Origin of the sequence: Paraburkholderia sp. BL25I1N1 (assembly GCF_003002025.1) — a bacterium.
Classification (GTDB): Bacteria; Pseudomonadota; Gammaproteobacteria; order Burkholderiales; family Burkholderiaceae; genus Paraburkholderia.
This window is the reverse complement of sequence record NZ_PVZB01000044.1, coordinates 1-41,003: the sequence shown is the minus strand read 5'-3', so window position 1 is coordinate 41,003 and position 41,003 is coordinate 1. Positions and strand designations below refer to the sequence as shown.

The window sequence follows — 41,003 nt, the reverse complement described above, 5'->3', positions numbered from 1 at the left end:
CCGCAGGACACGCCGCGCTTCGAAGCGATGCTGGGTGACGGCAGCCAGTGGGGCATGAATATCCAGTACGCGGTTCAGCCTTCGCCGGATGGGCTCGCGCAGGCGTTCATTATCGGCCGGGATTTTGTGGGCAATGATCCGTCGGCGCTGATTCTCGGCGACAACATTTTCTACGGCCACGATCTCGCGAAGCAGCTTGAGCGTGCCAACGAGAAAGCCGATGGCGCCACGGTTTTCGCGTATCACGTGCACGATCCTGAGCGTTATGGCGTGGTCGAATTCGACAGGCAGTTCCGCGCGCTGTCGATCGAAGAAAAGCCGGTCAAGCCGCGCTCGAACTACGCGGTCACGGGTCTGTACTTCTACGACAGGCAGGTCTGCGATATTGCCGCGGACATCAAGCCGTCGCCGCGTGGCGAACTCGAGATCACCGACGTCAACTCGCGTTATCTCGCCAACGCCGCGCTCAATGTCGAGATCATGGGCCGTGGTTTCGCGTGGCTCGATACCGGCACGCATGATTCGCTGATCGAAGCCGCGACCTTCATCGCCACGCTGCAGAAGCGTCAGGGTCTGGTGGTCGCGTGTCCGGAGGAAATCGCTTACCGGCAGCAGTGGATCGACGGCGAGCAATTGCTTGCGCTGGCCAAGCCGCTCGCGAAGAACGCTTACGGCAAGTATCTACAAAACCTTCTTACGGACCAAGTGGCATGGCCATCCAAGTAACCGCAACCGCGCTGCCTGAAGTCAAGATCATCGAGCCCAAAGTGTTCGGCGATGCGAGAGGCTTTTTCTTCGAGAGCTTCAATGCGAAGGAATTCGCCGAGCAGGTCGAGCCGGGCGTCGAGTTCGTGCAGGACAACCATTCGCGCTCCGCGAAGGGCGTGCTGCGCGGGTTGCACTACCAGGTCCAGAATGCGCAGGGCAAGCTCGTGCGCGTCGTCGAAGGTGAAGTGTTCGACGTCGCTGTCGACATCCGCAAGAGTTCGCCGAATTACGGCAAGTGGGCGGGCGTGGTTCTGTCGGTCGACAACCATCGCCAGTTGTGGGTCCCACCTGGTTTTGCGCACGGTTTCGTGGTGCTGTCCGAGTCCGCGCAGTTCCTCTACAAGACCACAGACTACTGGTATCCCGAGCACGAGCGCAGCATCGTCTGGAACGATCCGGCCATCGGCATCGAGTGGCCCATCGACGAAGAGCCGCTGCTGGCGGCGAAAGACGCGGCAGCCAAGCGTCTGGCCGATGCTGACGTCTTCGCGTAAGGGGTTGGCATGAGCGCACATGATGCCAAGCGGACGATCCTCCTCACCGGCGTAAACGGCCAGGTCGGTTTCGAGCTCGCGCGTACGTTGCAGGGGCTCGGCACCGTGGTCGCGGTGGACCGCGCCGCGATGGACCTGTCCGATCCGGATCAGGTTCGCGCCGTGGTGCGCAACATCCGGCCGACGCTGATCGTCAATCCCGCGGCCTATACCGCGGTTGACAAAGCGGAAGAGGAACTCGATCTCGCCATGCGCATCAACGGCGAAGTGCCGGGCGTGCTGGCTGAAGAAGCGAAAAAGCTGGGTGCGGCGCTGGTCCACTATTCGACCGACTACGTCTTCAACGGCGAGAAAAACGGCGCCTACGTCGAAGACGATCCCACCGATCCGCAAAACGCATATGGGCGCAGCAAGCTGGTTGGGGAGCGGGCCATTGCCGCAAGCGGCTGCGCGCACCTCATCTTGCGCACGAGCTGGGTGTACGGCACGCGTGGCAAGAACTTTCTGCTGACAATGCTGCGCCTCGGCGCGGAGCGCGACGAATTGAGCGTGGTCGCCGACCAGATCGGCGCGCCGACCTGGTCAAAAACGATTGCCACGCTCACGGCAAACGTACTCGCACAAGCGGCGGCGCCTGGCCAGAGCGACTGGTGGCAGCAGCATTCGGGCGTTTATCACCTGACCGCGACGGGTTCGGCGTCGTGGCACGGTTTTGCCGAGGCCATTTTCGAACTGTCGGGCCTAGCGAAAACGCCGACCGTCAAGCCGATCCCGGCTGCCTCCTATCCGACGCCGGCGAAGCGGCCCGGCAACTCGCGCATGTCGAATGACAAGCTTGCACGGACGTTCGGCGTGCAGGCGCCGGATTGGCGCGACGCCTTGCAACTCTGCCTGGCCGAGCGTTGAGCAGCACGCCGCTGACATCGCGTACGGGCGCCGTCGTTGTTTTCTACAACCCCGATGCGGCCTGTATCGAGCGGGCCAACCGGCTCGCCGCAAGAATGCACTGCGTGGTGGTCGACAACACGCCAGGCGTGCGGCCGGCGAGCGAGCTGGGACTGGCCGCCACGATCGAATACCTGCCCAACGGCGAGAACGCGGGCATCGCGACGGCGATCAATCAGGGCGTCGAAGCGCTGATTCGCGGCGGCTTCGATATGGCGATCATCTTCGATCAGGACAGCGAGCCGCCTGCGGCGCTGTTCACGGAGTTGCCGAAGGTCATCGAGGCGGCCAACGCATCGGGCGAGCGGGTCGCGCTGGCGGGTCCGGCTTACGAAGATGCGCGTCTGCGCGGCCTCGCGCCGTTCGTGCGCTTCAAGTGGGGCACGCTGGAGCGGATCGTGCCGCAGGGCGATCAGCCTATCGAGGTCGACTTCCTGATTTCGTCGGGGTCGTGCATCAATTTGCGCTGGTGGTCGAGCATCGGCCCGATGGACGACGCGCTTTTCATTGATTTCGTCGACCTGGAATGGTGTGTGCGTGCCAAGCAGAAAGGCTACCGGGTATTGGGCGTGCCGTGGGTGCACATGAGCCATGAACTTGGCGGCGAGCCGGTCCGCGTACTGGGGCGCGCGTATCCCATGCACAGCCCGTTGCGTCACTACTACCTGTTCCGCAACGCCGTCGTGCTGATTCGCCGCTCTTATGTGCCCTGGACCTGGAAGTCGTCCGAACTGGTCAAGTTTCCGGTGCGGCTGGTCATTTATTCATTGATGCCCTCGGAGCGGATGGCCCATCTGAAAATGGCCTTGCTCGGTATGTGGGACGGCATCCGCGGGCGGCTAGGTAGACTTTAGAAAGCGGTGCGACAGCAGTCGATGCCATTGACCACGAACTCCACGGGCAGCAGGCATCTCGTCGGACGCGCAGGAAGGAATTGCATGAATACGAAATTTAGCGGGCATCAGCAGGATGCAGTCAGTCAGGACGTCTCCCACGATAAGCCGTTATCGTCCGGCGCTGAAGATGCGCGCGGTCTTCAGGCGCGTGTGGCGCAGCTCGAGAAACAGCTCGGTGACGCGCTGAACGACGGCGAGTCGATCGCCAAGCTTAACAATCGGATTCTGAAGCTGGAGGTTGAGCAGGCCACGTTGCTTAATTCGACTTCGTGGCGCGTGACGGCACCGCTGCGCTCGGTGAGCCGTATCGCGGCGGCGGTGCGGCTCGCATTCAGCACCATTGGCCGGCAAGCCGAGGTCAGGGGCGGGCTGGGCAGCGCGCTGGGCTATTACGCGTCGGTGATCGGGCGCGAAGGCCTGCCGGGCGTCGTGGCGCGCGTGCGCCGGCTCAAAAGCGGACGCGGATTCGCCGACGGTCCGCCGCGTGACGAGGTCTACCATGAGTGGATCAGCCAGTACGATACGGTCACGCAGGACAAGCAACGCGAAATCGAAGCGGAAATTGCTCTGCTGGCGCGCAAGCCGCTGATCTCCGTCGTCGTGCCCACGTACAACAGCGACGAACGTCTGCTGCGCGAGATGGTTGCGTCGGTGCAGACGCAGATATATCCGCATTGGGAGCTGTGCATTGCGGACGACGCTTCCACCCAGCCGCACGTCAAGGCTGTCCTGCAGGAACTGGCCGCGGCCGACAGCCGCATCAAGGTCGTCTTCCGCGAGACGAACGGCCACATTTCCGAGGCCAGCAATAGCGCACTCGCGCTTGCAACGGGCGAATACGTCGCCTTGCTGGATCACGACGATCTGCTTCCGCCGCACGCGTTGTACATGGTGGCGCGCTACATCAATCTGCATCCGCAGGGCCGGATGTTCTACAGCGACGAAGACAAGCTCACCACCGAGGGCAAGCGCACCACGCCGTACTTCAAGTCCGACTGGAACCCGCAGATGTTCCTCACGCAGAACATGTTTTCCCATCTGGGCGTGTTGGAAACCAGGCTGGTTCGCGAAGCGGGCGGTTTCAGGAAGGGCTTCGAAGGCAGCCAGGATTACGACCTGGCATTGCGCTGCGTGGAGCTTGCCGGCGACGACAGCGTGATCCACATTCCGCATGTGCTGTATCACTGGCGCATCGTGCCCGGCAGCACGGCGGGCAGCGGCAGCGAGAAGCCGTATGCGCTGATCGCCGCGATTCGCGCGTTGGAAGATCACCTGAAGCGCGCGAATATCAGCGCGACGGTCGAGCATCCGGTTGAATCACTCGGGGTGCTGCGCGTGCGTTATACGCTGCCCAGTCCGCAACCCAAAGTGTCGATCATCATTCCGACGCGGGATGGGCTTGCGCTGCTCAAGCAATGTCTGGACAGCGTTTTTACCTACACGCTTTATCAGAATTTCGAAATCATCATCGTCGACAACGGCAGCGTGCAGCCGGAGACAATGAAATATTTCGACGAAATATCGCAGCGTTCCAATGTGCGCGTTTTACGCGATGAATCGCCGTTCAATTTCTCGGCATTGAATAATCACGCGGCGCGCGTTGCGACCGGTGAATTCCTGTGTCTGTTGAATAACGATATCGAGGTGATCTCTCCGGACTGGTTGAATGAAATGGTCAGTCTGGCCAATCTGCCGCGCGTCGGCGCGGTGGGCGCCTGCCTGTGGTATCCCACTGATGCGTTGCAGCACGGCGGCGTGGTGCTCGGTCTCGGCGGAATTGCCGGCCATATGCATCACATGATGAAGCGCGGTCACTTCGGGTACTTCGGACGCGCGGTGGCGACGCAGAATCTGTCGGCGGTGACCGCTGCTTGCCTCGTGGTCAAGAAGTCGGTCTACGACGAAGTGGGCGGACTGGAAGAAGACCTGGCCGTCGCCTTCAACGACGTGGACTTCTGCATGAAGCTGCTGAAGGCGGGCTACCGCAATATCTGGACGCCGTATGCCGAGATGTACCATCACGAATCGGCAACGCGCGGCTCGGACCTGGATCCGGCGAAGTACGAGCGGTTCGTGAGCGAAATCCGCCGCATGGAGGCACGTTGGGAAGGCTGGTTCGAACGCGATCCGGCGTACAACCCGAATCTGTCGCTCAGCTGCGAGGTGCTGCCGTTTACGCTGGCGTCGCCGCCGCGCATCGGCCAGTTCGAATAGCGGCGCCGACGGCCTGGCGTCTGCACGAAGCCGGCTGCGGCACGCTGGCGCTTGATTTGACGGGGTTCAGTCCGCTACGGCAGAATGCCGGGTTAAGATGGCGGCGGCTGCATCCACACATATTCATGACGTTCCGGCGCGCCTGTCAATACGCCGTCGGAATTTTTAGCACCGTCTGCATCGGTCTGACAATCGAAGCGCAGATGGTTTGTCGGAACCTATCAATGCAAATTTCTGTTTTGCGGCATCGGTCGCTCTTGTGGGACTTTGTCCGCCGTGACCTTGCGACTAAATTCCGCGGTTCGGCGCTCGGCTCCGTCTGGATGATCGTTACGCCAATCCTGACTTTACTGGTCTATTTCTTTGTTTTTAGCGTGGTGTTTAAGGCGCGCTGGGCCGGCGAAGGGTTAAACAGTAAGGCGTCCGCGCTGATTCTTTTCAGCGGACTCATCACCTACACGTTCTTTTCCGAATGCTTTCTGCGCGCGCCGATGCTGATGCGCGAGAATCCGAACTTTATCAAAAAGGTCGTGTTCCCGCTCGAGGTGTTGCCGCTCGCCATTACTGTGTCCGCGGTCGTGAACGCGGCGATCGGCTATGGCCTTCTGCTCCTGTTCAACCTGGTGTTCGTCGGCCTGCCGCCGCTGTCCGCCATTGCGCTGCCGGTCGTTCTGCTGCCGATGTTCTTCGCAGTGCTGGGCGTGACGTATCTGTTGGCGTCGCTCGGCGTATATCTGCCCGATATCAAGCTGCTGGTGCCGCCCATTTCCATGGCTATCATGTATCTGAGCCCGGTGTTTTATCCGCTCGACATGGTGCCGCAAATCCTGCGATTCGCGGTCGCGATGAATCCTTTTACACCGGTGCTGGAAAACGTGCGGCATGTATTTTTCTTTGGCCAATGGCCGGACGCGGTCGGCATGATTATTCAGTTGGCCGTGTCGATTGCCTTTCTGTGCGCATGCTATTGGTTTTTTATGAAATCCAAAAAAGGGTTTCCTGATGTGCTTTAGGAAATTCGCTTAAAGGTATAAGTCGAATTAACGTCGGCAGGTATTGGATCAATATAATGAATAGCAAGAAGGCGCGTGTTGGCATTGTTATCGTAACCTTCAATTCAGCGGAGGTGTTCGCGCTTGCGATCGAGAGTCTGATCAAGACCCGCAGCGATACGGAATTCGTAGTGGCCGCGATCGATAACGCATCCCGGCCGGCCGAGCGTGCCGCCGTGCAGGCCACGTTCGAACACGCCGTCGCCGAGCACGGCTTGCAAGGCAAATTCTTTCAGCAAGATAAGAACCTCGGCTTTTCCGGTGGCAATAACATCGGCATCCAGTACTGCCTCGCGGATTCGACGATCACGCATATCTGCCTGCTCAATAGCGACGTCATCGTCACCGACCATTGGCTGGACTATCTCGTCGCGGCGGGTAAGGATGCGATCGGCCCGCTGACCAACGCGTCGAACAATGAGCAGGGCATTCCCATTCCCTATCATCTCGGCGACCGCAACAGACTGGGTGAAGGCAGCGCCGCGCTCGATATGCCGGTGCTCACGGAGTTCGCGATTCGCCGGCGCGAAGGCTGGCTCGGCCTGACCGTCGACAGCGACTTCCTGAGTTACTACTGCGTGCTGTTTTCGCGGGAGTTGATCGAAAGCGTCGGAACGCTCGACGAACGCTTCTTTCCAGGCGCTTACGAAGACGACGACCACTGCGTCCGCATCTTGCAAGGCGGATTCAAAATGTACGTGGCGCGCGATGTGTATATCCATCACTGGGGCTCGGCTTCGTTCGGCAAGCTGGACGTGGTGGAGGCGCAAGGATTCGCCGCGCAGAACCGCGCGCGCTTCGAAGAGAAGCATGGCCGCGCATGGCTGGACCGCACGCGCCTGTCCGTGACCGCCTGGATGCAGGATTCGTTGTTTGCGATTGCCTCGCCGAAACGGTTTCCGATTCACCTCGAAACGCATCACCTGTACGCACGCCAGATGCGCACGCTCGTGGAAGGCCTCGAAGCCTATTCGAAGCACTTGGGTGGCGAAATCGCGCGCAGGCAGACTGAGCAGTTGAACGATCTGCGTTCGCTGGTGATGGGGCGGCATGTCGACCAACCCGCGTCGGTGGCGTCGCTGTTGCCCGCGATCAACAGCCTGGATACGGACATCGAGCTATACCTGTCGGCGGACGGCCAGAGTGCGTCGCCGGAAGCCGTGCAGCGCATGAAGGTTCGATTCGAGTCGTTCGCCGATGAACTGGATGCGCTGGTCGCCCGGACGTCGGGCATGGCTCGCGAGCTGACCGCGATGCAAGCCGCCAAGTCGCAGGACAAGCCGCTCAGCCTCAAGCAACGCGTGACGAACCGGCTGGCTCGCGCGGCGCAGTTCCCCACCTCGAAGGTGAGCCGCCTCGTGCGCGGATACGAATTGTTGCAGCTACTCCGGCACGGCGACGGAATTCTTTTCTTCGCGCCGTATCCGACCAAAGAGCGCGAGCGCGACGGCTATTTCCAGCGCGTCAAAGCGATCGATTCGCTGTTCCCTTCGAAACACCGGGTGTATTGCGATGTGCGGGATCACGTGGAGGCCAAGCCCTTTATCGAAAGGGCGGCGCACAACGCCTGGGTGCTGAATATCCACCTGAGGTCGCGCAATCAGCGCCGGGTCGTCGCGCTGCTGGCGCGCCGCTTCAAACGCGTTTATTTCCACAGCGTCTTGCGCATGCCGAATGCGGCGGCGGAAGCGGCGCTTCGCGCGCCGGGTTTGAAGTGGGTCCTCGACGTGCACGGTGTCGTGCCCGAAGAGTTTCGGATGCACAATGATTTCTTCTCCGCGCGCATCCATGACGATTGTGAGCGCATGGCGGTGGAAAAAGCGAGCCGTGTGATCGTCGTGTCGCAGGCCATGGGCAACTATCTCGCGCACAAGTACCGCGAGTTGCTGCGCGCGAAAGTGATCGTGTTGCCGATCTTCGCACTGGAAGAAGGAAGCGAAGGGGCGCGGCCCTACAAGGATGGCCGGCCCACGGTCATTTATGCCGGTGGTACGCAGAAATGGCAAAACGTACCCGCCATGATGAACGTGGTCGCACGCGCACTGGACCATGCCGACTGGTGGATGTACACGCCGGATGTCGAGGTGATGAGAAACGCGGCGGCGCCCGAGGTTCAAAACCACCCGAACTTCCATGTGGCCAGCGCGACGCGTGCCGAGCTCAACGAGGTGTACCAGCAGTGCCATTTCGGCTTCATTCTGCGCGACGACATGGTGGTGAACCACGTGTCCTGTCCGACGAAGTTGATCGAGTACCTGGCGTTCGGCATCGTGCCCATCGTGGACACGCCCAACATCGGCGACTTCAATACGTACGGCATGCGTTACGTGAGCGTCGAGGATTTTGCCAAGGGGCTGATTCCGGACGCGGCCACGCGCATGGAGATGGCCGCGCACAATCGGACCATCTGCGAGCGGCTGGTCGAGCAGAAGGCCACGGGCGAGAAGGAACTCATCGAGGCGCTGACCTAGTCGGCTAACCGGGGCCGCCGCGCACGAGAGGCGGGCGGCTCCCGATCACAGCTTTGTGTAAAGCTGTTCATCAACAAAGAGAGTGGTCTTGGACGATATAGCTATCCACGTTCGCGATTTGAGCAAGCGTTACGAACTTTATGCGAAGCCTCACCATCGGCTGGCGCAGATGCTGCTTCGTGGGCGTCGGCAGTTTTTCGGCGAATTCTGGCCGCTGCGCAACATCTCATTCAACGTGAAGAAGGGCGAAGCGGTGGGTATCGTGGGCCGTAACGGCGCCGGTAAATCGACGCTGCTGCAGATCATCGCCGGCGTCCTCTCGCCCACCCAGGGCGACGTGGAAGTGCATGGCCGGGTCGCGGCCCTGCTGGAGCTGGGCAGCGGTTTCAATCCGGAGTTTACCGGCCGCGAGAACGCCTATCTGAACGGCTCGATTCTTGGCCTGACGCGCAAGGAAATGGACGCGGCGATGCCGGAGATCATCCGCTTCGCGGCGATCGGCGATTTCTTCGACCAACCCGTCAAGCACTACTCGAGCGGGATGATGGTGCGCGTTGCCTTTGCAGTGCAGGTGCAACTGAACCCGGATGTGCTGATCGTCGACGAGGCACTGGCCGTGGGCGACGCGCTGTTCCAGAAGCGCTGCTATCAGCGCATTCGCCAGCTGCGCGATCGTGGCGTCGCGATTCTCTTCGTGTCGCACGACATCGAGTCGGTCCGCACGTTTACCGACCGCGCGATTTTGCTCCACCACGGCGAGGTGATGGCCTCCGGGCCTTCCGGTGAAGTCGTGCTGGCCTATCGCAAACTGCTGCACGACGAGGAAAACCTCGCCAAGCAGAAGGAAATCGCCGAGCACAAGCAGGCGCTCAAGGCGAACACCGCACCGGTGGTCGCGGCGCCCGTCGAGTCGCCGCAGTTGACGGCGCCCGCCGCGACAGCCGAACCGCTCGAAGCCGCCGCCGCCGAAGGGCATCTCGGGCAAGCCGTGTCGAACGTCGCGGACGCAACGGACCAGCAGGAAACGGAGGCGCGCAACGAAGGCGGCAAGTTCGAATTCGGCAGCCTCGAAGCGATGATTACAGACGTCTCCGTGCTGGACGGCGCGGGCGAGCAATGCACCACGTTCTATACCGGCGATACGATCAAGATCGTGGTGAAATTCTCGATCCGTGAGGACATGGACAAGCTCTATGTCAATCTGCGTATCCGCAACAAGGAAGGCATCAAGATGTACTCCTGGGGCACGTTCAACCAGGACGCTGAACTGATCGCCGGCAAGCAGGACGGCTTCATTTTCTGGAACCGCAAATTCCGCGCGGGCGAAGAGCATTCCGTCGTCTTCACGATGGACCGCTGCGCGCTAGGCGAAAACTTCTACGAAGTGCAAGCCTCGCTGATCCACCAGGAGTCGATGAACTTCTCCGATCAGGCGATCTTGCACTGGATCGACGAGGCCGCGTTCTTCATGGTCCGCGCGCGCGTCGACACGCATTTCTTCGGCGGCGTGTGCGATCTGCACATGCGCGCCGAACTTGAAGCACCCACCGGCGAAGCCTCGTAAGTCAACGCGCGTCAGGCGCAACCATCTGGACGACTGACCTTCTTCGACAAAACGGCTCGCCGTACAAAACCTTGGTATCGACTGTATGACCGTGTTTTCAAGCCACGATGTGCGAGCATGCTTGCGCCAGTGCGTCACCTGTTTCGGACACGGCAGGATCCTGTACATCGGCGCGCATGCCGCTGATGCGCTCGACTTTCTGCTGGCCGCCGGAACCGATCCGTATGCGCTTTCGCTCGACGCGGATGGCGGCGCGCAAGCCGATCATCGGTTCGTGCCCGACCGGCTCGAAGCGGCGTCCGTGACGGCGCCCGCTCTCGACATTGCCCGGCGTGAATCGTTCGACGCGGCGATCGTGGTTCTTCCGCCGGACAGCCTGGCCGCCGAAGCGGCAACGTGGCTCAAGCTGATTGCGGACGCGGGGATCAGGAACGTCGCGCTGGTGACGCCGGTCGCGCAGAACGGGACCGACGCTGCCTCAGCCGGCGAGGCCAAAAAACAGGCCTTCGAACTTGGCTTTCGCATTCACGCGCGCTTGACCTTCGCGCGGCTGACTCGTCCGCTGCCGCCGGTGGGCGGCTACGAAGTCTGCGCGTTCGAGCGTGCCGCGAACGCGTCGACGGAACAAAGCTCGGCACCCGCCGAAGATATCTTGCGGCATACCGACCCGGCGTCGCAAACCGCAGTCGCTGAGTTCACGCAGATCGACGGTTTCGTTCGAGCCGGCGACGCCGTTCTCGTGCTGGACAATACGGCCGGCAGCGGCGCTTACGTCGTTGCGCAGAACTCGGCCGCGCGCCACGTGCTCGGCATCGTGCCGGAGGCGTCGCGGTGCGGTTATGCGTCGGCTCAATATGGCGTTGCCGGCCGCGTCGATTTCAAGCCGTGGGCCAGCGAGGCCTTGCATGAGCTTGCGAGCCATTCATTCGACGTGGTGATTTGCCGCGACGTTCGCCGCTTCGCGCCGCTCGACTGGCCGCGGCTTGCCGACATCGTGCGGCCGGGCGGCCGGTTGATTCTGGGCCTCCAGGCGCCGCAGAGGACGGGCGACGCGTCCGTCGAATTACAGTCGCCGATCGAACTGCTGCGCTCCAGTGCCGGTTCGACCCATGCAAGCTGGCTGCCGGAATGTGCGTTTATTTCGCCTCCAGGTGTGCCGTCGGACGTCGCCTGGCGCAAGATGGCACTCGACGAGCCCCTCTTGGCCAGCGACGGTCATGTGATCGTCGTCTCGATGCGTGATCCTGTCGGTGCGGATGCGTCGGCTTTTGTCGATACGATGTACCAGCACGCCGATTCGCCGGCGTTCAATGTATTGCCGGACGGACGCGGCATGGTGAATCCATGGCTCTTCAGGAGCATGGTGACCATCGGCACGCGCATGAACAACGATGCCGAACTGGGCAGCTTGCAAGCGCGCGTCCTGGAGCAGGCGCCGCACGACACCGCCGACTATGGCGCCGCGCTTTGCGGCCACGCGTATCGCGTGCTTGCCGCGCGAGCCTCGACGGATACGGTGCGCACTTGCGTGGCGGAAATTCAGGCGTACCTGGATTCGGATAAGAAGGACGCACAACATCTGCGCTGGTCGATCTCGCAGAGTTATGTGGCCGCGAAACTGTTGCAGGCGATAGGCGATCTGGAAGGTGCCGAGGCTTGGGCGTTGAGGTGCGCCGCGATGGACCCGGTTCCGTTCAGTCCGCTGCTGGCAACCAAGACGGTTGCGGCGCTCGATCTGGCGGCCAGCTTTGCCGTAGGCCGCCGCGACTATGAGGCCGCGCGCCAGTATCTCCAGCGGGCGGTGCAGGAAGTCCAACGGGTTCTGTCGGGCGACTGGGTGAACATTCTCGGCGACACGGCGAAGCCGCTGGGCTTCGGCTTGCCGGAAGTATCGCAACTGGCCGAATTAGGCGCACGGTGCGCTTACCTTCTGAATTATCTGGCCGATGCCGAGTATCGGCCCGGCCTGGTGTGGCGCGAACACCGAGGATTTTACGAGCGCGTGTTCGAAGTGAAGGACACCCAGATCGAAGCCTTGCTGGACCGCAACGCCTTCCTGTACGTCGAAACACAGCGTCTGGAGGATGTCGCCCGACACATGCAAGGCGAAGCCGACCGGCTGGAAGGCGTCATCCGGAACATGCAAGGCGAAGCCGAGCGGCTGGAAGGCGTCATCCGGCAAGGCAAAGATGAGGAGGCTCGCCTTGAGGGCTTGATTCAGGCGGGCAGGATCGAGGCAGACCGCCTCGAAGGCGTGATTAGAGAGAAGGATCGCGAAGTGGCTGCTCTCAAACAGGCTGCTGCTGCAGACGAAGCAGAAAAGGCTCGTCTTGCGCTTGCACTCAAGGAACAGGTGCTCACCAGCGAGGCGCTGCGCGTCGCCGTTGCGCGAACCTTGAAGGCCAGGTTCCTGCGCGCGGCTCGTGGGCTTTCGCGGCGGTTTGGCATGACGGGCCGCACCCGCCAGCCCGCACCGGCCGCTCCACCTCCCGCGCCGGTCCCGACTCCCGTCAAGCGCTTCCCCAATGCGCCATTGTTGCTGAACGAACGGCGCGTCGCGCAATGGCTCGCGCAGTTCGACGCGGATGCGCCGCATTGGGCGTCCAGTCAGGCGCTCGCGTCAGTCTTGCCTGCAAGCGAGCGTGGTGCGGGCGATCTGAATGCAGATGACACGCAACTGAAAATCATCGCCGCCGCCGATTTGCGGTCTTTGGGACCGCAGGCGCCTGGCGTGGTGATCGTCGTCGTGTTCAAGGCCGGCGACAATCCGTACGCGTTGCGCAGCGACGTCTACGACCATGTGGACTTGTGTATTGCACTCGACCATCACGTGTTCCTTGGGCTGGCGTTGCTTCACCCCATGGTGATCGAAGCGACACCCGCGAATGTCGTTGACTCCGCGCGCCGTTTCTGGAAAGCGATCAATAGCACGCAGCCGCTGACCGTGCCGGACGCTGCCGCCTTCAACCCGCCAGTCGCGCCGGTCGTGATGCTGCAGGTCGACAGCTTCATGGTCGGCGGTCTGGAACGTGTCGTCTTCGACTTGCTGGACCGTTTGGGCAAGGCGGGCTTTCAACCCATGCTCGGCTTCACGAGCGAAATCGCGCCCGAGGCCGAGGCTGAACTCAAGGAGCGCCAGTTCGACTACGTGCGCCTGCCAGGCGATCCCGCCGAGCTTCGCGCAGTGCTGCTCGAGCGGAAGGTGGCGCTCGTCAATGCTCACTATTCGCTGTCGCTCAGCGAGGTCTGCGCTTCGCTGAAGATACCGTTCGTCCAGACCGTGCATAACATGTACATGTGGCTCGACGCCGCGGGCAAGGAACAGTGGCGTCGCGTGGACGAGGTGACGGACGCTTATATCTGCGTGTCGGCCAATGTCGCGATGTTCGCCGATGTGAACCTGCGCCTGAGCGCGGACCGCATGATCGTCGTGCCGAACGGCTGCGACTCGGGCAGCGCGATGCCCTTGCTCGAGCCGGAGCGCGACCTCGCGCTGCGCGAGGAACTCGGATTTCCGGCGGATAGTCCGGTCTTCGTCAATGTCGCCTCGATCAACCCGGTGAAGGGTCAGGGTCTGTTGATCGACGCGTTTGCGATCGCGCATGCGAAGCGGCCCGACATCCGTCTCGTGATCCTCGGCAAGCATTCGGATGCCGGCTACGCCGCGCGGCTCCAGGAGCGCATTGCGCATCACGGGCTGCAAGGGGTGGTGTCGATGCCCGGCTATCGGTCCGACGTCTATCGATTCGTCGATCTGGCGCGCGCGGTCGTGATGCCGTCCTTTACCGAAGGCTGGAGTCTGGCGATATCGGAGACGCTTCAGCGCAACGCGCCGGTCATCGCCACCGATGTGGGCGGCGCCCGCGAACAGTTGATTGGCGAGGCAAGCACCGTGATTCGCGCCTATCGTGACGACTGGTCGACACTGGACGGCGCCGAGTTCTATCAGGCCATCGCCAACGAGTGGGAACTGCACGCGGTTCGCGACGAACTGGCCAGAACGATGGTCGAGCACGCCGAGCGGCCGGTGCGCCAGCCGCGCGAGAGTTTGCAGCAGTCGTTCCAGTCGATGACACCGACGGAAGCCTACACGCGGCACGCCGAGATTTTCGCGGCCATCCTGACTCGCACGAACGCCGATTGCGTTCGCTACGCGTCGTATCTGCCTCAGCGTCAAAGCCGTTACTTCAAGTTGACCGATGCGCGGCCCGAAGTGGTCTGAAGCTGCCGGTTTCAAAGGATATCTACCATGGCAAAGAAAAAAGTAGTGGTGTTTGCCGGCACACGGCCGGAAGCGATCAAGGTGATCTCGGTGGTGCAGGCGCTGCGCGCGGCGCCCGACGATTTCGACGTGTGCCTGTGCTCGGTCGGACAGCATCGGGAAATGTTGATGCAGGCTTTCGCGGACTTCGGCGTGACGCCGGACGCGAGTCTGGATGTGATGTCGCAGAATCAGTCGCTGGCGGGGCTGAGCGCGCGTCTCTTCACCGCGATCGACGAATTCCTCGCCGCGCAGTCGCCCGACATCATCCTCGTGCAGGGCGACACGATGACCGTTCAGGTGGCAGCGTTGACGGCGTTCTATCGTCGCATACGGGTCGGGCACATCGAAGCCGGGTTGCGCAGCCATGACATGGCCGCGCCGTTTCCGGAGGAACTCAATCGACGCGTGGCCTCGCTCGTGACCGATCTCCATTTCGCACCGACGGAACTGTCGAAGAAAAATTTGCTGGCGGAGCAGGTGCCCGCGGAGCAGATCTTCGTGACCGGCAATACCGTGGTGGATGCGCTGTATCTGATGCTCGAGCGCCTGAAGAACGAGCATGTCGAATTGCCGGAGCGTGTCGAGGCCGCACTCGCCGAAGGGCGGCGCATCGTGCTGGTGACGGGGCATCGTCGCGAGAGTTTCGGGCCTGGCTTCGAGAACATCTGCACGGCGTTGCGGACAATCGCCGAGGCGCATCCAGACGTACGTATCGTCTATCCGGTGCATATGAATCCAAAAGTCCGGGAAGTGGTCAACCGCGTGTTGAGCGATCAGCCGGGCGTCTATCTGGAAGAGCCGTTGACCTACAAGCCGTTCCAGCGGCTCATGGCGGCCAGCCACATCATCCTGACCGACTCGGGCGGCATTCAGGAAGAGGGGCCCGCGTTGGGCAAGCCGGTTCTCGTGATGCGCGATGTGACCGAGCGGCCGGAAGGCGTCGAGTCCGGCGTCAACAAACTGGTCGGCACGGACGTGGCCACGATCGTTCGTGAGACGGCGCGTTTGCTCGATGATCCTGCTGCTTATCAAGCAATGTCCGCCGGCAAGAATCCGTTTGGCGATGGGACTGCGGGCAAGCAGATCGTCGCCATTCTGAAATCGAAGTTTGCGCAGTCCTGATTGGCATTTCGCCGGCGGTCGCGGGCCGGGCATCCGTTGAGCTCGCCCGCTTGCGCTTGCGCTTGCGTTCAGCGCGCATTCGGCCGACCGCTGTCAGCGTGGCCATGTGGTATTGATCGATAAAAAATATATGAAATCCAAAGACCGCACCTGGGCAGCGGGGGCGCCCATCACGGCCGGCCCGAATGTACCGGTAATCGATGACAAGGCCTCTAACGGGATCTGGTTGCTAGCCGTCTTCGCAATCGCGCTCGGGCTGACGTTCGCGCGGATGCCGCAACGTCTGACACAAGGCTTCCTGTGGGCGGAGGACGCATCGGTCTTTCTCAAGGGCGGCTACGAGGAAGGCTTCAGGTCGATATTTGCTCCGTACGCGGGCTATCTCCACGCGGTTCCGCGTCTGCTCGTTGCGGCGTATGCATCCGTGGGTTCGCCTGTCCATGCGCCGCTGGTCCTGGCGTGGGTCTGCGCGATCGTGCTGGCCGGCGCTGCAACACTGCTGTTTACTGCCGTGTATCGCCATGTCGGCCGCGTTGCGGCCATGTGCTTCGCGCTTGCGCTGATTGTCGTCCCTCAGGATGGCGAAATATGGCTGACCGTCACCAATCTCCAGTGGATTCTCGGGCCTTTGCTTCTCGTTCTGCTCTGGCGAGAATTCGTGGCCGGACAGGTTTTTCCAGCGCGAGTGTTTTATCTCGACGCGGTGCTGATCGTGCTGCTGGCTCTGACGGGTCCGTTTGGGCTTGTGTTCAGTGTGTTCGTCGTTGGGGCTGCTTTCATCAAGGGGCGGCACGCGTGGACACGCCGCACATGGGGCCTGTTTGTCGCGTACGGTTTGGCACTGACAGCCCAAATGGCGTGCTTGATGCACGCGAGTTCGCAAGGTGGCCTGGTCAAATTCAATCCGGCTGATTTCCACTGGATCAGTTCTTTCCTTCGTTATTTTGTTCTCGATTTTTTAAGTCCAGCTTCGTTGAACGATCAATGGAGCGGTGGCGTGCGTATTTGCCTGTCGCTAATCGCTATCGCATGTTGTGGTTTTGCGCTGTACAAGACGCCCGGCAATTACCGTTTTGCGTGTGCCGCACTTCTTTTTCTCGCTGTCCTGTTCTGGGCACTTGGCATCGCCCGGTTTGGACGCACGGATCTCGCCATGAGATGGTCGATGGGCGGATCGAGATATCTCTACGTGCCGTTCATATTCTGCTTCTGGACATTTGTCATTTGCCTTTCAAAGGCGAATGGCGTTGGTGCCAAATCGGCAGCGGGAGCGCTCCTGCTGCTGGTCTGCATGTCCAGCGCGACTGGCTTTGCGAGCGGAAATTGGCCAGCGACGAATATTACGTCGCTAGTGACCGGTAATGTCGTTTCGTACCGGTTATCGCCTCCACCTGGCGATTTATTCGTGACGACAATCAAACCCGTGCGGTGAGGCCCGTCAAACCTTTGCGTGGCATCGGAAAAATCGACTCGTGATCGCGGCAGATAGCGCCGCGCAAAAGGCTCGCTCCATCAATTGATGTCATGCATTGGGGAGATTCCGCTCCCGCCGAATCGTGGGAAGGGAAAAATGCCGGAAAATCACTGGTAAAATCGTTGTCTCAGAAATAGGCGGCGGGAGAGGCGATTCATGGTGGATTCGGTAAACGCGGGAAAGGACCGAGCGCCGTCGCTGGACATGCTGCGGGGCTATGCGGCCTTGATCGTCGTTTTCGCGCATACCACGGTGGCAGGGCTCTACAAGGTCGAGCCGCTATGGGGATGGCTGAAATGGACTCCCCTGCGTGTTTTATGGGCCGGCCACCAGGCAGTGATCGTGTTCTTCATGCTCAGCGGCTATGCGCTCGCGCATATGTACGGCGAACTGAGGTCGCGCCGTTACCTTACGTTTGCCGCCGCGCGGATCATCCGGCTTTATCCTCCGTTCATTGGATCGCTCGTGGTCGCCGTCGGTCTGTACTGGCTCGTCGGCCGCGCGGGCTATGTCTGGGAGCGCGGCTGGATGTACACAGCGCATCCCGTCCTCGATAAGCAGGTGATCTTCGATCATCTGAAAATGATTGGAAGCTATGACACCGGCGCGATCAATCCGCCGATGTGGTCGATCGTGCATGAAATGAGATGGTCGTTGGCATTCCCGATCATTGCCTTTCTCGTCAACCGTTTTCGATTCAAGGCCGTCATTGCAGCGGTAGTAAGCTCGACGCTCATCGGTATTGCGGCGTTGGCTGGATCGCCTACCCATATTCCCTGGCCGCTTCAGGATGCGCTCCTGACGACGCACTACGGGACATTCTTTGTCATAGGCGCGTGGTTTTATTCGTGTCGTTTTCAGATTGTCGACAAGGTTACTGCATTGCCGGCCAAGTCTCGCACCATGTGGTGGATCGCGGCGTTGGTCCTGTTCTCCTACCCGTTCGACAATCCGTGGAGCATCGGCGGACGCATTTTCGGCGACCTGGGCGTTTCAATCGGCGCATTCCTGTTGATGGCGCTGTCCTTCACCATCAAGGAAGGGCGCGTTTATTCGATTGGACATTGGTTGGGGAAAATCTCCTACAGCCTGTATCTCAACCACTACGTGATACTGAGCGTGTCACTGGTAGTTCTCTATACGCGCTTCGGGCCGGTTCCTGTCTGGATCGCCACGATTTGTGGCGCGCTGGTTCTCGCTTTCGTGATGAACAGGCTGGTCGAAGTGCCGTCGCAAAACTGGGCGCGCGCTTTGCGCCGCCGCTTGTCGCCAAAGGCTGCTGAGCGTTCAGCAAATAGTGCGAACCTTGTTCAACGATAACGATGGCCGAGATTCAGATAGACCCCGTTTCTAGCATTGAGAATGAACTGTCACGACGGCGGTCTTTAGTCGACGGCGCTTTTGTCTTTGTTCTCGCGCTTGTCGTGCTATTTATCCGCATGCACGGCCGGCTGACGCACGGTTATCTATGGGCGGAAGACGCGCCCATTTTCATCAAAGAAGGTTTCGAACTCGGCGCTCGAGCCATCATCACGCCTTATGCAGGATACCTGCATGCGGTGCCGCGTTTGCTGATATATGGCTATACGTGGTTCGGGACAGTTATTTCAACGCCGCATGCGTTTGTCTGGCTGACCACGTCCACCACTCTTGTTTCCTGCCTGTACCTGTATCTGATCGCCGCGCGCTATTTGCCGCGCACCGGCGCCTGGCTGATCGGTCTGTCGCCCGTTCTCATTCCTCACAATGGCGAGGCCTGGTTGACCGTCACGAATCTCCAATGGGTACTCGCGCCCGTGCTTATTGCGATGATCTGGGACAGCGCGCAGCGCACCGACACGAATCGGATTTTCAGCCGTTGTGTCGCTATCGGTCTCCTCTCGCTGACCGGCCCGTTCAGTATTCTGTTTTCGCCCGTTGCCGCGCTGGGCATCGTGGCTCACCTGAAGCGGTCTGGAAAGCGCCTGTGTTGGTTGCCGCTGCTGGTGGTTGTGACCGGCGGCGCGGTTCAACTAGTGACGCTACTGACAAGCCCGCCAAACCATCCGGCAGCCCACGCAGCAAGCGAATATTTGCACTTCGGCTGGCAGGGCGCTTTTTTCCGCTATTTCGTGCTCGACTTCTTACTCGCCGACCGGTGGATCAATGGTTTGGGCAAGGGCATGTTTTATGTTTCATTCGCACTGTTGGCCGCGGTTCTGGCGTGCGTGGCGACTTTGCGCGGCAAATGGCGCAACGTCTGCGTGATAGCGCTCGCGCTCGCCGTCGTGTTCTGGATGCTCGGCGTGGTGCGGAGTGATGCGCCGGAGTTGCCTGTCCGGTGGTCGGGCGTGAGTGCGCGGTACACGTTCTTTCCGCTCGTTCTGTGCATGTGGACGTTCGTGATCGTGGCCGCCAGAAGCAGAATCGCGCTTGCCCGCTACGCCGCTGCGCTGCTCTTATTGCTGATGCTGGTGAATAGCGCCTTGCGATTCAGGGTTCCTTGGTATCCCTATGAAATCGTGTCGGCGCAAGATGGCGTTTTCCTCGTTCATGCGCCACCAGGTGATGTGTTCCGGGCAGAGGTCAAGCCTGCGCGCTGATCGTGTGCGCGGATAGATCGGCTACGTCGCGCCGATCTTTCAGTGCCTGAAGCTCCACCGCTTGTGCCCCACGTAGCTCGTGAACACCGGTACAGCCACGCCGACGGCATGCGCAAGATCGCGCGCATGCCAGGTCATGCCCATCCGCGGAAACACGTAGTACGCCAATCCGACGCTCACGGCCCAGGTCTGCACGACAGCAACGAGATTGACGAGCGTAAAGAAGAACACCGACCGCCCCGTCGACTGCGTGCTCTTCGTGAACACGAACAGCTTCGCGAGAATGAACGCGGTGATCATCCCGGTGATATACGCGACGACAATGGCGGCCGAGTAGGGCATCCACTTGTTATAGACAATCCGGCTGCCCCAGTTGACCGCCGCGGCAAAGCCGCCGGTCAACAGGAACAGCAGAAAGCTCTTCGAGACGAAGGTACGCTTGGCGAGTGCATGAACCCGGGTCATATCATCTTCGCCATCTTGCGCGATAGCCCGATACTCTCCGAGATGCCACGGTCTTCCGGGTAGTAGTAAGACGTATCGGCCACGAGCAGGCCTTCCACCGGCAACTGGATCGGCGGCAGGCGGTCGAGATAACCCGGTTCGCAAATCGGTTGCGCAAAACGATACCGGCTCGCGCGCACGTCGATGAAATCGTCAGGCTTCAATGCCGGATTGATTTTCATCAGATAGCGTTTCACTTTGTCGATGAACGCCGAATCCGGTTCCTGGTACTTCGGATGTTCGCCCGGAATATAGAACGGCACGTAGACGACGTGATGATCGAGCGGTCGCAGATTCGTGTATTCGACAATGCCCGGAATGTCCATCTCCGGATCGTTGGTGTTCAGCCAGAAGTTTTCGGTTACCGGTTTCTTCAGCTTGGCGATAATGCACACCACGGCCACGTTCTTGACGCTGCGGAATGCGTCGAGAATCTCGGTGGGCAGATCCGGCATCACGCGCGGCACATAGGGCAGCGGAATCGTGCTGATGACCTTGTCGAACGGCAGGAACTCACCGTCGGCTTCGATACCCTTGACTTTACCGTTCTCGATCACGACCTTCTGCGCGGGCGTGCCGAGACGAAACTCGCCGCCGTTGGCCTCGATATAACGGCGCATACCTTCCAGCAGCGTATCGGAGCCGCCTTCGAGGTAGCCGAGTTTCTCGTGAAAGAGGTTGTAGCGCGAACGGCCGATGCGGCGAATACGACTCCAGATCCACGCTGCGGACAGGTTGTACGCGTAGTCGTAGAACTTGTAGTCGAACAGCCGCCGCCACAACACTTCCCACGCTTCTTCGCCGATCCAGCGACGAATCCAGCCCGTCGCTTCGACGTGATCGAGCGGCTTCCAGTCGTTGCGCTTGGTCGACAGAAACGCGTGCAGGCCATAGCGGAATTTGGCTTGCAGGCTGAGCCCCTTGAACTTCAGAAGCGCCATGGGGTTGCCCCATGGCTGCACGCGGCCTTGGTAGAAGTAGCCCATCTTCGTTTCGCGCCACTGCATTTTTTCTTCGAGTCCCAGCTCGCGCAGCACCTCAAAGAAAGCGTGATCCGAGATCGCGTGGAAATGGTAGTAACGTTCGATCGAGAGGCCGCCGAAGTCGAAACACGCGGCCATCCCGCCAACCCGGTCGTCTGCTTCGAATATGACCGGCTTGCGCCCGTCCTTGACGAGCTGGTAGGCGGCGCCGAGACCCATCGGTCCGGCGCCGAGTACTGCAATGCGTTGTTCGCTCATAACGTGGCTTGGCTCAAAATTCCAGTGCGATGTGGCTATACGTCGGATCGTTGAAGGTCTCGTCCATGGCCTTTGCGAACGGCGTCGCGCGGATCTTGAAGATGCCTTCCCAGTCGATCACTTCGAATTCGTCGCCGGCCGTCAACGCTTTGAGCTGGTCCGCGGTGAACGGTGGGTTCTTGTCGAAGATGGCATACACCTTCAGCAGCACATAGAAGAGACCATACGGAATTCGCACGATCGCGCACGGTGCGCGAGTGGCGCGCTTGATCTGGCGGATGATGTCGATATAGTCCACGCGTTCGAGGCCGGTGATATTGAACGACTGGCCCTTGATGCGCGACTCGATGCAACTGATGATCACATTGCAGAAGTCGCCGACATAAAGCGGCTGACGCATGTATTTGCCGCTGCCGGGAATCGGGAACACCGGCACGCGATGCATGAAGCGCGACAGCCAGCCCAGGTGCTTGCGGTCGAACCAGCCGAACATCAGCGTGGGCCGCAACACGACGCATTCGATGCCCGAGGCGTGCACGATCTCTTCCTGCTCGCGTTTCGTGTCGGTATAGAAATCCTCGCCCACGGAATTCACCACCGAAGAGCTGATGTGCACGGTGTACGGAATCTGGTTGCGCTTGATCACATCGAGCACGTTCCGCGTGGACGTGATGTTGTTGCGAATGAACGGTTCGATGGTCGGAGCGCCGATCTGTGCCTGCAGCATCACGACGAGATCCGCGCCTTCGAAGTGCTGCTCCCAACCGCCCGGTTCGGCCAGGTCGGCATAAATTGCCGTGACGTCAGGATGGACCTTGCGAAGCACTTCCAGGTTGGCCTTGTGCTTGTCGATCACGACCAGATTGTCGTAGCCGCGCGCTTTGAGGCGCGCAACGAGGTTCTGGCCGACAAGGCCGGCGCCGCCTGGAAGAAGGATGCGGGTTTGGTTCATGCGTTAACTCTTTGAATGGGGCGTTCAGCAACTTTGTAAGGGCTAGATGATACTAGCAAGCCGAGGCGTCTCCAGAAACGGCCTGGAAACCGCCGGCGGCCGCTGCGGGCAGTGTTTATTGAATGGTCGCTGCGGCAGGCAATACTGCGGGCATCGGTTTTTCGGCTTGCAGTGCGCAATACGCACCGGTGGCGGTTTGTCCATCGACTCGTATCCCGCCGCTCGCCGGTGCCTTGAAAAAGGCCGTCCAGCCGCTGTATCGGGCGCTTCGTCCGAATACGTTGCGAACGTCGCCTCGCTCGCCGCCAACGACGCCGGTGCCAAGCGTCATTCCTGTGGCGTCGGTAACGACGATTGCGCGTGGCGTGCGCTTGTCTGCCTGATCGTAAATCCAACCCGTCGCGCGATATATGCCGGGGCTCGTCGTCGCGGAGATGTCGTCGATGCTGCCGGCGCAGGGCGAGGGCGCGTTGACCTGGCTCGGCGGCACCAGATAGTCGGGCTGATCGGGCGCGAATATGGACAGGTGTTCCGCCTCGGCTTGCCGTGCGATGTTCGGCAGAGCATCAGGAAACGGATAGACCGGGCGGATGATCTCAGGATCATAGACATGAGCCCGCAGCGCGAGGCCGGCGACGAAACGTGCGTAAGTCTCGTCACGATCCGCCCGCACGAAGAAGCGTTGACCCGACGCGATGGCCAGGGTGGCGAGTGCGGCGACGAAGACGGCACGCCTCAATTGTTCCGGTGTGCGGCTGTTCAGCGCAGCAAAGAGGATCAGCGCGAGCCAGCCCATCAGCGAGGCGGTCGTATAGCGGGAAGCCAGCGCTGTCTCCAGGCCGAACCAAAGCCGCCCGCTCGCCGTCAGCAACGCATTGCCCGCGATGAACAAGGCAAAGACGAGCAGGGCCACCCCTTGCGGACGATCGGCACCGGCACGCAAGAGTCTGAAGCAGTTTGCCGCGAGCGCCGCCAACACCAGAATACCCGTGACGTAGGCGCCCGCGAGGCCGGTCCTGATCTGAAAGGCCGGCGAGCCCAGATAGAGCAGTACGTAGCGAATCGCAGCAATCGGATGTTCGCGTACGCCGGCGAGCAGATTGCCGCTGCTACCCGGCTTGTGCCAGTCGATGAAATAGGCGAGCCATACGGCAACGGTCACGATCACGATTGCCAGCAGTTCGCGCGGTTTCAGCCGCACGTAAAGTGCCTGCACGATAAGCGCGGGAAGCACCAGTACACCGCTCGACATCGAGTATGCCGCGAGCCACGCACTGACTAACACCACCGTCAGCCAGCCGAGCCGTTTGGCCTGTTCGGCACCGGCATTGGCTTCGGCGGTACGATCGATTGAATGGAACGCAAGCAGCGCAAAGAGATAAACGGCGAACCACTGGCTTTGAAATCCCCATGCGAAGTTTTCCCGCTGCATCCACGAGAAGGCGAATACGAGGATGGCGCCCGCCAGTCCAAAGCGCGTCTGCCGTGTGAGGGTGGGGCGGTAGTGGATCGTGATGCGGAAAAAAGCCGCCGCCAGCGCACCCGCGAGCACCAGGTTGGAAATGAGGGAAAAGACATTTCGGCCGCCGAAATAACGAATGTCGGCGAAAAATATCAATCGCGAGAAAGTCAGGCGATGTTCGTTATGCTGTTCGAAAAACGCGTGCCAGGGATCTTGCGCGGCGCGCATATAGAAGCCAATGGAGCCGTCCCACGAGTCGCCGTATGGCAACGGCGAGAAGTGCTGCCACACCGCGAACACCGTCGTTGCGAACGTGATGACGCCCAGCGCGAATACCGCGTAGTTGCCAGAAGTTTCTCGCCGACTCATCGTCCCGATTTCCCTTTACAGGGACGCCCGCTTGAACAGGAAGCGCGGCACCGAGCGGATGATCAGCATGATGATCGCCCAGAACCAGCGCGTGTAGAGCACGTCCTTGCGCTTCTCAACCGCGCGCACGATATCGCTCGCCACCTGATCAGGCGTCGCGACAAGCGGCCCGGGCAACGGCAAACCGGCTGTCATCGGCGTCGCCACGAAGCCCGGTTTGATGGTCAGAACGTGGACGCCGGCTTTGAACAGCCGTGCATTCAGTCCCTCGCAGAACGCGGAAAGCGCCGCCTTCGCGCTGCCGTACAGATAGTTCGAGGGTCGGCCGCGATCGCCCGCCACCGACGAGATGACCGCCAATGCACCGCGCTTCTGCGCTTCCAGGATGTTGGCAATCGGCGTCAGCAACGCGATCACTGAAACGGCATTGGTGTTGAATTCACGCACGGCCACCGCGGGGTCCGCCTGGCACACGGCCTGGTCCGGCAAGGTGCCGGGCGCGACTAGCACGATATCGAGCGCGCCGAGTTCTCTCTGGCACTGTTCGAGCATGCGCGCATGCAGATCCAGGCGATCGATATCGAGTTGATGACAGGCCGCCAGTTGCGCGCCGCGCGCGGTCAGATCGGCGGCCACCTGCTGAAGACGCTCGCCGTTGCGGGCAACCAGGAAAAAACGTGCGCCCTGGGTGGCCCATTGGCGCGCACAGGCGATGGCGATCGCCGACGTGGCGCCGACGATAAGAATGTTTTTCATGTTCGTGTGGTCCGTTCCCAGAAACGCGAGAGTAACGCGGGGTCGCGCAGCGCTTCGAGTTGCTGCCATTGAGGGTAAGCGGCGCGAAAGTCGGCGCCGGGCATGTGCGCGTCTTTGGCCGGATAGATCCGGCCGCCGGCTTCGCGCACGATGGCATCGAGATTCGCAAAGAGCCGGGTATTCAATGCGTCGCGCTGCGGGAAATCGAGAGCGAGGGACGTGCCTTCCATCGGAAACGACAACAGGCCCGGCGAACGCAAATCACCGCAGCGTTTCAATACGGCGAGAAATGAGCCCGTGCCGCTTTCGGCAATCGCGTCGAGAATCGCGCGGATCGCGTCGCGCGCCGTGGCCGGCGGCACCACGCATTGGTATTGCTGAAAGCCCGCGCGCCCGTAGATTCGATTCCATTCCAGCAAGCTGTCCAGCGGGTAGAAGTAGGCGTCGTAACCGACCTGCGCGACGACTTCGCCGCGCTGCTGCTTCTGATAGTAGAGCTCGTTGAACGCGCGCAACGTGAAGCGGTTGAACACCGGAATCGGCAGCGTGAAGGGGACCGTGCGCTTCTTTCGCCGCGTGACTTCGAGCGGTCCATCCGTCGCATGGTCGCCGGCCATGAAGATACCGCGTCCGAGCGCCGAGCCGCGACTTTGGCAATCCACCCACGCCACACTGTATTCATGCAATGGGTCGAGCCTTTCCGACAACGCGAAGAACTCGTCCAGATCGCCGAAGCGGATGCTGGTCATGTCGATCAGGCTCGAGCGGATCGGCATCAACTGAATCTCCGCCCACAGGATCAGCCCGGTCAGCCCGAGGCCGCCGATCGTGGCGGCGAAAAATTCGGCTTGCTCGTCGGGCGAGCACTCGAACTGTGAGCCGTCGCTGCGCGCCAGCGCGAAGCGGCGCACATGCCGGCCGAAGGTGCCGCGCACATGGTGATTCTTGCCGTGAACGTCGTTGGCAATCGCTCCGCCTAAAGTCGCGTATTTCGTGCCCGGTGTGACCGGCAGCATCCAGCCGCGTGGAATCGCGACGTCGAGTATTTGCTCGAGCGTGACGCCGGGTTCCGCGCGCAACACACCGGTTTGCCAGTCGGCGGCAATCAGCCGGTCGAGCGGCAGCGTTTGCACGACATGGCCGGAGGCGGCGAGGCAACTGTCGCCGTAGCTGCGGCCATTGCCGAAGGCGAGCGTGGTGCCGTGTTCCCCGGCCGCGTCCGACCACGTGGCGCGCGCGGCATCACGCCATGCGATCGCATGCGCTTCCTGCGGTATTGGCGGGTAACGTCCCCATGACAGAACTCGACTCATCGCCTAGATCGCGGCCCAGAAAATCAGGCCGCACAGCACGACGACTGCGAGGCTGACCCGGTCGCGCGCCGCGAAGACAATCGGATCGTCGTGCATCAGACCGCGATGCGCGATGATCCAGGTGCGGCTGACCCAATAGAGCAGCAGCGGACAGGCGAGCCAGATGACTTGCGGATGGCGGTACATGCCGGCGGTTTTCGCGTCCTGAATATAGAGCGCAAGCACGAGCACGGCCAGATAGCCGGACGAGGTTCCAAGCGATGAGATGAGCGACAGGTCGCTCGCCACATAGCCGCGCCCGCGCGTCTTGACGAGGCCGCGCGCTTTCATCGAATGCAGTTCGGCGTAGCGCTTGACGAGCGCGAGGCTCAGGAAGATGAACATCGAGAAGGCGAGCAGCCAGAAGGTCAGTTGCGCGTCGACCGCCGCCGTTCCGGCGATGATGCGCATCGTATACAGCATGGCCAGCACCACCACGTCGACCATCACCTGGCGTTTCAGGAACGTGGAGTACGCCAGCGTCAATACGTAATAGCCGAACAGCGCCGCGCAGAATTGCCAAGGCAGGAAAAACCACGCCGTGACGAACGCGACCACCAGCAAGACAGGAAAGAGCGCGAGTCCCCATGTGAGCGGCAGTGCGCCGGAAGCGAGCGGACGTTTGCGTTTGACGGGGTGATGACGGTCGTCTTCGAGATCGAGCAGGTCGTTGAGCAGATAGACACTTGAGGCGCACAGGCCGAACGTGAGAAACGCCAGCAGAGCAGCGAGAGTCAGTTCAGGGGAAGACAACTTATGTGCGGCCAGCAGCGGCAAGAAGATCAAAAGGTTCTTCAGCCACTGATGCAGGCGCAAGGATTTGGCCCACGTCTTCGTGGCGGGCGGGCGTGATTCGATCACCCGCTCCACATTGCCGATCTTGCGCGCCGCGCGTTCCACCCCGTTGGACGGATTCACCACGTACGCGCGGTCGGCGGATTGCCAGACCGCCAGGTCGTCGTGCGAATTTCCGGCGTAGTCGAAGCCTTTTTCGCCGTACTCGGCGACCAGCGTATCGCGCTTGTTGTGAGCGGACAGGTTGATGCTGCCGTTCGTTGCGAACGTCCTGTCGAAAATGCCGAGATGGGCCGAGATGGCCTGCGCATAACGTTCGTGGCTTGCCGTGGCCAGCACCAGCGAGCGGCCGGCGTCGCGTTCAACCTTCAGCCATTGCAGGACGGTGGCGTCGTAGGGCAGCACGGCGACGTCCACGTTCGTCGCGTCGGCGAGGCCCGCTTTCAAACCCGGCTTGCCGCCGCGCGCGAGCCACAGCAGCGGCTCATAAAAGCGTTGCGGGGCGGCCTTCAGATAGGCAAATCCAGACTCGATCAGGATGTCTGAGCGAATCAATGTGCCGTCGAGGTCGACGACGAGTGGTCTGCTGCGCATTCATTCTGCCCTGAGGGCGGTTGTCAGATTTGTTGAGCGGACGGCTGCCGTCTGTGGCGCTGCGCTGAAGCCCGAATCTCGTCCGGTAACACGCGGCCGGAGTTTGGCGGCGTTACTTTACTATTCTGCGATAACGCGCACAACCTTACAGGTAAAGTGATTGATTCTGAGGCGGAAGACCCGAATCAAAGCGTGTCAAATGGCGCTTAACGGAATCGTATCGGGCGTAACAAAGGGAAAGACGGGTTGCCGAACCGCGAAAATTTGAGCAAACTTCGGGTTTGTTGCGTCTACGCAACGTCGGCTTTCGAAGTGCCCATCCGATGTGCCCACCGAAGTGCCCACGATAAGGCACGCAGTTCTACATGAAAGAAACGCGCACTCTGCATCCCCTGTCCGACGGGTTGTCCGTGTCGGTGGTGGTCTACAACCCGGATACAGAACAGCTGGTGTCCACGCTCTCGGGGCTTGCCGCCGCGTGCGATGCGCTGCACGTCAGCCGACCGCAACTCCCGGTGACGCTATATCTGGTGGACAACGGCGGCCTGCCCGACATCCCGGCAACGCTAGAGGAAGTCGGGGCTCGCGGCATCGTTTGTACGATCATTGCGGGACAGGGAAACGTGGGCTACGGCCGGGGCCACAATCTGGCAATCGAACGCAGTGCCAGCCGCTATCACCTGGTGCTGAATCCCGACATCGATCTGGCGAGCGACGCGCTTCGCGAAGCGCTCGATTTTTTCGATGCGCATCCCGAAGCCGGCCTCATCACGCCATGGATCGGCGACGAGCATGGCGAGCAACAGTTCTTGTGCCGGCGTTACCCTACCTTGCTCGATCTGTTTGTACGCGGCTTTTTGCCCTCGGGAATGCGTCGGCTGTTTGTCCGTCGACTCGCGCGCTATGAGATGCGCGACCGGATCAATGCGCGGGACACAGTGTGGGATCCGCCGATCGTCAGCGGTTGTTTCATGCTGTTTCGCATGACGGCCTTGAAGCAGTTGGCGGGCTTCGACGCCCGTTATTTCCTCTACTTCGAGGACTATGATCTGAGTCTTCGCGCGCATGACGTCACCCGTGTCGTCTACGCGCCCGCGGTGCGCGTGTTGCATCACGGCGGCGGCGCGGCACGCAAGGGCTCCGTGCATATCCGCATGTTCATGTCTTCGGCGTACAAGTTCTTCGACCGGTTCGGCTGGAAGTGGCTATGAGCCGGGTGCTCGTTACCGGCGCCAACGGCTTTGTGGGCCGCGCGCTGTGCCGTGCGTTGCGTGACTCCGGCAACACGGTCACCGGCCTTGTGCGGCGTGAGATGCAGCCAGAACGCGGCGTGCACGAATGGGTCGCCCCCAGCGTGAATTTCGCGGGTATCGACGCAGGCTGGCCGGCCGCATTGCAGGTGGATTGCGTCGTGCATCTGGCGGCGCGCGTGCATGTCATGCTCGAGGATGCCGCCGATCCAGAGGCTGCGTTCCAGGCGACCAATGTCGAGGGCACGCTGCGTGTCGCGCGCGCCGCGCGGCGGCACGGCGTGCGGCGCTTTGTCTTCGTCAGCAGCATCAAGGCGATGACCGAAGCCGATTCGGGCCGCCCGGTGCGCGAAGACGATTCGCCGGCGCCGCATGATCCGTACGGTCGCTCGAAACTCGCTGCCGAAGAAGCGCTGATCCGCCTGGGTGCGGAGACCGGCCTCGAGATCGTGATCGTGCGCCCGCCGCTGGTTTATGGTCCGGACGTGCGGGCTAATTTCCTGAGCCTGATGAGCGCCGTATGGAAGGGCGTACCGCTGCCGCTCGGCGCGCTTCGTGCAAGACGGAGCCTCATCTATGTCGACAATCTCGCGGACGCTTTAGTGCATTGCGCGACCGACGCGCGCGCGGCCCAGCAGTGCTTCCACGTTGCGGACGATGACGCGTTGACGATCGCCGAACTGGCGCGCGCGCTTGGCCGCCACCTTGGCCGGCCCGCGCGTTTGCTGCCCGTGCCTGAGAGCTGGCTGCGCCTCGCCGGCCGCCTGACCGGGCGCACGGCGCAAGTAGACCGGCTGGTCGGCTCATTGCAGCTCGACACCAGCCGGATTCGCACGGTGCTGGGCTGGCAGGCGCCGCATTCCACCGAAGAAGGGCTGGCCGCGACAGCCCACTGGTACCGATCCACGCATTGAGGCACGCATGCTGATGTCCCATTCCACGATGCCGGGCTGGACGACCGTGATCCTGATCGCGCTCGGCTCTGCTTGTGCCTGCGCGGCGATCCTGTGGACGCTGCTCAGGACCGGCCTCGCGTGGCGTCTGGCCACCGACATTCCCAACGACCGCTCGTTGCACACACGGCCCACGCCGCGGGTGGGCGGTTGGGGCATCGTTCCGGTGGTGGTCGTGGGGACGCTTGTCGTCGCGCCACATCTCTGGCTTGCCGCGCTGTGCGCCGCGGTGCTGGCGGCGGTCTCGCAGATCGACGACCGGCGCGGCCTGCCCGCGCGGGTCCGGTTCGCGGCGCACCTGGCCGCGGTGGCGATTTTCGTCTGGGCGCACCCCGCGTCGGCGCCGCTCTGGCTGCTGGCGGCCTTGTCGTTTTTACTGCTCTGGCTGGTCAATCTTTACAATTTTATGGACGGTGCGGACGGCCTTGCCGGCGGCATGACGCTGTTCGGCTTCGCGGGCTACGCTGCCGGGGCCGCGCTCACCGCGCATCCGTCGCCGGAACTCACGTGGGCCTCGGCCGCCGTGGCGGGCGCGGCCGCGGGCTTTCTGATCTTCAACTTCCACCCGGCAAAAATCTTCCTCGGCGACGCCGGGTCGATTCCGCTCGGCTTCCTGGCGGGCGCTTTCGGCTATTGGGGCTGGAGTGACGGCGTCTGGCCGATCTGGTTTCCGGCGCTGGTGTTTTCGCCGTTCATCGGCGACGCGTCGGTCACACTGCTACGGCGGCTCCTGCGCGGCGAGAAAATCTGGCAGGCACACCGCGAGCACTACTACCAACGCATGGTCCAGTACGGGCTCGGGCATTCGAAGACGGCCATCCTATGGTATGCAGTAATGGCGGCTGGTATAATACTTGCTGTCGTGTCGCTTGGCTGGCCTTCAGCGCTTCAATGGTGTAGCGTGGGTGCATGGGTGATCGTACTGGTATTGATGGGTATCGGAGTCGATTCACGCTGGCGTCGATTCCGGATAGCAGTTTCCGAACAACCTGAGGTGTGACGCCGATGCTTCGACACAAAGCCTCATGGCTATCATTTAGCGCTTTCGCCTTCGACCTTTGCGCAGTCGCGGGCACCTGGCTCGCGGCATATCTGATCCGCTTCAATGGCTACGTTCCGGTCGAGTTCTGGTCCGGCGCCGTCCGAACCCTCATCTGGGTGCTCCCCGTCTACGGTGTGATGTTCCGCATCTTCGGCCTCTATCGGGGCATGTGGGTGTTTGCGAGCCTGCCGGACCTGATGCGCATCGCCAAAGCCGTGCTGGCCGGCGCATTCGTGATGATGATGGTGGCCGTCATGGCCCAACCGCATCCCATCATTCCGCGCTCCGTACTCGCTGTTTCTCCGCTTCTGTTGTTCCTCGCCATGGGCGGCTCGCGCGCGCTCTATCGCGCTTCCAAGGAGTTCTATCTGTACGGCGGCCTCGTCGGACAGGGCAAGCCGGTGGTGGTGCTCGGCGCGGGCAATGCGGGCGCGAGCCTGGCGCGCGAACTGTCGCGTTCGAGCGAATGGCGGCTGGTGGGCCTGCTCGACGACGACCCCGCGAAGCAGGGCCGCGAAATCTACGGTTACAAGGTGTGGGGGCCAATCAGCGATCTGCAGCACTGGGCTTCGGACATGAAGGTCGAGCACGCGATCATCGCGATTCCGTCGGCGTCGGTCGATGCGCAACGCCGCGTGGCAACGCTGTGCGTGCGCGCCGGCGTGCGGGCCATGGTGCTGCCCGCGTTGACCACGCTCACGCAAGGCGAAGCGTTCCTGTCGCGCGTGCGTCAGATCGATCTCGAAGACCTGCTCGGGCGCGAACCGGTACGTATCGACATGCCGCACGTCGAAGCGCTGTTGAGCGGCCGCGTGGTGATGGTGACGGGCGCGGGCGGCTCGATCGGCTCGGAGCTGTGCCGCCAGATTCTGCGCTTCGAACCCGCGCAATTGATCGCGTTCGATCTGTCCGAATACGCGATGTACCGTCTCGCGGAAGAACTGCATGAGCGCTTTCCGAAGCTCTCCGTGGTGCCGGTGATCGGCGACGCCAAAGATTCCTTGCTGCTCGATCAGGTGCTCTCGCGCTACACGCCGCACATTCTCTTTCACGCCGCGGCCTACAAGCACGTGCCGTTGATGGAGGAGCTGAATGCATGGCAGGCGGTGCGCAACAACGTGCTGGGCACATACCGTGTCGCACGCGCGGCGATTCGTCACGACGTGAAGCATTTCGTGCTGATCTCCACCGACAAGGCAGTGAACCCGACCAACGTGATGGGCGCGAGCAAGCGCCTCGCGGAGATGGCCTGCCAGGCGCTGCAGCAGACCAGCACGCGCACGCAGTTCGAAACGGTGCGGTTCGGCAATGTACTCGGCAGCGCGGGCAGTGTGATTCCCAAGTTTCAGCAACAGATCGCGAAAGGTGGGCCGGTTACGGTCACCCATCCGGAGATCACGCGCTTTTTCATGACGATCCCCGAGGCGTCGCAACTCGTGCTGCAAGCGTCGAGCATGGGGCACGGCGGCGAGATCTTCATTCTCGATATGGGCGAGCCGGTGAAGATCGTCGATCTGGCGCGTGACCTGATCCGCCTGTATGGCTTCAGCGAGGAGCACATCCGTATTGTCTTCACGGGCCTGCGTCCCGGCGAGAAGCTCTATGAGGAACTGCTGGCCGACGACGAAGCGACCACGCGCACGCCGCATCCCAAGCTGCGCATCGCGCAGGCGCGTGAAGCGCCCGACAATCTCCTCGACGAACTGCTGCCCTGGCTGATGCAGCATCGTGTGCCAAGCGACCAGGAGGTGCGCCGCGATCTGCGGCGCTGGGTGCCGGAGTATCAGCCGGCTGCCGCGCCGGCGTTGCATAGCGTAGCCTCGGCGACGCGGGCTTCGTGACCATGAACCGGTGAAGGCTGGCTTTCGCTGCGGCCTGGAGTCGCAAGCCCGCCGTGAAGAAACGCACAAAACAAAAGGCGCTTATTCGAGCGCCTTTTTTCGTTACCGCCGGGTCTTTCGCACCACCATCCACCGCGGCGACTTGAAGCGCACGATACTCACGTAGAGCCAGACATACGTCCCGGCGAACACCACCACGAAGCAGAACAGATGCAGCGTGTGCCGCCAGAACAACGTCGCCGGCACGACCGCGATCAGACACAGCAGCCACAAGTACGGCGACGTTAGCGAGTTACGCCGCGTCAATTCGCGCGCGGTGCGCGCGCCGACCGCCCAGCGCATCAGCCGCTTATACACCAGCATGTGCAGATGCACGCCGTCGGGAATGCCGGGCGACATGCCGCGAATGAATTTCTTCCGGTAGATCGAGAAGCAGGTTTCGAAGATCGGATACATGAACAGCAGCACCGGATACCACGCCGATACGTCGCGATTGCGCATCACCAGCATGATCGACAGTTCGGCCAGCATGAAGCCGATGAAATACGCGCCGCCGTCGCCGAGAAAGATCAGCCCCGCCGGGAAATTCCAGATGAAGAAGCCGAGCACCGCGCCCATCATCATGAACGAGGCGGACAGCACGATCGGATCGGACACCTGGAACGCCACGTAGGCGAGCGAGGCGAACATCATGAACGCGACCATCGACGCGAGTCCGTTGAAGCCGTCGATGATATTGATCGCGTTGGCGAGCGCGGCAACCGCCAGCACCGTGACCGCGCAGGAGATCACCGCGTACGAGAGCAGGAAGTCGAGCGGCGGCACGCTGATGCGCGTCACGGCGATGTTCAGCAGGAAATACGCGAGCGCGGCCGCCGCCATTGTGCAGACGAGCCTTGCAAGCGGCGACACGCGCTTGGTCAGGTCCTCGACCAATCCTGAGCCGAAGGCCGGCATGCCGCATGCAATCAGCCCGAGGATGCCGCCCGACACGGCGGGATACTGGTGATGCAACTGCACGGCGGAGACGATCAGCCCAAGCAGAATGCCGGTCCCGCCGATGCGCGGCACCGGGCGCACATGAAATTTCTGCACGCCGGCCAGATCGGTGTCGGTGGAGAATTTTTCATGCAGATGCGCGTAGCGCACGATCAACAGCGTGATCAGCAGTGAAACGAGAAAGCCGAGCGCAAAACTAAGCATGAAAGTGGGCCTGAGCGAAGACGCCGAATTATACAAACGAAACGCGCCACGCCCGGAAAAGCAGCGGTGCCGCGTGGTAGCCCGCGGATCCCAGATAGTGAGGTCAAAGCCGCTCGCAAACGCCCGCCAGTCATGGATTCCACCTATTTAGCAGTGGCCGTGCGAGGTCGTTAACCTGGATGCGGCGAAGAGTAAGTCGCGCGCAAAAAGATGGCGCGCGCGCCTGCCAACCTGTTTCGCCGCCGATCGGCAAGACGTTCCGGAGACCCAATGCTAAATAACATCACAATTCGTGGCGGCCTGACGCTGGTGATCAGCGTATTCGTCGCTTTCCTGCTGACAGTGATCGGTGTCGGCTATGGCGCGCTCAAGCTCGCCAACAGCAGTCTCGACGACACGCAACGCAGCGCCGCCGCGTTGTCGCATCTGAAGGCGAGCTCCGAGAAGCTGCTGCAAGTGCAGCTCGCACTGGGTTCGTATCAGACGCTCTTTAGCGTCGGCAAGCAGACCGACGACCTGTTGCCGGCCGCGCACAAGGTGCTGGTCGAATCGAACAAAGACTTCCGCAATTACATGGCCGGCCCTTTTGCCGACGACAACGAGCAGAAGCTCGCGCAGTCCGTGGAACAGGCGCGCAGCGCGCTGGTCGACAAGGCGATCGAGCCGGAATTCAAGGCGCTTGCGGATTTCGACTTCAATACCTTCCGCAATATTCAGGGCGAGACGGCGAACGGTTTTTACGCTACTTATTCGAAAGCGATCGACGCGCTCGAACGCTCGCGGATCGACAGCCAGCATCAGCAAGCGCAAACGGCCGCGCAGCGCTTCCAGATCGCGACGCTGCTGTTCGCCGCGATCGGCGCCATCGCGCTCGTGATCGGGGTGGCTGCGCGGATCGGTTTGTCAGTCGCGTTGATCAAGCCGGTCAACGCAACCGTCGAGCATTTCGAGCGCATCGCCGCCGGTGATTTGACGGTGGCTATCAAAGTCAAGTCGCGCAACGAGATGGGCCAGTTGCTGGGCGCCTTGACGAAGATGCGCGACGGCCTCGTCGAGACCGTATCGAAAGTACGCGGCAGCACGACGGCGATCACTCAGGGAGCCAACGAGATTGCGTCGGGCAATGCGGATCTGTCCTCACGCACCGAGCAGCAGGCTGCGGCGCTTCAGCAGACCGCGGCGAGCATGGAGCAGTTGTCGGCCACGGTGAAACAGAACGCGGACAACGCGAAGCAGGCGAACCGGCTCGCCCATGGCGCGCTCGACACAGTCACGCGTGGCGGCAAAGTGGTGTCGCGTGTTACTGAAACGATGGATGGGATCAGCGAGTCGTCGCGCAAGGTGACGGAAATCATCGGCATGATCGAAGGGATTGCGTTTCAGACCAACATTCTGGCGCTGAACGCGGCAGTGGAGGCAGCGCGCGCGGGCGAGCAGGGGCGGGGGTTCGCGGTGGTGGCGTCGGAAGTGCGCAGCCTCGCTCAGCGCTCAGGCGCGGCGGCGAAAGAGATTAAGGAGTTGATCGGTGAGTCGGCCGCCAAGGTCCAGGAGGGCGCGTCCCTCGTGTCCGACGCGCAGAAGACGATTCATGAAGCGATGAGCGCCGTCGAGCGCGTGACCGGCGTGATGAATGAGATCGAGGCGTCCGCACTCGAGCAGAGCGACGGTATCGAACAGGTCAACAAGGCCGTCTCGCAGATCGACGAAGTCACGCAACACAATGCGGCGCTCGTGGAAGAAGCCGCTGCGGCGGCGAAATCGCTGGAAGAGCAGGCGACGATTTTGCGGGATGCGGTGGCGGTGTTTCAGATGGCGTAGTGAAAATGGCCGCGCTCGCGTTGTTGGTGAGCGCCGCTTTCAATCGCGCATTAAACCTCAATTTAATTCAGAAATCCTAATTGTGAATTTTTGTAAGATAAGCAACACGTGTAGGTACTTCGTGCTTCCATGGCATGTCGATTGCCGTTCAAGAGAACTTTTCCCGGTGCAATTCGCGGCCGGAACATGCTTCCGTACAGCAAAATGTTAGGAATCCGATAACTTGCGGTAAGGTTCCAAAATATTGTCCGTACGCGAGCGCACAGAGTGATGCGTCGCATTAAGGGATATTGTGTGTTGAATCGGACTCGAGGGCATTCCTCAACGCCGGCAACGCGCATGGTGCGCATCGATTCACAGCGGACAACTATCGAGCCCCAAAGTCATGCAGAGGTCCTCAGCGGTAGAGCCGGATAATTCCGGGAACGTACCAAGCGATTACTCGTGTGTGCTGTGCGGCGCCGGCCCAGCAGGAATGGGCTTTCTGTTCTATGCGTTCAAGAGCGGCAAGCTCGCTGAGGTCGCCAGAAACGGCTTGCTGATCATCGACAGACGCATGCGCTTCGGAGCAGGCAAACTCGGTGACTATGTGAACGTCACGGGCAACTCGGTCGCTAAGTCTTTCCTTGCGTGTCTCGAGGACGAACGCTTTGACGAGGTGTTCGGCGACATTCGCGAATACAACGAGTTGCACAAAAAAATGGCCGCCGACCCCGAAGGTGCGCCGCTGCTCTCGGAGGTCGGCGAACTGCTTACGCTGGCGGCCGAGCGGCTCATCGCGCACCTCGTCGAACATTTCGACGTCGACGTTCTGCGCGGACACGAAATCGATGCGGTTCGCCACAGTCAGGACGGCCGCTTCGAAATCGCTTATCACGACACGCGCAAACCAGCGGCACGCCGCATGATGATCAGCGATACCGTCGTGATGAATCTCGGCGGAACGCAGCGCGTCGAGGAGCTCGATGAACTGTGCCGCACGCTTGACATCCCAGCGCCGGGCAACGGTGTCATCACCGCGACATCGGACGAACTGCTGAGGCTCACGAGCACGCAACTCGTCGACACCTTCGCGCCTATGTTCGCTCCTCCCGCAGCCCGGCGTACCAACCGGATCACGATCATCGGCGGCGCGCACAGCGCGTTCACGATGACCGAGCGTCTCGCGACAGATCTCGGCGGCGGTGGACTCGATGAGATCACCATCATTCATCGCTCGCCCGTGCGGTTGTTTTTCGAAACCGTGGAAGAGGCGCTCGCATGGGGTTATCCGGTCGATCCAGTCAACGATATTTGCCCGGTCACGCGGCGGGTCAATCGTTCGAGTGGCCTGCGCTACCGCGCATTCGAGATCGCATGTGCGGTGATGTCGGAGGGCCGGGTTGCGGGCGCGAAGCCGCGGATCGAATTGATCGACGCCGCCTGTGGAGAAGACGAACGCGCCCGTGCTGCGACCCGTCTCGCGCAATCATGTGGCGTGATCCACAGCGCGGGCTACAGACCCAACATGTCCGCGCTGGTGGACCATCTAGAAGTGGAGATCCCCCTACAGTTCTGCCAGGGCGGCATCGAGATCGACAAGTTCGGTCGTCCGATTGACATCAACGGCAAGGTGATACGCGGACTCTTCACGTTTGGGCTGGGTTCGGGCTTTCGGCCCGACCCTGAGATCGGGAGCGAGGCCGCCTTCACTGGACGAATCCACGGCGTCTGGATCTTTCACCATGAAATCGGCAAGAGGATTCTGACTGGCGTTCTGAAAGCGCTGGCCGAGACGGCCGCCATGCAGGAAGCGGAAATGATCGCAACGGCGGACGACGACGGTCATGCCAGTGGCCGGCCGCGTCGCGGTCGAGCGGACCATCGCCGCTGACTGTGACCTGCAACCTGTGGCTTACCTATTCGAGGTGCTCGGACACGGCACATTGTCCCGCTTTTATTTCCATAGCCATCCTTAATAAATTCGACATGTTGCGGTTTTAAAATAGTAATGGTTGACACTTCAACTAAGATCGGGGTTCTTTCGATCTGCCGCAAAGTGACGCCGGCGTCCAGCGCCTCAGCGAACGTTCACCGCAAATAAGTCCCCTTAAATCCGCCGATCGTGCGGGCTATTCCGCCAGCATTATTGGCGCGACCTTCTTCAGCGGTTATGCTGCGTTGCGACATCGAACGCAACGCGATGACCAGTGCGAAGCTTTGATCGTCTCCATTACCGCTTCTGTTTGCCGACCGCGCGAATTAGGCCGATGCATCGCCATTGGCTCCTCTATTCGAGCGAGGCCTGCCATACCCAGGCAGGCTGCGATACTTACGTGAGGGAAATGATGACGACATTCCAGTCATACCGCCGTGGCAACCGCCTGCTCGAGGCGCTCCCAACGCATGAGTGGGAAGCGCTGCTTCCTCATCTCGAACTCGTCGAATTGAGTCCGGCTCAACTGCTGTCGAAATCCGGTGAACTCATACGAACTGTCTATTTTCCGGCCACAGCGATCGTGTCTCTGCTGCAGACGATGGAGAATGGCAGTTCGGTGGAAATCGCCGCAATCGGCAGGGATGGCACGACCGGCGTGCCGATCCTGACGGGCGGCGACACCATGCCAGCCAGCGTTCAGGCTCAATGCCGGGGGTTTGCTTATCGAATCAGCGCTACCGCGCTGCGCGAAGCGTTGCGCGACTGCGCTTCTCTGCGCTCATCAATGCTGTTGTACATGCAGGCTCTCCTTACCCAGGTCGCACAGACCGCGGCGTGCAACAGGCTGCATCGACTGGACGAGCAGCTGTGCCGTTGGTTGCTGGTCGATATCGATCGGTCGGGCACAAGCGATTTGCACGTCACGCAGCAAGTCATTGCCGACATGCTCGGTGTGCGTCGTGAAGGCGTGACTGAGGCGTCCGGCAAGCTGTGCGAAGCCGATCTCATCCACCACAGTCGCGGCCGTGTCCGGATTCTCGATCGGACAGGACTCGAGGCGCGCTCTTGCGAATGCTATGAGATCGTGAAGCGCGAATTCGACCGGTTATTGCCGCGTATCAACGCGACGGAGGTCACGCGCTGACGGCTTCGCCCTGTTCGCGATCCGCATTGACGTCTGGGGTGCCCGGCAATATGTGATGCCTTCGCGTGGATTGCTACCGTTTCATGGCGGTAAACGCGGCGAGCACTTGACTTGAGGGAACCTGACGCCGGTATCGGCAGGCGTCGGGTCGCCGCTCGTGTATCGTGATATAGGTGCGCTCACGATTGATCGGCCGCGGGCGCCGGGATCGTGCGCGACAGATACTCCCTTCCGCGTCTGTCAAACGGCCATTGCGCGGCGGCCCGCAGTTCTTGCCTCGCGTCGCACTACATCCGGGCTTCTGCCGACTTGGCACGCGCGTAGGCGCGGCTGGGACTTCACGTTTTGACCTCCAGCGGTAACGACCATCCGCGTCCGGCTGGAGCCTTTGCTGCGCCCGCTGCCACGCGCTACGCGTACTGCTTCAGCCGTGCCCCTTTATCGACCTGGTCGCGCTTCTAGTAAAGTATGATGATTAGCGCGTCGATCGCCACCTCATACCGTCGCTGCTGCCTGTGCGGGCTTCGCTGTTCTGCCGGTTGCATGCGGTGGTTTCCCGGTGAATCGCGAAGGAGGTGATCGTTATAAATTCAATCTCGCCTCAATTGAAAGGACCAGGTAAATGTCGAGCGTTTTGACACATTTCTTTTGCTTCATATTCGGCGTTGTCATTGGCGTTTTCGTATGCGCATTATGTGTCGCACGTTCCAGAACACCTCGGGGCGATAAATAAAGCTTTCTTCGGACACCACGCAGCCGGCGTCCCTATGTCGATCGGCAGGTCCATCCGCCGTAATCCGTGAAGACCTCACCGATCATCGCGGCGACGCAGGCACCGCTTTCAGAAAAAATAGTTGGCCACTGGCGATAATGTCCAACCGCGTCAACGCCACGCGCTTGAGGCACGGGCAACGCGAGCACTGCAAGGGCCCGACCGCGCGAAGCGCTCCCTCCTTACCCCCGTTAGCGCAGGCGAAAGCGTGTATGTTGCTTTCCGCACTGAAACAAGATTTCTAGAACCCTACACTGGGCTGGTTGTATCTGTTCGCGGCGATGGAAGCCGCGATGGAACGCTATACCAAAGCTGCTCTACCGACGTCCCGTAGCTGCGCAATGCACCGGATGTCAGCCAGACTCCATCGACCTTCGCGCAACTGCGCGAAGGCGGCTTCCAAAGGGCTTCCATGATTTTGGTGACAGGCAGCGCCGGTTTTATCGGCGCCAACTTCGTGCTTGACTGGCTGCAACTCTGCGATGAACCCGTGGTGAACGTCGATAAGCTCACCTATGCGGGCAATCTCGGCACGCTGAAATCGCTGCAGCACGATCCGCTGCATATTTTCGTATGCGCGGACATATGCGACCGCGCCGCAATGGACGAATTGCTTGCCGAGTTCAAGCCTCGCGCAATCATCCATCTGGCGGCCGAGACTCACGTCGACCGGTCCATTCACGGGCCGGAGAGCTTCGTGCTGACCAATGTCGTGGGCACCTTCACGCTACTGGAAGCGGCCCGTCAGTACTGGACTGCGCTCGGCGAGGCCGACAAGGCCGCGTTCCGCTTCCTGCACGTTTCTACCGACGAAGTGTTCGGCTCGCTATCCGCAACCGATCCGCAATTCTCCGAGACCACGCCGTACGCGCCGAATAGCCCTTACTCGGCCACCAAGGCAGGTTCCGATCATCTGGTGCGCGCCTACCATCATACGTATGGCCTGCCGGTGCTCACCACGAACTGCTCGAACAACTACGGTCCGTACCAGTTCCCCGAGAAACTGATTCCGCTGATGATCGCCAACGCGCTCGGCGGCAAGCCGCTGCCGGTCTATGGCGACGGTCAGAACGTGCGCGACTGGCTGTATGTCGGCGACCATTGCAGCGCGATCCGTGAAGTGCTCGCGCGCGGCACACCGGGCGAGACGTACAACATCGGTGGCTGGAACGAGAAGAAGAACCTCGACGT

29 protein-coding genes are annotated in these 41,003 nt (G+C 61.2%); 21 read left to right on the top strand and 8 right to left on the bottom strand.

Annotated elements, in window-relative coordinates; translation table 11 throughout:
- From rfbA to B0G73_RS37900, 13 genes are all read left to right on the top strand, one after another.
- The coding region (rfbA, locus tag B0G73_RS37960; RefSeq protein WP_106286167.1) for a glucose-1-phosphate thymidylyltransferase RfbA at positions 1 to 726 on the top strand (726 nt) is incomplete at its 5' end.
- Complete coding sequence (gene rfbC, locus B0G73_RS37955) at positions 711 to 1,262, top strand: dTDP-4-dehydrorhamnose 3,5-epimerase (protein WP_106286166.1); 552 nt, start codon at positions 711 to 713, stop codon at positions 1,260 to 1,262. The genes rfbA and rfbC, both read left to right, overlap by 16 nt.
- Before the next feature lie 9 nt (positions 1,263 to 1,271).
- Complete coding sequence (gene rfbD, locus B0G73_RS37950) at positions 1,272 to 2,168, top strand: dTDP-4-dehydrorhamnose reductase (protein ID WP_106286165.1); 897 nt, start codon at positions 1,272 to 1,274, stop codon at positions 2,166 to 2,168.
- Positions 2,165 to 3,061, top strand: a complete 897-nt coding sequence (locus B0G73_RS37945; protein ID WP_258194160.1) for a glycosyltransferase family 2 protein — start codon at positions 2,165 to 2,167, stop codon at positions 3,059 to 3,061. The genes rfbD and B0G73_RS37945 overlap by 4 nt, the downstream gene beginning before the upstream one ends.
- Before the next feature lie 84 nt (positions 3,062 to 3,145).
- A complete protein-coding gene (locus tag B0G73_RS37940; RefSeq protein WP_258194159.1) occupies positions 3,146 to 5,317 on the top strand; it encodes a glycosyltransferase family 2 protein in 2,172 nt (723 codons plus the stop codon).
- Positions 5,206 to 6,330: an ABC transporter permease gene (locus B0G73_RS37935; RefSeq protein ID WP_146144283.1), complete on the top strand. Its 1,125-nt coding sequence runs from the start codon at positions 5,206 to 5,208 to the stop codon at positions 6,328 to 6,330. The genes B0G73_RS37940 and B0G73_RS37935 overlap by 112 nt, the downstream gene beginning before the upstream one ends.
- A gap of 56 nt (positions 6,331 to 6,386) precedes the next feature.
- Complete coding sequence (locus B0G73_RS37930) at positions 6,387 to 8,840, top strand: glycosyltransferase (protein WP_106286163.1); 2,454 nt, start codon at positions 6,387 to 6,389, stop codon at positions 8,838 to 8,840.
- 88 nt (positions 8,841 to 8,928) lie between these two features.
- Positions 8,929 to 10,404, top strand: a complete 1,476-nt coding sequence (locus B0G73_RS37925) for an ABC transporter ATP-binding protein (protein WP_374957056.1) — start codon at positions 8,929 to 8,931, stop codon at positions 10,402 to 10,404.
- 85 nt (positions 10,405 to 10,489) lie between these two features.
- The gene (locus tag B0G73_RS37920) at positions 10,490 to 14,626 is read left to right on the top strand and encodes a glycosyltransferase (RefSeq protein ID WP_106286162.1); all 4,137 of its coding nucleotides are present in this window, start codon (positions 10,490 to 10,492) and stop codon (positions 14,624 to 14,626) included.
- 27 nt (positions 14,627 to 14,653) lie between these two features.
- Complete coding sequence (gene wecB / locus B0G73_RS37915; RefSeq protein WP_106286161.1) at positions 14,654 to 15,790, top strand: non-hydrolyzing UDP-N-acetylglucosamine 2-epimerase; 1,137 nt, start codon at positions 14,654 to 14,656, stop codon at positions 15,788 to 15,790.
- A gap of 130 nt (positions 15,791 to 15,920) precedes the next feature.
- On the top strand, positions 15,921 to 17,222 hold the full coding sequence (locus B0G73_RS37910; protein WP_106286160.1) for a hypothetical protein: 1,302 nt from the start codon (positions 15,921 to 15,923) through the stop codon (positions 17,220 to 17,222).
- 198 nt (positions 17,223 to 17,420) lie between these two features.
- Positions 17,421 to 18,584, top strand: a complete 1,164-nt coding sequence (locus B0G73_RS37905) for an acyltransferase (RefSeq protein ID WP_106286159.1) — start codon at positions 17,421 to 17,423, stop codon at positions 18,582 to 18,584.
- A 2-nt stretch (positions 18,585 to 18,586) separates the two neighbouring features.
- Positions 18,587 to 19,846: a hypothetical protein gene (locus B0G73_RS37900; protein WP_146144282.1), complete on the top strand. Its 1,260-nt coding sequence runs from the start codon at positions 18,587 to 18,589 to the stop codon at positions 19,844 to 19,846.
- A gap of 39 nt (positions 19,847 to 19,885) precedes the next feature.
- Here the strand turns inward: B0G73_RS37900 and B0G73_RS37895 are convergent, their stop codons facing one another.
- From B0G73_RS37895 to B0G73_RS37865, 7 genes are all read right to left on the bottom strand, one after another.
- Positions 19,886 to 20,311 (bottom strand): GtrA family protein, encoded by a 426-nt coding sequence (locus B0G73_RS37895; RefSeq protein WP_106286157.1) that lies wholly within the window; start codon positions 20,309 to 20,311, stop codon positions 19,886 to 19,888.
- Entirely contained in the window at positions 20,308 to 21,591 is a 1,284-nt protein-coding gene (locus B0G73_RS37890; RefSeq protein WP_106286156.1) for an NAD(P)/FAD-dependent oxidoreductase, read from the bottom strand. Before B0G73_RS37890 ends, B0G73_RS37895 begins: the two co-directional genes overlap by 4 nt.
- Positions 21,592 to 21,604: 13 nt before the next feature.
- Complete coding sequence (locus B0G73_RS37885) at positions 21,605 to 22,543, bottom strand: NAD(P)-dependent oxidoreductase (protein ID WP_106286155.1); 939 nt, start codon at positions 22,541 to 22,543, stop codon at positions 21,605 to 21,607.
- A 115-nt stretch (positions 22,544 to 22,658) separates the two neighbouring features.
- Positions 22,659 to 24,374 (bottom strand): hypothetical protein, encoded by a 1,716-nt coding sequence (locus tag B0G73_RS37880; RefSeq protein WP_106286154.1) that lies wholly within the window; start codon positions 24,372 to 24,374, stop codon positions 22,659 to 22,661.
- A 15-nt stretch (positions 24,375 to 24,389) separates the two neighbouring features.
- Complete coding sequence (locus B0G73_RS37875) at positions 24,390 to 25,130, bottom strand: SDR family oxidoreductase (protein WP_106286153.1); 741 nt, start codon at positions 25,128 to 25,130, stop codon at positions 24,390 to 24,392.
- Positions 25,127 to 26,443 (bottom strand): FAD-binding oxidoreductase, encoded by a 1,317-nt coding sequence (locus tag B0G73_RS37870; RefSeq protein ID WP_106286152.1) that lies wholly within the window; start codon positions 26,441 to 26,443, stop codon positions 25,127 to 25,129. Before B0G73_RS37870 ends, B0G73_RS37875 begins: the two co-directional genes overlap by 4 nt.
- A 3-nt stretch (positions 26,444 to 26,446) precedes the next feature.
- Positions 26,447 to 27,871 carry a UbiA family prenyltransferase gene (locus tag B0G73_RS37865; RefSeq protein WP_106286151.1) on the bottom strand — a complete coding sequence of 475 codons (1,425 nt, stop codon included), beginning with the start codon at positions 27,869 to 27,871 and terminating at the stop codon, positions 26,447 to 26,449.
- Positions 27,872 to 28,236: 365 nt separating this feature from the next.
- On the opposite strand from B0G73_RS37865, the gene B0G73_RS37860 reads away from it, so the two are divergent.
- The 4 genes from B0G73_RS37860 to B0G73_RS37845 are packed head-to-tail and all read left to right on the top strand — an operon-like array spanning position 28,237 to position 32,957.
- Positions 28,237 to 29,082 carry a glycosyltransferase family 2 protein gene (locus B0G73_RS37860; RefSeq protein ID WP_106286150.1) on the top strand — a complete coding sequence of 282 codons (846 nt, stop codon included), beginning with the start codon at positions 28,237 to 28,239 and terminating at the stop codon, positions 29,080 to 29,082.
- Positions 29,079 to 30,035, top strand: coding sequence for an SDR family oxidoreductase (locus tag B0G73_RS37855; RefSeq protein ID WP_106286149.1), 957 nt, complete (start codon positions 29,079 to 29,081; stop codon positions 30,033 to 30,035). The genes B0G73_RS37860 and B0G73_RS37855 overlap by 4 nt, the downstream gene beginning before the upstream one ends.
- Positions 30,036 to 30,042: 7 nt before the next feature.
- Positions 30,043 to 31,074, top strand: a complete 1,032-nt coding sequence (locus B0G73_RS37850) for a glycosyltransferase family 4 protein (RefSeq protein ID WP_106286148.1) — start codon at positions 30,043 to 30,045, stop codon at positions 31,072 to 31,074.
- A gap of 5 nt (positions 31,075 to 31,079) precedes the next feature.
- Complete coding sequence (locus B0G73_RS37845; RefSeq protein ID WP_106286169.1) at positions 31,080 to 32,957, top strand: nucleoside-diphosphate sugar epimerase/dehydratase; 1,878 nt, start codon at positions 31,080 to 31,082, stop codon at positions 32,955 to 32,957.
- 102 nt (positions 32,958 to 33,059) lie between these two features.
- Here B0G73_RS37845 and B0G73_RS37840 read toward each other — a convergent pair whose 3' ends face one another.
- Positions 33,060 to 34,160 (bottom strand): glycosyltransferase, encoded by a 1,101-nt coding sequence (locus tag B0G73_RS37840; RefSeq protein WP_106286147.1) that lies wholly within the window; start codon positions 34,158 to 34,160, stop codon positions 33,060 to 33,062.
- 270 nt (positions 34,161 to 34,430) lie between these two features.
- On the opposite strand from B0G73_RS37840, the gene B0G73_RS37835 reads away from it, so the two are divergent.
- The 4 genes from B0G73_RS37835 to rfbB form a co-directional block, all read left to right on the top strand.
- Positions 34,431 to 35,978, top strand: a complete 1,548-nt coding sequence (locus B0G73_RS37835; RefSeq protein WP_106286146.1) for a methyl-accepting chemotaxis protein — start codon at positions 34,431 to 34,433, stop codon at positions 35,976 to 35,978.
- Positions 35,979 to 36,363: 385 nt separating this feature from the next.
- A complete protein-coding gene (locus B0G73_RS37830) occupies positions 36,364 to 37,851 on the top strand; it encodes a hypothetical protein (RefSeq protein ID WP_106286145.1) in 1,488 nt (495 codons plus the stop codon).
- A gap of 454 nt (positions 37,852 to 38,305) precedes the next feature.
- Positions 38,306 to 39,040 (top strand): Crp/Fnr family transcriptional regulator, encoded by a 735-nt coding sequence (locus tag B0G73_RS37825; RefSeq protein ID WP_106286168.1) that lies wholly within the window; start codon positions 38,306 to 38,308, stop codon positions 39,038 to 39,040.
- Between the two features lie 1,184 nt (positions 39,041 to 40,224).
- Positions 40,225 to 41,003 (top strand): dTDP-glucose 4,6-dehydratase (gene rfbB / locus B0G73_RS37820; RefSeq protein WP_106286144.1); only part of this gene is annotated, 779 nt, incomplete at its 3' end.

What these genes read in the sequence shown, in the direction of transcription:
- rfbC (WP_106286166.1), top strand. Translation starts at nt 711, where the DNA reads ATGGCCATCCAAGTAACCGCAACCGCGCTGCCTGAAGTCAAGATCATC.
- B0G73_RS37905 (WP_106286159.1), top strand. Translation starts at nt 17,421, where the DNA reads ATGGTGGATTCGGTAAACGCGGGAAAGGACCGAGCGCCGTCGCTGGAC.
- B0G73_RS37865 (WP_106286151.1), bottom strand. Translation starts at nt 27,871, where the DNA reads ATGCGCAGCAGACCACTCGTCGTCGACCTCGACGGCACATTGATTCGC.
- B0G73_RS37835 (WP_106286146.1), top strand. Translation starts at nt 34,431, where the DNA reads ATGCTAAATAACATCACAATTCGTGGCGGCCTGACGCTGGTGATCAGC.
- B0G73_RS37940 (WP_258194159.1), top strand. Translation starts at nt 3,146, where the DNA reads ATGAATACGAAATTTAGCGGGCATCAGCAGGATGCAGTCAGTCAGGAC.
- wecB (WP_106286161.1), top strand. Translation starts at nt 14,654, where the DNA reads ATGGCAAAGAAAAAAGTAGTGGTGTTTGCCGGCACACGGCCGGAAGCG.
- B0G73_RS37930 (WP_106286163.1), top strand. Translation starts at nt 6,387, where the DNA reads ATGAATAGCAAGAAGGCGCGTGTTGGCATTGTTATCGTAACCTTCAAT.
- B0G73_RS37850 (WP_106286148.1), top strand. Translation starts at nt 30,043, where the DNA reads ATGCTGATGTCCCATTCCACGATGCCGGGCTGGACGACCGTGATCCTG.
- B0G73_RS37885 (WP_106286155.1), bottom strand. Translation starts at nt 22,543, where the DNA reads ATGAACCAAACCCGCATCCTTCTTCCAGGCGGCGCCGGCCTTGTCGGC.
- B0G73_RS37855 (WP_106286149.1), top strand. Translation starts at nt 29,079, where the DNA reads ATGAGCCGGGTGCTCGTTACCGGCGCCAACGGCTTTGTGGGCCGCGCG.
- B0G73_RS37870 (WP_106286152.1), bottom strand. Translation starts at nt 26,443, where the DNA reads ATGAGTCGAGTTCTGTCATGGGGACGTTACCCGCCAATACCGCAGGAA.
- B0G73_RS37825 (WP_106286168.1), top strand. Translation starts at nt 38,306, where the DNA reads ATGACGACATTCCAGTCATACCGCCGTGGCAACCGCCTGCTCGAGGCG.
- B0G73_RS37830 (WP_106286145.1), top strand. Translation starts at nt 36,364, where the DNA reads ATGCAGAGGTCCTCAGCGGTAGAGCCGGATAATTCCGGGAACGTACCA.
- rfbD (WP_106286165.1), top strand. Translation starts at nt 1,272, where the DNA reads ATGAGCGCACATGATGCCAAGCGGACGATCCTCCTCACCGGCGTAAAC.
- B0G73_RS37890 (WP_106286156.1), bottom strand. Translation starts at nt 21,591, where the DNA reads ATGAGCGAACAACGCATTGCAGTACTCGGCGCCGGACCGATGGGTCTC.
- B0G73_RS37860 (WP_106286150.1), top strand. Translation starts at nt 28,237, where the DNA reads ATGAAAGAAACGCGCACTCTGCATCCCCTGTCCGACGGGTTGTCCGTG.
- B0G73_RS37875 (WP_106286153.1), bottom strand. Translation starts at nt 25,130, where the DNA reads ATGAAAAACATTCTTATCGTCGGCGCCACGTCGGCGATCGCCATCGCC.
- B0G73_RS37910 (WP_106286160.1), top strand. Translation starts at nt 15,921, where the DNA reads ATGAAATCCAAAGACCGCACCTGGGCAGCGGGGGCGCCCATCACGGCC.
- B0G73_RS37895 (WP_106286157.1), bottom strand. Translation starts at nt 20,311, where the DNA reads ATGACCCGGGTTCATGCACTCGCCAAGCGTACCTTCGTCTCGAAGAGC.
- B0G73_RS37920 (WP_106286162.1), top strand. Translation starts at nt 10,490, where the DNA reads ATGACCGTGTTTTCAAGCCACGATGTGCGAGCATGCTTGCGCCAGTGC.
- B0G73_RS37840 (WP_106286147.1), bottom strand. Translation starts at nt 34,160, where the DNA reads ATGCTTAGTTTTGCGCTCGGCTTTCTCGTTTCACTGCTGATCACGCTG.
- B0G73_RS37880 (WP_106286154.1), bottom strand. Translation starts at nt 24,374, where the DNA reads ATGAGTCGGCGAGAAACTTCTGGCAACTACGCGGTATTCGCGCTGGGC.
- B0G73_RS37900 (WP_146144282.1), top strand. Translation starts at nt 18,587, where the DNA reads ATGGCCGAGATTCAGATAGACCCCGTTTCTAGCATTGAGAATGAACTG.
- B0G73_RS37845 (WP_106286169.1), top strand. Translation starts at nt 31,080, where the DNA reads ATGCTTCGACACAAAGCCTCATGGCTATCATTTAGCGCTTTCGCCTTC.